We start from the raw sequence: 55,707 nt of genomic DNA, 5'->3' as shown, positions 1-55,707 counted from the left end.
GATCCGCGTCGCACGGCGTATTGCCGAACCTGATAAAGTCGTATCGCTCTCACTTTCCGAAAGTGGAACTGGCGCTTTCGGCTATGAACAATGCAGAACTGCACTCTGCCTTGGTGCAGCGAGAGATCGACTTGGCCGTTGCGCGCCCGTCCCTGAAGGACGATGAGTTGCGCGCGGAAGTATTGGTGCACGAGGAGCTGATACTTGCGTTGCCGGATAATTCGGATGTGGCGTCACGTGACCCGATCGCGTTGAAAGACCTCAGCGACCAGACCTTTGTTCTGTATCCGCGCAGGCCGCGCCCATCTTACGCTGACTCCGTATTGGATATTTGCCGAAAGGAAGGGTTTGAGCCTGCCGCGTTGGAATTGGCGCAGGATTTTCAGACGGCAATCAGTCTTGTGTCCGTGGGTGTGGGGATTTCCGTGGTGCCGGAAAGCGTGTCTCAGACCTCGCGCCCTGGCGTGGTGTTTCGCCGGTACGAAGGGTTCAATCCGGGAACGGGGCTTACCATTCACGCACGACGCGACAACCAGTCGGCGCAGGTCTCACAGTTCATGGACGTGACGCGGAAATTTGTACGCAAGCGCTGAGAAAGGCGCTTGCGACGGTTGAGTATGCCTAAGGCAAAGAAACAGGCGCGGGGCTGTCAGGGCTTGCGCGTCGCGTCGTCGAGTGCGTCGCGGTCTATTTCTATGCCCAAGCCGGGTCCAGCGGGTAGGTGGATGTGGAAGTCCTGAAAATGCAGGCCGCTTTTGGCCAGATCATTCTTCAGGATGCGCGGCCCGAAGTGTTCGCAGCCCCATTCCAGCTGTGGCAGAGTGGCGAAGACCGCCAGATGCGCGGCGGCCCCGATGCCGGATTCGAGCAGGCAACCGCCGTATAGCTCCATTCCGAAGGCGCTTGCCACGGCCGCAGCGCGTTTCATTTCCATCAGTCCGCCGGATTTCACCAGCTTGAGGGAGTAGACCGAGCCCGTAGCGGCGGTTGCGTTTTGCACGAGCTCTTGCGTGGAAAACGCGGCCTCGTCAGTCATGATCGGGATTGGCGAGCGCTGAGCGACGCGCGCGGTGGCGTCGAGCAAGCCTGGTTTTAGCGGCTGTTCGATCAGAGCGATGCCCATGTCCGCCAGTTCGGGCGCGTAGCGGATAAAGGTGGCCTCGGTCCATCCCTGGTTGATATCCACGACCATCTCCGTGCCCTCGGGCATGGATGTCATGATCTTGCGCAGACGGATCATGTCCTGCTTGGGATCATAGAAGCCCAGCTTGATCTTGAACCGGCGATGCTCACGGGCGGCCAGTTTGGTGCGGGCTTCTTCGATTTCCTGATCGGCATCGCCCGAGGCCAATGCCCACAGGACCTCTATCTTGTCGCGGACCGGACCACCGAGGAATGTTGTCGCCGGCAGGCCCATGGACTTTCCGGCGGCGTCATAAAGCGCGCTTTCGATTGCGGCGCGGGCGGAGGTGTTGCGGCTGACGGCCTTTTTCATCCGCAGAGCGTTCGCCTCGAATGCCTGTGCAGGTTGTCCGATCAGCGTGGGGGCGAGGTAGGTGTCGATGTTGGCCTTGATCGCCTCGACGCTTTCCTCTGACCAGCGGGGGCCGCCGAGGGTGCTTGCCTCGCCCCAGCCTGTCGTACCGTCGGCCAATGTAGCCTCGACGATCACGAAGGACTGGTGAGTGATTTCCGTGTTGGAGAGCTTGTGTCGCCGGGTCGTGATACAGTCGACGATGCGCGTTTCGAGGGATGTGATCGCCGTCTTTTGCGCGGCGATGCCGTCGATGTCTAACACCTCTGCGGTGCGGGGTGCGCTCATGTCCGGCTCCTGTCGGTTGGTCTGATGGCCCGTTGTATGGGCAGGTGTCCGCGCGCCGCCGGTGTGACTGCGCGCGGGTCTGTAGGTTTACTCGGCCGCCATGGCAAGAGATTGTTCGGCAAGGACAAAATCGAACTTCACATAAAGATCTGTGCCGTGATCTGCGCCGGTTTTCTGGAACTCACCGATGAGGTTTTCCTTCACCGCGAAGACGGAATCGTTGTCGAGGTAGTCCGAGGACGAGTCGTAGAGTTGCGAAATCAGCGTGCGGTAGCCGTCCTTTGCGATCATCACGTGGATGTGGCCCGGGCGCATGGTGTGGTGACCCATGTAGGAAATCATCTCGCCCGCGGTCCAGTCGGAGGGGATCGGATAGGGCACCGGGCGGATGGCGCGACAGGCGTAATATCCATTTTCATCGGTCTCGAAGCGACCGCGCAGGTTGTAATCGGGCTGTTCGGGATCGTGGTTTTCATACAGGCCATTGGGCGCATCTTCCCAGATGTCGATAACGGCCTGCTTTACCGGGTTGCCCTGAGCGTCCTTTACGTAACCCTCCATAAAGACGGTTTCTTCGGTGTCGAAGCTCTTTTGCACGATTGACGCGCCATGCGGCAGGACGGGTGCGTTTTCGCGGAAAAACGGACCAAGCACCGTGCCGGTGGTTTCACCGTTGGGTGTGGGGTTCGACAGCATGTCGCACAGCACCTCGACGCCCAGGATGTCCCCCAGCAGGATAAACTCCTGGCGTTTGTCCGAGCAGACCGCCCCGGCGCGGGCGAGGAAATCACAAGCTTGCATGAACTCTGCGTGGGTGAGGTTCACGTCCTTGCAGAAGCCGTGCAGATGCTTGACCAATGCGGTCATGATGTCCTTCTGGCGGTCGGGAATGTCTTGGCTGGCACCGATCGCCTCGACGACGACATCGGTCACGTTCTCTACGGTCACGTTACGCATTGGGTTCCTCCTCCTAAGCGTCAAACACAGGCCAGCCTTCAAACACCGGTCGTGCTTTGATAGGCAGACTGTGCACGTCAGACGGGTATCTGGGAAGAGACGCCGGAGGTATGGTGCGATATCGAAAAGGTCTCAGATGTGACGCCTTGGCGGGTATGAAGAGGTATTGTTTCATACCTTGCAGAGCCTGTCGCAGACGTCATGTTCTGCACGGACGAAACGGAGGCGCCTCATGCACGACACGCTCAAAGAGATTCAGGCAGGCTTGGACCGCAGTCCGCATCTGCATCGGATTGGGGCGCTGTTCTCGGAAACAGTGTTGCTGAAGGTGGATGGGCAGGAGTTCTACCTGGTCTTCGAAAAGGGGCGGATTGACCGCATCGTCGAAGGCCCGTCCAAGAAGACGCCTTACCGCTTTGGTTTTGTGACCGACGCCGAAGCACTGCGGGCCTTTTGGCAGCCACTGCCTGCGCCGGGCTTTCACGACATCTTTGCCATGGTAAAGATCGGCCGCGCTGACATCGTGGGTGACATGCTGCTGCTGGTGAAAAACTTGCGGTTTTTCAAAGAGGTTCTCGCCTTGGGACGTGAAGGAGTTGCCGCATGATCGAGCAAATTTGCGGGCGCTATGTCACGGTAGAGATCGCCGGTCGTCAGCAGCGCATCTATTTCGAAGAAGCGGGGCAGGGCCGTCCGGTGCTGTGTCTGCACACCGCCGGATCGGACACGCGGCAGTGGCGGCATATCCTGAACGATGCCGAGATCACGGCCACCAACCGTGTCATTGCCTTTGACATGCCATGGCACGGCAAGAGCCTGCCGCCCGAAGGGTTCCAGACCGAGGAATATCTGCTGTCCACGGAAGTCTACATGGAAACCGTGCTGGCCGTGGCGCGCGCGCTGGACCTGGACCAGCCGGTCCTGGCGGGCGTGTCCATGGGCGGGCGCATTGCACTGCAACTGGCGGTGCATCATCCGGACGCCTTCAGCGGGTTCCTTGCGATCGAAGCCAGCGACTTTCAGCCCGCCTGGTACGACATCGACTGGTTCCACCGGCCTGATGCTCATGGCGGCGAGATGGGCGCGGCGCTGGTCAGCACCAATATCTCTCCACATGCGCCTTTGGCCGAGCGTTGGAACACGTTGTGGATGTTCCAGCAAAGCGGGCCGGGCGTGTTCAGGGGGGATCTGTCCTTCTATACGCAGGACGATAGCCTTGTGGGCCAATTGCACCGGATCGACACGGCCAAGACGCCAGTGCACTTCATCGTCGGCGCATATGACTTCACCTGCACCCCCGAGGACGCGAAACGTACCGCCGATCAGATCGACGGGGCGACCCTGTCAATCATGGAAGAAGTCGGCCATTTTCCGATGAGCGAACATCCGGACGGGTTCCGTCCGTTCTTTGTCGACGGATTGGCGCGGATGCCGCAACCACAGGCGCAAATCGCAGGGTAAGTCAGACCCCATAAGGGGGCAGGCTGGTACATTTCGCCTGCCTCGTTAAATGCGGTCCTCGGCAATCGCATTGAGTGTTGCCGCCAATAGCAAAGTCATCACCGTCAGCAGCCCGCTGGCGGCGCTGATCGGCTATGCAGTCCGACTTTTGGACTAAAACCCGGCAACGTCCTTATGCGCTTTGCTCACCGTGCCGTCAGTGTCGGTCATGGTGACATCGACGGACCGTGTGCGGCCCGGCACGGACAGGCCGAGCGAGGGGTTTTCTGACAGGGATATAGAACCGGTCACATCCACATATCCCGCGCCGTCAACGTCGATCTGCACATCTTCGACATAGCGCATGGGGATATACAGAAGGCTGATCTGGTCCATCTGCATTCCGGAGTGAGAGGGGTGTTGGATGTCCAGATCCAGCCGCTTGTTCCGCGAGGCCAGCATAGCCAGTCGGTCTGTCGGGCCTCCGGGCAGCAGGTCCCCCACGTTCAGGTCCATGTTGCCCAATGTGGCCAGCGCCTCTGCCGGGTCGGTGCCCGGAGGCGCGGCGCAGGCCCCGGTGCCAGAGGTTTTTACGAAACCTTCAACCATCCAAAGCCTGCCGTCGGTGGTTTCTGCCACCACATGCAGCGGCGTGGGTCCGTTCACCCGCATGGTCACGTCAAAGAAGAACGATCCCTGCGGCTGATCCATGGTGAACACGGCTGAGACCGGCATGGGATTTTCGTCCAGAACAAGTGTGACCTCGCCAAGAGTCAGCCCTTCGGGCGCGCGGATCATGGCGGCGATCTGGGTGCGGGCGTCGTCTGGCGTGCGGTACGGCGCGTCGAGCGCGATCATATCGGAACCGTCCAGCAAAGCCCTCTCGCCCCAGACTTGAGGCGCGAGATCATCCCATGTGTCGGCCCAGGCGGGCAGGGCGGTTATCGCGACCAGAGCAATCGGCAACAGTTTCATTCCGTATCCTCCCTGATGAACACGCCAAAGGCACGCGGCCCGTCGGCGGTGTCGATCTGATCCACCATCTCCAGCGTTTGCGCGTCGATCACGCTGACCGAATTTTCGAACCAGTTTGCCACGACGAGGCGCGCGCCATCGGATGTGGTGTCGATTCCTTCCGGGTACTCTCCCACAGCAATCTTGCGCAGGTGTTGAAGCGTGTCGAGCGCGATGACGCTGACGGAATCTTCGTATTGGTTGGTGACAAAGGCGCGTCCCTTGGCAAACGCCACGCCATAGGGCCGGGTGCCCACAGGCACTGTGGCCAATATCATGCCGGTGTCGGGCTCCAAAACAGTGACGTCGTTGGAGCCGACATTGCCGACAAACAGCCGGCCCTCCGGGCCAAAGCGCAAGCCAAAGGGGCGGGAGCCGACTTTGACCGTCCGGTGCAATTTCAGGCTGTCGGCGTCGAACACCGACACCTGATCGGCATCCTTGTCCGCCGAAGCGAGCCAGCGGCCATCGGGGGACAGGGCAAGCCCGGCAGGGGCGGTGCCGGTGATGAGTTCGGTGACATGGGCGAGGTCGGTGGTCAAAACCCAGATGCGGGCGTTGTACCAATCGGTGACGAACAGCCGGGCGCGCGGCGCGTCCAGAACGATGCCAATCGGGCCGCCGTCCAGCACGATGTCCGCCTGCACCACGCCGTCGGGACCATATCGGCGCACCGTTGCGTCATCGGGTGACACGGTAAACACCGAACCGTCGGATGCTACGGCCACGCCTGCGGGTTTTCCCGGCACGTCCCAGGTGGCGCGCGTCTCTCCCGTGTCGAGGTCCAGCACGCTGAGCGCGTTGCCGTTCTGACAGGTGACATAGGCAAGATCCCCCGCCGCCACGGAGGTGGCCGCGAGGGTCAGGATCAGGGCAAGATCAGCTCGCCGCACCGAACCGCTCAACCAAAGCGTCGAGACCAAGTTGGTAAACAGCAGTCACGGCAGCCAGCGCGGCCTCGTCGTTGAGGTCCTCGGGGGGCTCGTTGTTGGGATAGCCGCGATAGAACGCACCGCGCCATTCAAAGATCGACCCGCCGCCGTCGCGCGGTTTCACCGTCACGTGGGACGAATAGTTGGTGACCGGCAGCACCGCTACGTCGTCCTCGCGAATGCGGTAGGAGTAGCTCATCTTCTCGTCGGAGAACTTGTAGAGCACCTCTTTGAGCGTCGGGCCGTCGGCGCCCTGATCGGACAGGTACAAATCACGCGTGGCGTCGATCTCGTTGCCGTTCTCTCCGGTCGAGGAAACCACAGCCGGGTGCCAGGACATGTCCTGGAAATCGCCAACGGCGGCCCAGACCTCTGCCGGATCGGCGGCCAGTTCGGTGGTCATCGTCACTTTTTGGCGCGACGGGCCGTGGGCCAGCGCCACGGCGGGCATGGCTGTGACCGCCGCTGCGGTCATCAGGAAATGGCGTCTTTTCATTGTTCCTCCCCATCGAAAAAAGCCGTTTTTAGGATGTAGCGCATCCCACGCATCCATGAGGCATCGGTGTTGCCGCGGATGTCCACCACGCGGCCCTTCACCGTCTCGCCGCTCGACGCGTCCCGCAGTTGCAGGTTCACCGTCAAGATCAGGTTTGAGATCTTCTGCACCTCGCCCACCAGCGCGTAATCCGCCCCAAGGTCGGTGGCCATGCGGGCGTCGCAGCCATAGCATTTCGCCGGATTGACCACGCGATCCAGCCTGTCCTGCACCGGCGCAAGATCAAGCAGTTCCCAGCCCTCTGCGGTGAACCTTTCGCGGACCAGCTCTTCGAGCATATCGCGGCGAACGAGTTCGGCAGGGTCCTGTCCAGCAGCTTCTGTCTGGATCGAATTGTCCAATAGATGGATCCCGAAAAACGCAACTTTTTCCCCGGCGGTGCAGGGCACTGCAAGGGTCAGCAGCGGGACAAGCAAAAGAGTGGTCAGCAGGCGGGCCATAGGCTCCTTCTCAGAAAATCTCTTAGAAATTAAGAGTCGTATACAATGGTGTCCCGGCTAGGCTGAGTGAACAACCCGACCAAAAGTATCGGTTGTAACGGTGTCTGTTTTTGTCAGGTTTCGATGAGGGAGCCTGACATGCCAACAGCAGGCCGGGGAGGATGATTTGATACGAATGTGCGCACCGCTTTTGGCGGCCGGTCTATATTGTATGAGTGCGCTTCAGGCCGCCGCTGTCGAGGTCGAGGCCGCCGTTCTGCGGATCGACTACCAGCGGCTTTTGCCGATTTCTCGGTATGACCTGAAAGCCGAGGACCTTGGCTTTGCCGGTGCGGCGCTGGCCGATGAGGACAACAACACGACCGGGTCGTTCCTCGGGCATACGTTCGAGACGCAAACGGTGGCCACCGCGCCGGACGGCGCTGATGCCGCAATGGATGCGCTGCTGGCCGATGGGGTCAAGCTGATCGTCGTGATGGCCGAGGCAGAGGATCTGTTGCGCCTGACCAAAAAGGCTGCGGCGCAGGATGCCATTGTGTTCAACGCCACAGCGCCCGACACGTCGCTGCGGGATCAGGGCTGCAACGCCAATCTGCTGCACATTGCGCCGTCCAATCAAATGAAAACCGACGCCGTGGCGCAATTCGCCAAGTGGAAGCAATGGGACCGCTGGTTCCTGATTTACGGGTCTAACCCGGCGGACCTTGCGCTGGCCGAAAGCTATCGGCGGTCGGCGCGCAAGTTTGGCGCTGACATTGCCGAGGACCGCATGTTCGAGGATCCTGGCGGCGCACGCCGCACGGACTCAGGCCACGTTATGGTGCAGCGACAGTTGCCGTTGGACACCCAGGGCGCATCGCGGCACGACGTGGTGATCGCCGCCGATGCGACGGATTACTTCGCGCGTTACCTCAGCTATAACCTGTGGGACCCGCGTCCGGTTATGGGCTCCGGCGGGTTGCGGCCCGTCAGCTTTCACGGCGCGCATGAGGCTTGGGGGGCGACGCAGTTTCAAACCCGGTTCGAGGCGCTGACCCGGCGCTATGTGCAGCCGGAGGATTACAACGTCTGGCTTGCCCTGCGCGTTGTGGGGGAGGCGGTCACGCGCGCCTCGACCAACGATCCGCAAGCGCTCCGTGACTATGTGCTGTCGGACGCCTTTGAACTGGCGGCCTTCAAGGGGCAGGCGGTCACGTTTCGCCCGTGGAACGGACAGCTCCGCCAGCCGATCATCCTGTACGACGGCATGATTACTGTCTCCGTCAGCCCACAGGACGGGTTTCTGCATCAGGTCACCAGCCTCGACACGCTGGGTCTGGATGAACCGGAATCCGCCTGCACCGCATTTCAGTGAGGACATCATGAAACAATTCCTGCTTGCCACCGCTCTTGCGACCCTTGCCGTGCCTGCCTTGGCCGGGAAAGCCTTTGTCACCAACGAGCGGGGCAACACTGTCACCGTCGTGGACACCGAAACATGGGAGGTTCTGGAAGAGTTTTCTGCCGGCAACCGCCCGCGCGGTATCACCGTGTCGCCTGATGGCAAACATTTGTATGTCTGCGCCTCCGACGACAACCTTGTGCGGGTGTTCGACACCGAAACCTACGAGGAGCTGCCGAGCCTGCCCTCCGGTCCCGACCCGGAGCTGTTCATCATCGAGCCCTCGGGCAAGCGGCTGTATATCGCCAACGAGGACGACAACCTGGTGACGGTGACGGACACCGAAAGCCGCACCATTCTGGCGGAGGTGCCCGTGGGCGTCGAACCAGAAGGCATGGGCATGTCGCCGGATGCCAAATGGGTGGTGAACACGTCGGAAACGACGAACATGGCGCACTTCATCTCCACCGAGGATTACAAGATCAAGCACAACGTGCTGGTCGATCAGCGCCCGCGCTACGCGCAATACACTGACGACGGCACTCGGTTGTTCGTCAGCTCGGAAATCGGCGGGACGGTGTCGGTCATGGACATTGCCGAGGATGGCGCACCTACGCTGATCAAGAAGATCGGCTTTGAAGTTCCGGGCGTTCTGCCGGAATGGTTGCAGCCCGTTGGGGTGAAGGTCACGCCGGATGGCTCTCGAATTTTCGTCGCACTTGGACCGGCCAACCGGGTTGCGGTCGTTGATGGAGAGACGCTGGAAGTCGACAAATACATCATGACCGGGCAGCGGGTCTGGCAGCTCGATTTCACGCCGGACAACAAATACCTGCTGACGACCAACGGCAATTCCAACGACATTACCGTCATCGACGTGGACCAGGAAAAGGCGATCAAATCCGTGCAGGTGGGCCAACAGCCCTGGGGCGTGGTGACGATCGAATGAAACAAGTTTTGGGAGGATATATGTTCAAGAGATGTGCCGCCGCCGCGGTGGCTTTGATGCTGGGGGGGCCTGTGATGGCCGCGCCCCTGTGTGATGAGATGGGCTTTGCCGGGCTGTTGGCGTCTTGCAACCGTGGAGAGGACATCATGCTCACGCTGTCCTCGGGCAAACCGCTGGGCGAGGACACGGTGCTGCAGTCGGGCGCGTATTACACGCTGGTGATCGAGGCGGACGGCTCCGCCGAACTGGCCGTGGAAGGGCCGTCGTTTTTCCGCGCGATCTGGATGAATGAAATCGTCATCAACAAGATTGAAATCCGCCCCATGGCCATCGATTCCATCGAGTTCGACAAGGCGGGCGTGGCAGAGCTGTCCTTTGTCGCGATCAAGCCGGGGCGTCACACGTTGCGGATTCCCGGCTCCACCGGCGAGACACAGCAGATCACACTGTCCATTCGATAACTTTTACGGGAGGAACACATATGAAACGTTTTGCAACCGCAGCCCTGATCCTGGGCCTTGCTTCGCCGGTTTTCGCAGAGAGCCACGCAGAGATGGAGATTCCGCAGGAAACGGTCGACGCAATCATGTCGATGCTGACGGATATGGAATGCCAGATGGCGCCGGACGATATCGAAATGGAAGACGGCGGCTACGAGCTGGACGACGTGATCTGCAAGGGCGGCGATCAGTTCGACATTGAACTCGACGCCGACCTGAACGAGGTTGGCCGTCGCGCCGAATAAGACCAAAGCATCGGGTGCAGTGCGCTGCACCACCGCTAAGTTGAAGCTGGGGGAGGGCGACCTCTCCCAGCTTTTTTCAGAGGATGTCCAAGGGGAGGAAGACATGTTCGACTTTATCAAAGGCGCGGCCGCCGCGCTGGTGCTGGCCACGCCTGCGATGGCGCAGGACATGCCGACCATCCGCGCTGCCGTACTAAAGATCGGGACCGTGAACTGGGAGCTCAAGACCATCGTCGATCAGGGGTTCGACGAAAAACACGGCTTCACCTTGGACATTGCGCCCTACGCCGACAATGGCGCGACCCGTGTGGCGGTCGAGGGCGGCGAAGCCGACATGGCCGTGGCGGACTGGATCTGGGTCGCGCGGCAGCGTGCTGCGGGCAAGGATTACGTCTTTATCCCCTATTCCAAAGCAGTCGGCGGGTTGGTGACACCGGCTGATTCGAGCGTGACGTCGCTACAGGATCTGGCCGGGTCCAAGGTCGGGATTGCCGGTGGACCGCTCGACAAAAGCTGGCTGATCCTGCGCGCTTATGCACAGCAGGAATACGGCATGGACCTGAAGGCCGAGACCGAGCAGGTTTTTGGCGCGCCGCCGCTGATCTTCAAGGCGGGGCTTTCCGGAGAAACGCAAGGCGCGATCAACTTCTGGCATTTTTTGGCCAAGATGAAGGCCGCCGGCATGAAGGAGGTGATCTCTGTCGCGACAGCGGGTGAAGCGCTGGGTCTGAACCCCGACACGCCTTTGCTGGGGTACTATCTCAAACAGAGCTTTCTGGACGAGAACCCCGATCTGGCGCAGGCCTTCTATGACGCATCGCGCGATGCAAAGGATCTGCTGGCCAGCGACGATGCTGCGTGGGACGCAATCCGTCCGATCATGAACGCCAAGACCGATGCGCAATTCGACACGCTCAAGGCCGATTGGATCGCGGGCATTCCCGCCGCCGGTCCGGTCGACATGGACGGCGTGAACAAGATGCTGGCGCTGATGAACGACCTTGGCGGAGAGGACTTGGTGGGACAAGCGACCGAGGTGCCCGAGGGCCTCTTTGCGGACCTCGACTGATCCTGATGCAAGGCACGCCGGAGGCCAGACAGAGCATTTCGACAGGCGCGACCACGGGCCTGTCTATCGCTGCGTTGCTGTTGCTCTGGATCGTCGCCGCAGCCCTGACAGATGACGCACAGGTTTTGCCGCAGCCTTGGGCTTTGATACAGCCGTTTCTCCGCGAACTCATATCCGGCGAGTTGTTGTATCATCTTGGCGCGACACTGCTGCGGGTGATCTGGGCGTTTTCGCTGGCGATGCTGGCGGGCTGCGCGCTGGGGCTGGTAATGGGCCGGTATCCAAGGGTGAACCAATGGCTCGACCCGTGGCTGGTGATCTTCCTCAACCTGCCGGCGCTGGTGCTGATCGTGCTGTGCTACCTATGGATCGGGCTGAACGAAACGGCAGCGATCCTTGCCGTGGTGTTCAACAAGATCCCCAATGTCGCCACGGTGATCCGCGAAGGCGCGCGCGCGCTCGACCCTCAGATCGACGCGATGGCAAAGGTCTATCGCATGTCTGGATGGGCCCGGTTGCGGCACGTCACGGTGCCACAGCTTGCGCCGTTCATCACCGCCGCCGCGCGGTCAGGGATAGCGGTGATCTGGAAAATCGTGTTGGTGGTGGAGTTCCTCGGTCGATCCTCCGGCGTCGGATTCCAGATCCATCTGTATTTCCAACTGTTCGACGTGGCGATGGTGCTGGTCTACGCCTTCAGCTTTATCGTGGTGATGCTGATGGTGGAATGGCTGGTTCTGCAACCGTGGGAAAGGCATGTGCGCCGATGGAGGGCGGAATGATCCGGGTCGACATCCGTGCGAAACATTTCGGGCCGACGCAAGTTCTGGGCACCGTTCGGTTTGACATCGCGCCGGGGGAAACCGTCGCGCTGGTGGGGCCGTCCGGGATCGGCAAGTCCACCGTGCTGCGTATCGTCGCCGGGATCGACAATCGGTACGAAGGCAACGTGGCGCGCCCTGACGCCATGGCCATCGTGTTTCAGGAACCGACGCTGCTGCCTTGGCGCTCGGCGCGGGACAATCTGTTGCTGACCCAGCCGGGTCTCAGCCGTGACGGGGCCGAGCGCGCCTTGACCCGCGTGGGGTTGGAGGGGCGCGGCGATGCCTTCCCCGGTCATCTGTCACTTGGACAGCAAAGACGTCTGTCACTGGCGCGGGCCTTTGCCGGATCGCCGGAACTGTTGATCATGGACGAACCATTTGTATCCCTGGACCCGGATATGGCGGATCAGATGATCGGCCTGTCTGAGGCATTGATCGCCGAGCATCGTCCTGCCACGTTGTTCGTGACCCACGCCAGGTCCGAGGCTGACAGGCTGGCCGACCGAGTGCTGGAGCTTTCGGGAACCCCGGCGCGTCTCACCAACTGACGTTTCCTTACCCCCACGGACCGGCGTCGCGCTTGCGCGTGGGCTGCGGGCGCGGCTTCAGGGCGCGTTGCGGACGGGTGGCTGTCGGCCCAGCCAGTTGGCGCAAGGCCGCAATACGGTTTTCCGTGGCCGGGTGCGTGGCGAACAGGTTGTCGCGCGCGCCGCCATGCAGCGGGTTGATAATGAACATATGCGCCGTGGCGGGGTTGCGCTCTGCGGTGGTGTTGTCGATCTGTGCGGCGCCTTCGGCGATGCGTTCCAGCGCCGTCGCCAGCCACATCGGATTGCCACAGATCTCTGCGCCAGCCTTGTCTGCCGCATATTCGCGGGTACGTGAAATCGCCATCTGCACCAGCATTGCGGCCATGGGCGCAAGGAACATCATCGCCAGCGTGCCTATGATCCCGGCCCCGCCTTCGCGGCGCCCGCCAAAGAACATCCCGAAATTCGCCAGCATGGTGATCGCACCGGCAAAGGTCGCCGTCATGGTCATGATAAGCGTGTCGTGGTTGCGAATGTGGGCCAGCTCGTGCGCCACGACACCGGCCAATTCCTCGCGGCTGAGCGATTGCATCAGTCCGGTGGTCACCGCGACAGCGGCGTTTTGCGGATTGCGCCCAGTGGCAAAGGCATTGGGCTGCGGCTGGTTGATGATGTAGGTGGCCGGCGTCGGGAGCCCCGCGTTGCGCGACAGCTCCTCGACCATTGCGGTCAGGCCGTACCGGTCGCCGCGCGTGACCAACTGCGCATTATGCATTTTCAGCACCATGCGGTCGGAATTCCACCACGTCATGACGTTCATGCCTGCGGCGATGACCAGCGCAATCAACGCGCCGCCGGTGCCGCCAAGAAAATAGCCCAGGCCCATGAACAGGGCCGTCATCGCGGCCATCAACAAAGCTGTCTTTGCGTAACCCATATTGCAGGTCCTCCTGTTTCACATATGGGCGCGTCGCGCGTCGTGCCAAGAGGGCGCAGGCCACATGGGCAATGAAGTGCTTTGCATGTGCGTTGGCTTGACGCAATGGTTAGCACGCAATGCCTTGACGCGCTGAGTGTAGAACGAAAGAACGAGTGTCAGACACCGCGCGTCCCCCAAGGAGACAGCCATGAAATTCCGCTTTCCCATCGTCATCATCGACGAGGATTTCCGTTCCGAGAACACCTCCGGCCTTGGCATCCGTGCGCTTGCGCAGGCCATCGAAGCCGAAGGCTTTGAGGTGCTCGGGGCGACCTCCTACGGCGATCTGTCGCAATTTGCCCAACAGCAAAGCCGCGCCTCGGCCTTTGTTCTGTCGATCGACGACGAGGAATTCTCGCAAGGTCCCGACCTGGACCCAGCCGTGGTGAACCTGCGCAACTTCATCGAAGAACTGCGCTGGAAGAACGCCGATGTGCCGATCTTTCTGCACGGCGAGACAAAGACATCGCGCCACCTGCCCAACGACATCCTGCGGGAGCTGCACGGCTTTATCCATATGTTCGAGGATACGCCGGAATTTGTCGCCAAACACATCATCCGCGAGGCGAAAAGCTATCTGGAATACATCCAGCCGCCGTTCTTCAAGGCGCTGTTGGATTATGCCGAGGACGGATCGTATTCGTGGCACTGTCCGGGCCACTCTGGCGGCGTCGCCTTTTTGAAATCGCCCATCGGGCAGATGTATCACCAGTTCTACGGTGAAAACATGCTGCGCGCCGACGTGTGCAACGCGGTGGAGGAACTGGGCCAGCTGCTCGACCACAACGGCGCGATTGGCGAATCCGAAAAGAACGCCGCGCGTATTTTCAACGCCGACCACTGTTTCTTTGTGACCAACGGCACCAGCACCTCGAACAAGATGGTCTGGCACCACACCGTCGCCCCCGGTGATGTGGTCGTTGTGGACCGCAACTGTCATAAATCAATCCTGCATTCGATCATCATGTGCGGGGCGATCCCGGTTTTCCTCAAACCCACACGCAACCATTGGGGCATCATCGGCCCGATCCAGCGGTCCGAATTCGAGCCGGAGTCGATCAAGGCGAAAATCGCCGCCAACCCGCTGCTCAAGGATTACGACCACGACAAGGTACAGCCGCGCATCATGACGGTGACGCAATCCACCTACGACGGCGTGCTCTACAACACCGAAGCCATCAAGGGGGCGCTCGATGGCTGGATAGAGAACCTGCATTTCGATGAGGCGTGGCTGCCGCACGCGGCCTTCCACCCCTTCTACGGCACCTATCACGCCATGGGTCGCAAGCGCGGGCGGACCAAGAAGTCCGTGACCTATGTGACGCAATCGGTGCACAAGCTGCTCGCCGGGATCTCTCAGGCAAGCCACGTTCTGGTGCAGGATTCCGAGGAAACCAAACTCGACCGGCATCTGTTCAACGAAGCTTACCTGATGCACACTTCCACCTCGCCGCAGTATTCCATCATCGCGTCGTGCGATGTGGCGGCGGCGATGATGGAGCCTCCGGGCGGCACGGCGCTGGTCGAGGAAAGCATCGTCGAAAGCCTCGAATTCCGCCGCGCCATGAAGAAGGTCGGCAAGGAGTACGATCAGGACTGGTGGTTCAAGGTCTGGGGCCCGGAAGATTTCGACGAGACAGAGGACGGCATGGGCGCGGCCAAGGACTGGCAGCTCAAGCGGACCGACAGCGACGGCATGGAACCCGGCGGCAAGGACAGCTGGCACGGGTTTGGCGACATGGCCCGTGATTTCAACATGCTGGACCCGATCAAGGCGACGATCATCACGCCGGGGCTGGACATCGAGGGGCATTTTGACGACAGCGGCATTCCTGCTTCCATCGTGTCGAAATATCTCGCTGAACATGGCGTCGTGGTAGAAAAGACCGGGCTCTATTCCTTCTTCATCATGTTCACCATCGGCATCACCAAGGGGCGGTGGAACACGCTTCTGGCGGCGTTGCAGCAGTTTAAGGATGATTACGACCGCAACAACCCGCTGTGGCGCGTCATGCCGGAGTTCTGCGCGGCACAAGCGCGGTATGAAACCATGGGGCTGAAGGACCTCTGCCAGCACGTGCATGAGATGTATGCCAAATACGACGTCGCTCGGCTGTCCACCGAGATCTACCTGAGCGACCACCACCCTGCGATGACACCCTCGGATGCCTACGCTCAGATCGCACGGCGCAAGACGGAGCGGGTGGCCATTGACGATCTCGAAGGGCGCATCACCACCTCGTTGGTCACGCCCTACCCACCGGGCATTCCGCTCTTGGTTCCGGGAGAGGTGTTCAACGCCAAGATCGTGGAATACCTGCGCTTCAACCGTGATTTCGCGCGGGAATGTCCGGGGTTCGAGACCGACATTCATGGTCTGGTGGTCGAAAAACGCCCGAATGGTGAGACGCTTTATTTCGCCGACTGCGTGGCGTCCTCGGAGACATAAGGCACCAGTCGCGCTTCGATCTGGCCGCGCAATGCATTGCACAGGCGCAGGCGCGGCGCGGCGGTCAACTGTTTCAGCGTGACGCTGGCGACGCGGACCTCGCCGCGCGCCAGCAACTCCGCCCGCGTGACACCGGGCAACGCGCCGTCCGTCAGGGGCGGTGTGACCCATCCGTCGTCATGCTCTACCAGAACGTTGCAGATGGTGCCCTCGGCGAGATGGCCATTTTCGTTAAGGAATATCAGCTCATCCACCCCGTCTGGCAGATCCGCGCGCGCGGCATCATAGATCGCGCGCCGGGTGGATTTCACCCGCAGCCACGGATCATCCGACGCCAGCCGGTGCGGTGCAATCGCCACATGCCACAGCATTGCCGGGGGGGGCGCGGGCGCACAGGTCATTTCCACCACGCCCGAAGCATCCAGCGTCAGCCGCAACCGTCGCGGCGCATCGCCAGAGACCTCGTTTAAGGCACGATCAAACGTTGACGGATCAAAGTCAAAGCCCAGCCGCCGCGCCGACAGGCAAAGCCGATCACGGTGTCGCGCCGCCAAGGCCACGCCAAGCCCCGGCTGCCAGAGCATAGTCTCGATCAGGCGCGTTCCGTCTGGAACGTGGCGAAACGGCTTTTCCACAGGGCTTCCTCGTATTCACTTTCTGCGCGGCTGTCCCACACAAGACCGCCGCCCACATTCAACACGGCCTCGTCAGCCTCCACAATCAGCGTGCGGATCGCCACGTTGAACCGCGCCCGCCCGTCCGGCGCGGCCCAGCCGATGGCGCCGCAATAGGCGTCGCGGGGCCGCTGCTCCAGTGCGCGAATGACCTCCATCGCGCGGATCTTGGGCGCGCCGGTGATCGACCCGCAGGGGAACAGCGCGGTAAAGATCTGCGTCAGAGTGGTGCCCGGCGCCAGCCGTGCCTCGATCTGGCTGACCAGCTGGTGCAGGGTCTCGTAGGTTTCGACCTTGAACAATTCGGGCACCCGTACCGATCCGGGCATAGCCAGCCGGGACAGATCGTTGCGCAGCAAATCGACGATCATCAGGTTTTCGGCGAGGGTCTTCTCATCCCGCGTCAGCGCATCGCGCAGCGCCGCATCCTGAGCCGCCGTGGTGCCCCGCGGCGCGGTGCCTTTCATCGGGCGGGTGGCGATGCAGCCCTCGGCATCGACGGAAAAGAACACCTCGGGCGAGCGTGACAGCACAACCGGCCCTGTCGCGGGCAGGATCAGGGCACCTTGGCTGACGGGCTGCCGGGCGGCCAGCGCGGCGTATAGCCCTTGCGGATCACCTTCAAAAGACGCTCGCAACGGCATGGTCAGATTGGCTTGGTAGATGTCGCCAGCGCCGATCCGGGCGTGCACCTCTTCAAAGGCCTGCCCATAGCGCGCCGCGTCCCAGTCGGGCTCAAACGCGCCAAGCTTGAACGCCCCGCCGGACAAAGCGTCGGCCTCGCGCGGACCTTCGTAAACGCCAAAGGACACCAGTGGCTGCCGCCGCCCCTCTGGCATCAGCGCCAAAAGCCGGGGTTCCAGCGCATAGCCCAGCTCATAGCTTGCATACCCTGCCAGCCAGAACCCATCGGCCTGCGCCTGATCCAAAGCCGCAAAAGCCGCCGGGACATCGTCAGCCGTCCAAGCCTCGATGAGGTGGCGCGGCATGTCAAAGCAGGCTGCGCGCCCCTCCGGGCCAGTGTCAAAGCGGATGTACATGGCCAGTGTCCGTTGCCTGTCTCAAAGCCTGTTCTTGCCAAAATTCGATCCGGCGCAGAGGGCAGAATGCGCCCCATCCCGTCCCAAGGCGACAGCCGGCTAACTGGTGCAGCCCTTGCCGTGGATCGGGGGGAACTTCAATCGCCGAGGCTCAGAAATCCAGCCCGAAATCCACAGTCTGCGCCGAATGGGTCAGCGCCCCGGCAGAGATATAATCTACCCCGGTCGCCGCGATAGAGGCCACGCGGTCGAGATGGACATTGCCGCTGGCCTCGGTGGTGATGCGGCCGTCGACCATCGCCACAGCCTCGCGCAGCATATCGTTGTCCATATTGTCCAGCAAAACAACCGACGCGCCACCGACCGACAACACCTCGGCCAGCTGATCCAGCGTATCGACCTCGATTTCCACCGCCATCATGTGGCTGGCCTGCGCCTTTACCGCTTCCAGCACGGCCCGCACGCCGCCCGCGGCGGCGATGTGGTTGTCCTTGATCAGGATCGCGTCCGACAGCGAATAGCGGTGGTTGAACCCTCCTCCGTGCAGCACGGCGAGCTTTTCGACAATGCGCAGGCCCGGCGTGGTCTTTCGGGTGCAGGTGATGCGGGCCTGGGTGCCACGGGTCTGCGCGACAAAACTGGCGGTCTTGGTCGCGATGCCCGCAAGCCTGCCCGCAAAGTTCAGCGCCACACGCTCGCCGGTCAGGATCGACTGGGCGGCGCCCGTGATGGTCATCAGCGTATCACCGGGGGCGCAGCGCGTGCCGTCGGGCGCATTGATCTGGACATCCAGCGCGGGGTCCACCAAGTGAAACGCCAGCCGGGCCACCTGCATCCCGGAGACAACCGCCTCTGCCCGTGCGTTCAGCCTTGCGGTGTACGTCACGCCAGCCGGGACGACGGTGCGCGTGGTGATGTCGCCATAGCTGCCGAGGTCTTCGAGCAGGGCATTTTTCACCATGGGTTCAAGGATCAGATCAGGGAGGGTCGTGGTCATTCTGAGGTCTCGCAAATACGGGCGCGCAAAGTCAGTGCGGCCTCCAAAGTCAGGAAAGAACGTTCGCCCGGACCCGCGTGCGGGGTCGGGAAGTCCGAGCGCTCATGCGCGCCGCGGCTTTCTTCACGCAGGAGGGCCGCGGCAGCGATCAGCGTGGCGGTGGCACACATGTTCATGAAAGAGGGGTTGTCGCCATGCGCTTGCTCCAACGCGGCGATGGTGCGCAGCGCGCGGGACAGACCGCTGGCATCGCGCACGACTCCGACACCGGTGGTCATGGTCTCGCGAAGCTGGCGCACGGCCTCTGCGTCGGGCTGGACGCTGGACCCGGAAAGCTCCAGCACGACTGGCGGGGCGTCTGCCTCCGGGACCTCTGCTGCGATGCCTTGGGCGCAGATGCGGGCAAACACCAGCGCCTCCAACAATCCGTTTGATGCCAGCCGGTTCGCGCCGTGCAACCCGGTGGAGGACGCCTCGCCACAGACCCAAAGGCCCTTCAACGACGCGCGCCCCTCGGTGTTCGTGGCGATGCCGCCCATATGGTAATGCGCGGCGGCCGCCACGGGGATCGGCTGGGTCGCCGGGTCGATGCCGTTTCGGGTGCAGGCTATGGCAACCGCTGGGTATTGCGTCAGGATCCGCGCCCCGAGAGCGTCGCGCGTGTCCAGTACGGGGCGATTGCCCGCCTGCGTCTGCGCATAGATCGCGCGGGCCACCACGTCGCGCGGCGCCAGCTCGGCATCGGGGTGAACATGAGTCATGAACCGCTGACCCTGACGGTTCAACAGAACCGCGCCCTCTCCGCGCAAGGCTTCGGTGGCAAGCGGCGCGGGATCTTCGCCCACGTCGATGGCGGTGGGGTGGAACTGGACGAATTCCGCATCGGCGATCACAGCCCCCGCCCGCGCGGCCAATCCGATCACTTGCCCGCGAATGCGCGGCGGATTCGTCGTCACGGCATACAGGCCCCCAGACCCGCCGCCCGCAAGCAGCACCGCGGCGCCGCGCAGCATGACCGGATCGGACCCGGTGTCGGAGGCGGACTGGACCACCAGACCTTCGACCCGCCCATCGGGAGAGGTCTCCAGCCCGATAGCCATGACCCCTTCGAGCACCTGGATTGAGGGCGTTCGCCGCGCCACGTCGATCAGCGTGGCCATGATCTGCGCACCGGCCTGATCGCCCTTCACCCGCACCACACGGGCAAAGCTGTGCGCCGCCTCACGTGACAGCACATAGCCGCCGTCGGGACCGCGATCAAAGGGCGTGCCCTTTGCAGTCAGGTCGAGGATGAAGTCGCGCGCATCCCGCGTGACCAGATCTGCGACCTCGGCGTCCACCGTGCCTGCCCCGGCCTTTACCGTGTCACGGGCGTGGGCGGCGGCAGTGTCTCTGTCATCCATCGCCGCCGCGACACCGCCCTGCGCCCATGCGGAACTCGCGCCTTCGCCCAACGGCTCTGGAGAGATCAGAACCACCGGACGCGGTGCCAATTCCAGCGCGGCATACAGCGCGCCCAGTCCCGCGCCGACGATCACCACGCGGGAGGTGGTAACCTCCTGCATCACAGACCCAGCTTTTTGGACAGGTCGATCATGCGCTGCACCGACAGGCGTGCCTTCGCCGCGATCGCTGCGTCGACCTCAACCTGGTTTTCCATCGAATGCAGCACCCAAAGGATGTTCTCCAGCGTGATCTTTCGCATGTAGGGGCACATGTTGCACGGCCCGACAAACTCGACCTCCGGCAACTGGTCAGAGATGTTCGACGCCATGGAGCATTCGGTGATCAGCAGCGCCTTTTCCGGCTTTTCATCGGTGACGTATTTCAGGATCCCGCTGGTGGAGCCGCTGAAATCCGCCTCTGCCACCACGTCCGGCGGGCATTCGGGGTGCGCGATCAGCCGAACGCCGGGATTGTAGGCGCGGTAATCGCGCAGATCTTGTGGCGTGAACTGTTCGTGCACGATGCAGGAGCCGGGCCAGTAGACGATGTTCTTGTGGCTTTCATTCGCCACGTTCTGCGCGAGGTACTGATCCGGCGTCATGATCACCGTATCCTGCTCCATCGCATTCACGATCTTGAGCGCGTTTGACGAGGTGCAGCAGATATCCGACGCGGCCTTCACCTCGGCGGTGGTGTTCACATAGCTGACGACCGGCGCGCCGGGATATTTTGCGCGCATCTCCTCGATGCCCTCGGCAGTGATGGATTCAGCCAGCGAACACCCGGCCTGCATATCAGGCATCAACACGATCTTGTCGGGGCTGAGGATTTTCGACGTCTCCGCCATGAAGTGCACGCCCGCCTGCACGATCACGTCGGCCTCCACCTCGGCGGCCTTGATCGCCAGTTGCAGGCTGTCGCCGACGAAATCGGACACGCCGTGGTAAATGTCCGGCGTCATGTAATTGTGCCCAAGGATCACGGCGTTGCGCTTGGCCTTCAGCTCGTTGATCGCCTTCACGTAGGGGGCATGCATCGCCCAGTCGGCGGGGGAGACGACGCGCGCCATACGGGCGTAGGTGTCTTTCATCTCTTCGGCCAGCGCGAGATTTGGGGAGAGATCGTAGTGCTCGGCCAATGTCTGGGTGATGGTAGAGGCATGGATATTCATGTCGGTATTCCTTTAACTCAGCCGCGGCCGCGGTAGGGAGGGACACCCTGATCGGGAATCCAGACGCTCTCGGGCAGTGGCCCGGTCTGCCAGAAGACATCGATGGGAATGCCACCGCGCGGATACCAGTAGCCGCCGATCCGCAGCCAGCGCGGGTCGAGGAAGTCGACCAACCGCCGTCCGATCGACACGGTGCAATCCTCATGAAACGCGCCATGATTGCGAAAAGATCCCAGAAACAGCTTCAGCGACTTCGACTCTACCAGCCATTCGCCGGGCACATAGTCAATCACGATATGGGCAAAGTCGGGCTGTCCGGTCATCGGGCAGAGCGAGGTGAACTCCGGCGCGGTAAAGCGGACGTTATAGTCCACGTCCGCCTGTGGGTTTTGCACGCGCTCCAGCTCTGCCGCTTCGGGCGAGGCGGGCAGGGCGGTCGCACCGCCGAGCTGCGTAAGATCCTTGTAAATATCGGACATGAAAGTTCCTTTCAGACGCCGCGCAAGTTGCCCCACAGGAGCACGTGAAGCTGCGGCAGGATACGGGGGGCGAACCAACGGTCGGCGGTGGCCTTGTCCACCAGCCAGCGCAGACGAGCGGTCGTGGCCTCCAGGCTGACGGCCACGTCCGGATCGACCTCCGGGTTGCCCGGTTGCAGATACAGCGGCAGGTCAGGGTGACGGGCGGCAGCCTCCTGCGCCCAAGCGTAGTCGGCGTTGTCGAAAATCACGATCTTCATCACGGTCTTGGCCGGTGCGCCCGCCCTGACGCAGTCGGCAAAACGCTCCCAATCCACCGTCTCTCCGCTTGACGGCGGCTTGGGGCTGAGCACCAGGGTGTCGAGGCGCGCGAACCAGTCTTGCGGCACCGATCCTTGCGTCTCGCAGGCAAAGCGATAGCCCTCGGCGCGGCCCATCTCGATCACCGGGCCAAAGTCCTGGATGGCCGGATTGCCGCCAGAGATTGACACCGTCAGCGGCTGGCCACCGGACAGGTGACGCACCTCGTCCATGATCTGCGCGGCCTCCATCGCGGCCCATTCGTTACGATGGGCGCTGTCGACGGCGTGCATGGAATCGCACCAGACGCAGCGATAGTCACACCCGCCTGCGCGGACAAAGACCGTCGGCTCGCCGATCAACGCACCTTCGCCCTGAATGGTGGGGCCAAAGATCTCGGCGATGCGCAAGGGGCGGTCCCGTGTCATGGCCGATACTCCGCCCATGTTTTTGGCGTCTCCGAGATTTTCACCGCCGTGACCTCGGGCCAGCGGGCGCGGCACCAGTCAAAGAAGTGTTTCGCCATGTTCTCGGCGGTGGAAGGCACGTCCATCACGTCGTTCAGATGACGGTGGTCGAACTGCCCGTCGATGTATTCCTTCAGCGGCATCAGCGCGTGATAATCACGGACGAAACCGTCGCTGTTGAGAGTTTTTGACGCAAGCTCCACCACGACGACATAGTTGTGGCCATGCAGACGGGCGCATTGGTGATCGTCGGGAAGATGCTCCAGCCGGTGCGAGGCGGAGAAGTGAAACTCCTTGGAAATGCGAAACATCAGGCCGCTCCGTGCTGTGCGACGGCGGCGCGCCAGAAATCCGGGTCGGCGTAGATGGTCGGGTCTTCGACGCCCGCAAGGTCGAATGCCTCACGGCGTTCGACGCAGGTGCCACAGCGTCCACAGTGTTGCGCGCCGCCCTTGTAGCAGGACCATGTGCGGTCGAACGGCGTGCCGTGGGCTGCACCGTCGGTGACGATATCGGCCTTGGACCGACGCACGAAAGGTGTCCAAAGCGAGACATCGGCATAGCCATCCAGCGCCGCTTTTTGCATGGTATCAAAGGCTTCGGTGAACGCGGGGCGGCAGTCGGGGTAAATAAAGTGATCGCCGCCATGCACGGCCGTCGCCACCGCCTGATCGCCCTTTGCGGCCGCGATGCCATAGGCGACGCTCAGCATGATGGCGTTGCGGTTTGGAACGACCGTGATCTTCATCGTGTCCTCGGCGTAGTGTCCGTCGGGCACGTCGATGTCATCGGTCAAGGCAGATCCTGTGAGCGCCGCGCCAACAGGGCGCAGGTCAATGATGTGATGCGGCACATCCAGACGCGCGGCGGCCTCTGCGGCGAAGTCCAGTTCTTTCAGATGCCGCTGGCCGTAATTGAACGACACCAGCCGGGTCAGAGCGCGGGTCTTTGCGGTAATATGTGCCAGCGAGACAGAGTCCAATCCGCCGGAGCAGATAACGAGCGTTTTCATGTGTATCCCTTGTTTTGTTGACCGGGTGGGCTGCGACCGGTTGCGCGCGGGCTTACAGGATGCGGACCGGCGGCGCAATCGGAGGTTGGTCGCACGCTGGCGCAGCTCCATGTCCGCAGCGCGCAATCCTTGTACGACGCCGCGCGTTTCGCCACGCGGATGCCCCGCGACCGGCACCGAGGGCAGGGCTTGGGGCGCTTGGAGGTGCCTCATGGGTGCGTATAACCTTGAGCGCCACGCTGCGTCTTGGGGCACCCCCTGTCAGGCGGGCCGGCTTGCGCGCGGCTCTCTCCGGGTTCTAATATGCGACATGGATATTTCGTCTAACACAGCAGAGGCCAGTTGCCGCGTCGGGCCGATCCGCGCCAGTTTTGCCCCGGACATGGACCGCTACGATGTCTCGGGCGTGGAAAAGCGGCGCCACGAATTTCTGACCGGGCGCAGTCTGGCCGAAAATGCGCTGTGTCATATGGGCTGCTCTGACCCGTTTGTGGGGCGTCACCCCGACAGATCTCCGATCTGGCCAGCCGGTTTCTGCGGATCGATCAGCCACAGCGACCGGCTTTGCACGGTGATGGTGGGCAAGACGTCCGCCCTGCGGTCAATCGGCGTGGATATCGAGCCGCAAGGTGCGGTGCCGGATGGCCTGCGCGACACGATCTATGGCCCAGGCGATGATCCGGACGGCGCCGACCCCACGCTCATCTTCGCGGCGAAAGAAGCGTTCTACAAGATGTGGTACCCGTTGACGGGCGTCTTTCTCGATTTCCCGGATGTCGGAATTTCCGTGCTTGGGACCCAAGTGAAAGCGCGGCTGCTGACACGCACCGCGCCAGTGCCGCAGTTGCAGCAAATCCACGGCTGCGTGTCACACTGCCAAGGACACATCATGGTGGTGTTCGCGCTGGAACAGGCGCCCGGCGCGCAAATCCGTCTGTACGATCAGGTCAGCGCGTTGTGCCAAACCGCAAACGCGCCACCCCGAGACGGGAAAGACAAGCCCCCAGCGGCACCGGGGGCCCATTGGATCACCCGTTGACCACGGCGAGGTCGGGACCGGGCAGGGCAATGTCAAAGACGCCGCGCACGGCATTGGCTGCCTCGGCCCCTTTGGTGACAAAATGCTCGCGGTAGAACGTGGTGAGCAGCTCGGTTTCCTGATAGTTGTGCGGCGTCAGCGAGACAGAAAAGACCGGCACATCGGTAGTCATCTGCGCGTCCATCAGACCTTTGACCACGGCATCGGCGACGAAATCGTGACGGTAGATCCCGCCATCGACGACAAAGGCGGCGGCGACCACGGCGTCATACTTGCCGGTCTGGGCGAGACGCTTGGCCAGCAGGGGCATTTCGAACGCGCCGGGCACGTCGTAGGCGTCCACTTTCGCGCCGGGCAGATTGGTCTTCGCCTCGGCGAGGAACCCGTCGTGCGCGCGGTGAACGATATCGGCGTGCCAGCTGGCACGGATGAATGCGATGCGTTTGGTGCTGTAGTCGGTCATGTCGGAACCCTCCGTTAGATACAAAAGGTCCCAAGGCTTCCGGCCGCACGACAGGGGTAAACCCGCCGTCCGTCGCGTCTCTTCCATCCGGACTTTAACCGTCGGCCCCGGAGTTCCACCGGATCTGCTTGACCCCCGATCCTGTGTGGATCGAAGCGCTCGCGGGCTATCACCGCCGGTGGGGAATTTCACCCCGCCCTGAGAACAGCCTGAACATACATATCCAAAATCGAAAATCCAGCCCCGAAATGATTAGGTTGCAACGACTTCTTCAGCACGGATGCACGCCACCTGCGCGCCGTTTATGTCGCGAAGCGCCGGACGGGCGTCGCCACAGGCCGCGACGGCGTGCGGACAACGCCCCTGAAAGAAGCAGCCCTTCGGCAGATTCAGCGGAGAGGGCAGATCGCCGGTGAGAATTTGGGGAATCACCTTCACGTCCGGGTCGGGTACAGGCACCGCCGACAGCAGCGCCTGCGTGTACGGATGCCGGGCGTTGCGGACAACATCGCGGGCGCGTCCCAGCTCCATCATGCCGCCAAGGTACATCACCAGCACGTCGTCGGAGATATGGCGCACGATGCCAATGTCATGCGCGACAAAGATCAGCGTCAGGTTCATTTCGCGTTGCAGGTCGCGCAAGAGGTTCATCACCTGCGCCTGGATGGAGACATCAAGCGCTGAGACAGGTTCGTCACACAGCAGCAGGCGCGGCTCCGCGGCCAGCGCACGGGCGATGCCGATCCGCTGGCATTGCCCGCCGGAGAACTCGTGCGGATAGCGGTTGGCGTTGCGCTGCGGGATGCCGACGCGATCCAGCAGCTCGGTCACGCGGGCCTTGCGATCGGCGGCAGAGCGTTTCGGAAAGAACTGGCGGATCGGCTCTTCGATGGTTTGCTGCACGGTCATGCGCGGGTTGAGCGAGGCCACCGGGTCCTGAAAGATCATCTGCACATTGCGCCGCAGATCGAGCACATTGCGGCGGTCGAGGTAATTCACCTGCTTGCCGTCCAGATGCACGGTGCCGCCGGTCGGCGTGGCCAGACCGGCGATAGCGCGAATGAGGGTGGATTTGCCACAGCCGGATTCCCCGACGATGCCAAGCGTCTTGCCCGCCGCCAGATCAAAGGTGACACCGTTGACGGCGCGCACCTTGTCCGGGGTCTGCCACGGCCAGGGCGCGGAGTTGGTGATGGTGAAATCGACGTGCAGGTCGCGCACAGAGAGCAAGGTCATGTCAGCTCCTCCACCGGGCGGATGCAGGCGCGTTGACGCGTCTCGCCGGTCAGCTCAGGGACGGTGGCAAAACAGGCGTCCACCGCATCGACGCAACGCGGCGCAAAGGGACAGCCCGTCAGCGCGCGCATCGTATTGGGCGGCTGGCCGGGAATGGCGTGCAGCTCGCCGTCGTCGTCATGGATGTTTGGCACGGCGCGCAGCAGGCCGCGCGTGTAAGGGTGTTGCGGTTCAGCGAACAGCGCGCGGGTTCCTGCGCGCTCCATCACCTTGCCGGAATACAGCACCAGCGTGTCTTCACAGGCCCCGGCCACCACGCCAAGATCATGGGTGATCAACAGGATGGACGTGTCAAAATCGCGCCGGATGTCTTCGAGCAGCCGCATGATCTGCGCCTGCACCGTCACGTCAAGCGCGGTCGTCGGCTCATCCGCAAGGATCAACTTGGGGTTACACAGCAGCGCCATGGCGATCACGATCCGTTGGCGCATCCCGCCGGAAAACTCGTGCGGATAGCTGCGCAGCCGGTTCTTGGCATCGGGGATCTGGACGGCATCCATGACCTCGATGACACGCTGGCGGGCGGCGTCGCCTTTCAGTCCTTCGTGCAGCTCGAGGCTTTCGTTCAGCTGCCGTTCAATGGTCATGTAAGGGTTGAGAGAGCTCATCGGGTCCTGAAAGATCATGGCGATCTCCTTGGCCCGGATCTTGTTCAGCTCGCGCGTCGTCATGGCCAGCAGGTCGCGCCCGTTGTACAGGATCTTGCCCGAGGTGCGGGCGTTCTTTGCCAGCAGCCCAAGGATCGACAGGGCGATCTGTGACTTGCCGGAGCCGGACTCGCCCACCAGCGCCTGCGTCTCGCCCCGGCCAATCTGAAACGACACGTCGTTGACAGCATGGACCAGACCATCGGGTGTCTCGAACTGGATCGAGAGGTTTTCAACGGAGAGTAGGGTCATTTAGCGTTCCTTCGGGTCCAGCGCGTCGCGCAGCCCGTCCCCGATGTAGTAAAGCGAAATCTGGTTCACCGCGAAAAACAGCGCCGGGAACAATAGCTGCCAGAGCGTGCCGTAGGTCATGGTCGAGGCGCCTTCGGAAATCAGCGCGCCCCACGAGGTCTGCGGTTCCTGGATGCCCACGCCGAGGAAGCTCACGAGGCTTTCCATCATGATCGCGTCGGGGATGGTGATGGAGGTATAGATCACGATCACCCACAGCATGTTGGGCAGGATGTGGCGGGCGATGATCTTGAAATCCGACAGTCCCATCATGCGGGCGGCATCGACAAATTCACGGTTCTTCAGGGTCATGACCTGACCCCGCGTGATCAGCAGCCCGGCGGTCCAGTTGATGAGGATCATCACGAGGATCATCTGCGTGACCGACCGGCCAAAGAACGCCTGCCAGACCACGAAGAAGATGATGTAGGGGATCGACAGGGTGATATTGTAGGCCGCCATGATGATCTGGTCGGTGCGTCCGCCGTAATACCCGGCGATGGCGCCGAAACACGATCCGATCAGAACCGCCGCCACCCCGGCGAGGAACCCCACCATCAGCGAAACGCGCGTGCCCTGCACAACGCGGGCGTAAAGGTCGCGGCCCAGCTCGTCGACGCCGAACCAGTGGCCGTTGTCCAGACGCGGGCCGCCTTCGGTTTCGACGTTGCCCAGCAGGCTCCAGTCGATTTCCTCGATGTTGTACTGCGCGAACAGCCCGCCAAAGATCGCGAACAGAAAGATCGCCAGCAGGAAGACGCAGCCGATCATGGCCATGCGGTTCTTGAAAAACCGCCGCCGCGCGTCTGCCCAGAACGAGCGGTTTGTGATCATTTCTTCGGCGGCGGCAAGCTCGGCCTGTTCAAACTGGCGGCGCGCGCCAAAGGCGGTGCGCGGATGGTTTTCGGGGCTGTCTGTGGTCTGTGTGTTGGTCATTTCAGGCCACTCCGGACTTTGGGGTCAATGGCGGCGTAGGCCAGATCCACCGCGAGGTTGAGCACGAAGGTCAGCACGGAATACAGGATCGCAAGGCCAAGGATGACCGAGTAATCGCGGGTGTAGGCCGCGTCGATAAAGCTTTGCCCGATGCCGCCGGTGCTGAAAAACACGTCGATGAAGACTGATCCGGTGATCATGTAGACGAACACAGGCGACATGTAGGAAATCACCGGCAGCAGCGTGGGCTTCAGCGCGTGGCGGATCATGATGGTGCGTTCCGGCAGGCCTTTCGCCCGCGCGGTGCGGATGTAGGGCGAGCCCAGCACCTCGAGCAGCGAGGACCGCGTGATGCGGGCGACGTTGGCCAGGTACGAGGTGCCAAGAGCCACGGCGGGCATGACGACGTATTCCCATTGACCGCCGTTCCAGCCTCCGCCGGGCAGAAGCCCAAGCGCCAGCGTGAAGGTCAGCACCATCAGCGGCGCCAGCACAAAGTTCGGGAAGATCTGGCTGAAGATGGCAAAGCCGGTCATCACGTAGTCCCAGAAACTGTTCTGGCGCAGCGCGGCGATGACACCCAGCGGAATCCCCAGCACAAGGACGAACACCGCAGACCAGAAGCCGTACGTCAGCGTCACCGGGAAACCCGCGGCGATGATATCGTTCACATCGCGGTCCCGCTGCGCAAAGCTGGGGCCAAAATCAAAGTTGAAGAAGATGTTCTTCAGATACGTGAAAAGCTGCACATACAGCGGCTGATCAAGGCCGTAGCGTTCCAGCACATTGGCCATGATCGCCGGGGGCAGGGGCCGTTCAGATGTGAACGGACCGCCCGGCGCCAGCCGCATCAAAAAGAAACAGATGACGATCAGACACAGGATCGTCGGCAGCACCGCAATGGTGCGGCGGAACGTGTATTGCAGCATGACGGGAACCTATCGGTCAGGGAGGAGCCGCCCCCGCGCATCAGGGGGCGGCAACCGGTATCACTCGGCGACTTTGTAGAAGTCCTTCGAGTACATTTTTTGCATCACGTTCTCCATCGGCCAGCCCTTCAGGTCGTCCTTCAGCAACATGTTGACAGAGTAGTGGTAGACCGGGATCACCGGCATGTCCTCGGCGAGGATCTGTTCGATCTCGGTATAAAGCGGCGTGGTGTCATGCGAGGATTTCGCCTCGGTCAGCAGCTCATCAACGCGGTCGTTGGAGTACTTCGCATCGTTGTAGCCGGAGCTCGACGCGAGCAGATCAAGGAAGGTGGAGGCTTCGTTGTAGTCGCCACACCATGCGCCGCGCGCCATGTCATAGTTCTGGTTGCCGCGGTTTTCGAGGAAGACTTTCCATTCCTGATTGTCCAGCGTCACCTGCGCGCCCAGCTTCTGCTTCCACATCTGGGTGGCGACGATGGCGATCTGCTTGTGGCTTTCCGACGTGTTGTACAGGTAGGAGAATTCCAGCGGCTCTCCGCCCTTGCCGTAGCCCGCCTCGTTCATCAGATCCATCGCCATCTGGTCACGCTCCGCCTGCGTCATATCGGCGTAATCGATGTCGGGCATCTCAAAGCCATTGGTGGCGGCGGGGGTGAAGTTGTAGGCGGGGAACTGGCCGCCCTTCAGGACCGCATCCACGATCACATCACGGTCGATGGCCAGCGCAAGCGCCTTGCGCACGCGCTCATCCTTGAAGGCCTCGGGCCCCTGATCGGACAGGTTGAAGCTGAAGTAGTAGTTGCACAGACGCGGCACGGCATAGGCTTCGTCGGGCAGCTCTTCTTTCAGATTTGGGTACTGACCGGCGGGGATGTCGGTCTTGTCCAATTCGCCGGCCTTGTAGCGGGTCAGGGCCTGGTTCTCATCCCCGATGACCAGCGCAACGACCTTTTCGATCACGGTGTTGTCATTGTCCCAGTAGGTGTCGCTGCGCTCACGTACGAGGCGTTCCTTCTGGACGTGTTCGGTCAGGACATAGGCGCCATTGCTGACCATGTTGCCGGGACGGGTCCAGTTTTGGCCGTGCTCCTCGATCGCCCACTTCGGCGCGGGAAACACGGTGGTGTGGGCCACCATGTCGGCAAAATACGGCAGCGGCTTGGACAGGGTGACCTCAAGCGTGGTGTCGTCCAGCGCCTTGACCGCGAGCGTGTCGGGATCAGCCTCGCCTGCGATGATGTCAGCCGCGCCGTCGATGGACATGAGTTCCATGTACCACGCATAGGGGGAGGCGGTTTCCGGGGCCACTGCCCGCTTCCAGGCATAGACGAAGTCGCCGGCGGTGACGGGCTTGCCGTCGGACCATTTGGCATCGTCGCGCAGGGTGAAGGTGTAGGTGAGGTTGTCGTCGGAGACCTCATGGCTCAGCGCGACGCCCGGCACGATGTCGCCCTTGGCATCCAGGTTGTAGAGCCCCTCGAACAGGTCGCGCGCCACGGTGGAGCTGTCGACGCCTTCCAGCAGCTGGGGGTCGAGGCTGTCGTATTCGTCCAGCACCCGGTAGGTGTAGGTCTGGTCGTCGGCCAGCGTCGTGCCCTCGGGCACATCGGCGGCAAAGACCGCGGTGGTCAACATGGTGGAGCCGATCAGCGCGGCCAGTGTGAGACGTGTTGTCTTCATTCTTTAACTCCCTGTTTTCGTAGCGTGTAGCGGCGTCACATTCGCATGTGACGTGGCGCCAGAAGCCGGTCCATTGCCTGACGCACGTAGGGCGTTCCAGACGTGGTCCAGTTTTGGTTTGTGATTGTCTCGGCGGCGGTAGATGCGGATTTCCATGTCGGCCTCGAACCGCGCATCCCCGGCGGGCACCAGCGCGCCGGCCTCCAACTCTGCCGCGCAAAACCGGCGCGGCAACCAGCCAAGGCCAAACCCTTCGGATATCAACGCCTTGACCGAAGAGGACAGCGCATTCTGGCTGACAAGCAGCGTGTTGGCGGTGCCTTCGTGACGTTGCAGGATGTCATCGACGATGGGCCGCAGCACAGAGGCAGAGCCGTAGGAAATCAACGGTGCGCGGGCCTTCTCGCCGGGCAGGCGGAACTGTGGCTGCCCCGTCTCATCCGGTTTCGAAACCGGGCTGAAGCGGTCCTTTGCCAGCGTGATGTGTTCAAACCCGCCCTGATCGAGCGGCCGCAGAAATTGCAGCGCCGGGTGCCAGTAGACCATCACAAGATCGACGCTGCCGGACACCAGCGAGGCTGCGAATTTTTCCGCGGGCCAGTCCACCGCGCCAAGGTCCACGGACAGCGCCCCGGTGTCTGCGTGCGGCTGAATGTGTCGGCTATGATAGGTGGTGTACAGCGACTGGGACGCGGCAAGGCGGATCAGGTTCTCGTCCTCCACCTCTGCCGCCTGACAGCGTTCGATGGTTTCTTCCAACCGGCCAAGCATCGCCACGGCCTGATCGTGAAAAATCTCACCGGCGGGGGTCAGCGACAGGGGCAGCGTTTCGCGGTTGATAAGCGTCGCGCCAATGGCCGCCTCCAACGCGCGAATCCGGCGTGAGAAGGCAGGCTGGCTGACATGGCGCTCTTCGGCTGCGCGAGAGAAACTCTGCGTGGCGGTGAGTGCGATAAAATCCCTGAGCCAGTTGAACTCCACCTTAGACGGCCTCCTTTACACCCGACTCGATCCCCGGTTCTGTTCGACCCTCTTCGACCGCGTGGCAGGCTACAAGGCTTCCGTCGGGTTGCGTCACGCTTGCGGGCTTTTCGACGCGGCATCTTTCGTTGGCCATGGGGCAGCGCGTCTGGAACGGGCACCCGGAAGGAAGGTTGATCGGCGTTGGAATCTCACCCCTGAGGCGAATGTGATTCGGCTTGTCATCCTTGAGCTGCGGCACGGCGGAAAGCAGCGCCTTGGTGTAGGGATGCTTTGGCGCTGCGAACAGGGTGCGGGTGTCAGCCACTTCGCAGATGGAGCCGAGGTACAGCACCACGACCTTTGTACCGAAATGCTCCACCACGGACAGATCGTGGGTGATGAACAGATAGGTGATGTCGTGCTGTTCCTGCATCTCCAGCATGAGGTTCAGAACCTGCGCCTGAATCGACACGTCCAGCGCCGAGATCGGCTCGTCCGCCACGATGAACTCCGGGTCCACAGTCAAGGCACGGGCAATGGCAATGCGCTGACGCTGGCCGCCGGACAACTCATGCGAATAGCGCGCCGCCCAGTTTGGATCGACGCCCACGGATTTCATAACGGCGGCGACCTTGTCGCGCACTTCTCCTGCATTGGCGTCCGGGTTGTGATACTTCGTCGGCTCTTCCAGCGTTTGACCGATGGTCATGCGGGGGTTGAGCGAGGCGTAAGGGTTCTGAAACACCATCTGGATTTTCTTGCGGATGGGCAGCAGATCGCGCCCCTTCAGTGTGTCGATCCGCTGGCCGTCATAGGTGATGGAGCCGCCAGACGGTTGCAGCAGGTTTGCCACCATGCGCGCGACGGTGGATTTGCCACAGCCGGATTCACCCACGACGCAGACGGCCTCGCCCCGACCGATGTCAAAGGAGATGTCGTTGACCGCATGCACGGAGGTCGTGTCGCGCACGATTTTGCCGCCGCGAAATTTCAGGCTTTCGAGAAAGCCGCTGTCCACGTCGAACCGCTTTTCCAGATTGCGGATTTGCAGCAAGGCGCCGGTGTCTTTGGGGGTCATTGGGCCGCCTCCGATGTAAGGTCCGATTGCAGGCGTTGCACCTCGTGGCAGGCGACTTCCACGTCGGCGTACTGCACCACTTTGGGCATGGTCGTGCGACACAGGTCGTTGGCCAGCGGGCAGCGCGGGTGGAATGGACAACCTGACGGCATGGCGTTGAGCGATGGCATGGAGCCGGGGATCTGTTTCAGGCGCGATCCCGGCGGGGTCTGTTGCGGCAGCGCGTTGATCAGCCCTTGGGTATAGGGGTGCTGCGGGTCATTGATGATCGACCGGGTCTTGCCCGCCTCGATGATGCGGCCCGCGTACATGACCAGCGTGCGTTCCGTCACCTGTGATACGACGCCGAGGTCATGGGTGATCAGCATCAGCCCCACCATGTTCGACCGGCACATCTCCAGCAGCAGTTCCATGATGTCGGCCTGGATCGTCACGTCAAGCGCGGTGGTCGGCTCGTCCGCGATGATAAGCTGCGGGTCGAGCAGCAGCGCCATGGCGATCACGATCCGCTGGCGCATCCCGCCGGACAATTCGTGCGGATACTGGTCCAGCCGCGCCTCGGGGGAGGGGATGTAGACCTCCTTGAGCTTGACCGTGGCGATCTGGCGGGCCTCTTCGTGGGACAGCTTGCGGTGGGCGCGGAGCGTCTCGACCATCTGCTGACCGATGGTCAGCACCGGGTTCAGCGTGACCATCGGGTCCTGAAAGATCATCGCCATCCGGTTGCCGCGCAACGATCGTTGCTCTCGGGCGGACATCTTCAGAACGTCCTTGCCTTCGAACAGGACTTGCCCGCCGTCGATGTAGCCGGGGCGGGACAGCAGGTTCATCATGGCAAAGCCGGTGATCGACTTGCCCGCGCCGGATTCGCCCACCACGCCCACGCGTTCGCCGCGGGCGATGTCGAAGGAAATGCCGTTCAGCGCGGTGACGGACTGGCCGCGGTTCGAGAATTTGACCGTAAGGTCACGGACGGAAAGCAGGCTCATGTCATCACCCCTTGTAGAGTTTCGGGTTGAGCACATCACGCACCCAGTCGCCCAGCAGGTTGATGACCAGCACCAGCACCACCAGCACCACGCCGGGGATCACGGTGATCCACCACGAACCAGACAGGATGTAGTCGAAGCCTGCGGAAATCAGCGATCCAAGCGAGGGCTGCGACGGTGGCATCCCAAGGCCGAGGAACGACAGCGAGGCTTCGGAGATAATCGCGTTGGCCACCTGCACCGTGGAGATGACAAAGATCGGCGACAACGAGTTCGGCAGGATGTGGCGCACCATGATGCGACCGGGCCCAAAGCCAAGAACGCGCACGGAGTCGACGTATTCCTTTTTCTTTTCCGCCAGAACGGTGGCGCGCACGGTGCGGGCGTATTGCGGCCACTCCGCCACGCCGATCACCGCGATCAGAAAGAAGACGGCGTATTGCGCAAACACCTCTGACCCGAACAGCGCCTGCGTCAGTGCGAGGAAGATGATGGCCACCATAAGCGTCGAAAACGACAACTGAATGTCTGCGAGGCGCATCAGGATGCTGTCCGTGCGCCCGCCCACGTAGCCAGAGATCAGGCCGATGGAAATGCCGAGGAACGCTTGCACCACCACGGCGCACAGGCCGATCATCAGCGACAGGCGTGTGCCGTAGAGGATCGTGGACCACAAGTCGCGGCCCTGGTCATCGGTGCCCAGCCAGAACCCCGGCAGCGATCCGTCCACCCACGCGGGCGGGTATTCGCTGTTCATGATGTCGATGGAGGCCGGATCATACGGATCAAACGGGGCCAGCACCGGGGCCAGCAGCGCCAGCGCCGTGATGATCACAAAGACCGCCAGTGACACGATGGCCACCGGGTTGCGGCGAAAGCTGTAGCCAATGTTGCCCTGCCAGATCTCCTTGAGGCGGGACGGGCGGCGCGCGATCAGTACGGGATTTTCGGCGGATTGGTCGGTCATGCGCCCAGCCTCGCGAGTTTGACGGTGGGATTGACCAACCCGTAGATCAGGTCGACGATTGTGTTTGTCACCACGAAGATAAAGCCGACGACGATCAGGTAAGCCACGATCAGGGGCGTATCGACGCGGTTCACGGCCTCAAGGAACATGGACCCCATGCCCGGCCAGCTGAACACGGTTTCGGTCAGGATGGTGTAGGCGACCATGGTGCCGATCTGCACGCCGCCTACGGTGATAACGGGCAGCAGCGTGTTTTTCAAAGCGTGGACAAAGTAGATGCGCCACGGCGCGATGCCCTTGGCCTTGGCAAAGCGGACGTATTCCGATTGCAGCACTTCCATCATCTCGGCCCGGATCAGACGGATGAACATCGGCAGCATGATGGACGACAGCGCGATCGACGGCATGATGATATGCGCCCAGCCGTCCACGGTCAGGAAATTCGTGTCCCAGTAGCCGATCACATGCACCGTTTCGCCGCGCCCGAACGACGGGGCCCAGCCCAATTCGACCGAAAACAGGTAGATCATCAGGATGGCTGTCAGGAACACAGGGATGGAAATGCCGATGATGGAAATCGCCATGATGGCGCGGCTGATCCATGAATTCGGCTTGATCGCAGTATAGACGCCAAGCGGCACGGACAGTCCGACAATGATCAGCGTCGCGCCGAACACCAGCTCCAGCGTGGCGGGCAGCTTTTTCAGGATCACGTCGACGGCTGGTTCCTTGAAGAAATACGAGGTGCCGAGGTCGCCCTGCAGCGCGTTGCCGAGGAACCGCCCGTATTGCACCAGAAAGGGATCGTTCAGCCCCAGATCGTCGCGCAGCTCCTGGCGAACTTCCTCTGACACGGACTGGCCCACCAGTTCGCGGAGGGGATCACCCAGATTGCCCTGAATGGCAAAGCCGATCAGGGAGATCACCAGCATCACGGCGATGGCCTGAAAGACTCGTTTGACGAGGTAGGCGAACATGAATGGCGGTCCTCTTGGAGTTCTTGGCCGGACGGTCCCGGCAGATGTGCACACGGGCCATGGTGTGGGGATTAAAACCATGGCCCGCGGCGTTCATCGAGGGGGGAGTGACCCCTCGAAACCCGATTACTCGGAGACGACCAGATCGCCGAAGTACGGGAAGTTCAGCGCGTTCACGATTTCATCCGCGTTCATGCCGTCCTTCGCGCCCCAGGCAAGGTCCTGCCAATGCAGCGGGATAAAGGCCGCTTCGTCGAACAGCAGCTGCTCCAGCTCTTGCAGGAGGGCGGCGCGCGCTTCCGGGTCGGTTTCGTTGTTGGCCTTGACCATCAGCGCGTCGGCTTCTTCGTTGCAGAAGTTGCCGGAGTTGTACTGGCCGTTGCCGGTCTCTTCGTCCGGGCAGGCGGTCAGGAACTGGTGGAAGTTGGCCGAATCCTCGGTGTCCGAGTGCCAGCCGATCATCATGATGTCCGCCGCGCGTTCATCGAATTCCGGCCAGTATTGCGCTTTCGGCAGGGTCTGAAGGTCGACCGTGATGCCGATCTGGCTCAGCATCGAGGACACCGCCTGCGCGATCTTGTCGTCGTTCACATAGCGGTTGTTCGGCGCCATCATGGTGATGGAAAAGCCATCCTCGTAGCCGGCTTCGGCCATCAGTTCCTTGGCCTTCGCCACATCATAGCGCGGTTCCATGCCTTCGACGTGGCCTGCGTAGCCCACCGGGGAAGCCTGCGCCGCCACGGTGCCGAAGCCGCGCATGATACGGTCCACGATGCCCGCGTTGTTCACGGCATAGTCAACGGCCATGCGAACTTTGGGGTCCTTGAAGGCTTCGACACGCTCCTGGTTCATCTGAAGGGTGATGATGCGCGTGCCGGGCATGGTGATCAGGTTCACGCCGTCGGCATCTTCGAGACGCTTGAGGTCGGTCGGCGGCACCGGCGCGATGAAGTCCACGTCGCCGGACAGCAGGGCCGCCACGCGCGTCGGGTCTTCCTTGATCGGGGTCAGGACGATCTCGTCAACGTTGCCCTCGGATTCAGTGTCCCAGTAGCCGTCAAAACGGTCGAAAGTGACCTTCACGCCCTGCTCACGCTCGGACACGGTAAACGGGCCGGTGCCGGAGATGTTGCGCGAGGCAAAGCTGTCGCCGTGCTTGACCACTTCGGCCTTGTCGGCACCGTCTTCGGTCTCGCCGGTGTAGAACTCGGAATCCATCGCGAAGAGATAGGTCGCGGTGTGCAGCACGAGCGGGTAGGGTTCGGCTGTCTTCAGATCAACGGTGTAATCGTCCACCACCTCAATACCGGTGAAGGGGGCGAAAATGCCTTTGAAATCGGGGGATTGCTTGATGCGGTCAAAGGTCCATTCGATGTCCTTGGCTGTCATCTCGTTGCCGGAGTGGAACTTGACGCCTTCGCGCAGCTTGAAGCGCATGGTGGTGTCGTCGATCTGTTCCCAGCTGTCCGCCAGACGGCCTTCGAATTGCAGGTCCTGCGTCCAGCGCACCAGCGGGTCAAAAACCATGTGGTTGAGCTGAAGCGTACCACCGGAAAGCTGCTCATACGGGTCGAGCGACACCGGGTCCGCGTCATAGGCAACGTTGACACTTATTTCAGCGTGGGCGGTTCCCGCAAAGGCGGTCGCCAGCGCCGTGGCTGCAACGCAAGATTTTAGAAATGACATGAAGGGCTCCCTGATTTTTTTGATGGTCGGAGCGTAAGGAGCAGCGCTGACGATATGCAAATGCCGATGCTGCATGAGGTGATGCGTGAAGGGCATGAGCGAAATGCATGCCCGAAATAAGGCGTTTTATCAGTCTGTTACCAGATGTCCGCACCGCAACGCATGAAACATGAAACGCTTGGTGACGCATCGTCACAGCCAATTTGATCAAAAAACCGGCGATGCAGTCCTGATCCGTGGCAAGGATTCAGCCAGCAAATACCGTCTCGGCGCGCAGGACCACCTCTGCAGCCGCACGCGCATCTTCGCCTGCGTCATGGTGGCGGAAGGACAAGCCGAGGTGCTGTTTCAGGGACGCCAGCCCATGCCCGCCATTGCCTTTCAGCTCCGGCCAAGCCTTGCGCGCAACCTGTACGCTGTCGCGCCATTGCCAGTCCGGGGCGTCGCGCTGGTGGGTTTTGCAGGCGGCGGCGATGGCGGCGCGGTCAAATCCGGAATGCTGGTAAATCACGTGGTCGCTCAGCGGATCTTCAAGCAGGTCGATCACGTCGCAGATCAGTGGCGCGCCGACAACATGGCTGCCGGTGATGCCATGGATCCGGGTGCAGGACCAATCGTCGGTCTGCGGATCGACAAAACACGTCCACGTTTCGATCTGGCCGGAATGTCGCACCGCTGCGAGGCCCATCTGGCAGATACTCCCGCGTTGATTGTTCGCTGTCTCGACGTCGAGCGCAAAAAATCGAAAGGGTCCGCGCGGCAGCGGTGGCAGGACGGAACGCATTGACGGCATGGTGGAATCCTCGGAATGGACGGCACGCGTATAGAGCAGATCCAGCGGCGCTCCAAGGTCACGGCTGGCAGAGACCCCTTCAATATCAATCATATGGTAAGGGTTGTGTAATTAAGTCACATGTAAACAATGTCTTTGATTTTTGCGGGAACCAAATGTGCTGTATCCCGTTTGAAACCCACGATTTGCCACAACAGGAGCCAGCAGGTGACGATTGAAACGCCGAAAGTGAACGCAGGTACGGTCCTTGTACTGGATGACGAGGCGCTGATTGCGATGGATCTCGCCGCCACTGTCGAGGATTGCGGCCTCAACGTGCTCGGCCCGGCGTTCAGCATGAAGCAGGCGTTTGAATTGATCGAAGGCTCGACACCGGAACTTGCCCTTCTCGACATCAACATCGGCAAGGAACAAGTCTGGCCTTTGGCGCGCGAATTGCGCGACCGTGGCGTTGGCCTTGTGTTTATCAGCGGCGATCTAAGCCCGGCGAACCTGCAGGCAGAATTTCACGACGCGCCCCGTCTGCACAAACCGGCCCTGCCGCAGCAAGTCTGCGAAGCGCTCGACAGCTACGAAGTCAAGACACCGACCGCCGCCGAGTAACCTCAGGTTGCGGCGTAGGGAATCGTCAGCGTCCGTTCAAAGCCGTTTTGCGTCGCAGCGCCCGACACCGACCCTTGCAACTGATGCGCGGTCGCCTCCACAAGAGAGGTGCCAAAACCGGGTCTTTCGGTCATCTGATCCGTGCGCCCAGTTTCGATCCACCGAATATGCGCAGTTGCGGCCTGGACGCTGACCGTGATGCTCAGCTTGCCATCGGGCAAGGACAAAGCGCCATATTTCGTGGAATTTGTGCCCCACTCATGCAGGATCAGCGCCAGCGACGTGATCTGATCGACTTGAATCTCCAGATCAGGTCCAGACAGCTCGATCGTCTGAGACGAAAGCGATGGTCGCAGGACAGTTTGCACGAGCTCGTGCAGCATGGCGTGCTGCACATCGGCCCCATTGTTGGTCAGGCCGTGGCTTTCGGCCAGCGCGCGGATGCGGGAGCGCAAGCTGATCGCAAAGGCTGACACGTCTTCCGCCTCGCGCGATGAAATCGAAATCAGAGCAGAGATGATGGCGAAGAGGTTCTTCACCCGATGGTTCATCTCGCGGATCATCAGTTCCCGCTGGTCCAGCAGGTCTCGTTCGGCGGTGACATCATAGGTCACGCCGACGAACTTGTTGCTGTTGTCACGCTCGAACCGGCGACCCATGCCGTGCAGCCAACGAACGCGTCCATCGGCCAGTTCAATAGAGAACGTCTCGTTGAAATCACGCGTGCCATTCATGGATTGGCGCAGCGCCTGGTTCACGCGATCACGGTCTTCCGAGCGCAGCCGGGCAAGGAGCGGCTCCATCCGGTCGTCGAAATCTGCACCCAGATCGAGCAGCTTGCGCTCGGTTTCGTCGATGCGGATGACGTCGGTTTCAGGCTCGTATTCCCAAATACCGATGCGCGCCACTTCGAGCGCCAGCCGCAAGCGTTGACGCTCCTCTTCGAGGCTTTGCTCCAGACGCAGCGCTTCGGTAACGTCTGCCAACACCAGCGTCGCACCGTCATATTCACCATCCTGGCGCCGGTAGGGCAGGGTACGCGCGACGAAATCCCGCTGCATTGCCTTGGAGGAAATGCGGAATTCGCTGGTTTCCGCCTTAGCCACGGCCTTGTTCAACGGCGAGATCAGATTGGTGTCATCCAGTTCGCCGGACACGTCCGAGAAAAGGCGCCCCACGTGCTGGCTTTTGAGATTGAACAGTTCGGCGGCTGCTTCGGTAAAGCTGCGGATGCGGACCTCGGCGTCGACCACCACAACGACAAGCTCGGTGGAATTGAAGAAGTTCGACAGGTCGGAGTTGGCCATCATCAACTGGTCGACCTTGTTCTTCAGTTCGTCGTTGACCGTCGTCAACTCTTCGTTTGTCGACTGAAGTTCCTCGTTCATCGACATCATTTCTTCGTTCGAGCTTTTGAGTTCCTCGTTGGTGGTCTCAAGCTCTTCGACGGTGGTGTTCAGCCGATGACGGGTCGCTTGCAGCTCCTGCTCAAGGTAGCGCAGGTGGCTCTCATCAGGGGCAACTTCCTCGAATCCATCGGGCACGCCGGGAACCATGTCACCGGTTTCACGGATCACCACCAGCAGCGCGCCTTCTTCGCGCAGCGGTTCGCACATCACATCGCAAGGAAGGGTGCCAAAGCCGGTCTGCACCTCCACGCCCCGCGAAATCAGGCGTCGCTGATGGGTGTTGGCGTCGCGGACAAGTCCGCCGATGACTTCGCGCAGGCCAAGCTTGGCCAGGCTGGGCACATGCACCTGACGGTCCGTCCGATCCGGAAAATCCAGGAATTTCGACAGGTTACCGTAGCGCTGAATGAGGTTCCCACTGGGGTCGAGCAACATGCTGACAGGTGCGTAGGCCTCTGCAAGGCGGCGCAGCGCCTGTTGTTCAAAACTATCCTCGGGCAGGCTCTGAGGCACCTGACCATGACGTTCGCGGCTGGTCGTTTGACGGGTCCCGCGCCGTTTCGGAAGGCGCAGATTATAGCGACCTATCGCAGGTTTGCGCTTGAACAGACGGTGCGTCTGGTCCTCGGTCTGGAACAGATCCTCAAAACGGCCAATCGCTTCCGAGGAGCCAAGGAACAGGTATCCCTCTTCGCTCAGCGCAAAATGCAGCAGCGGCACGACCTCGCGCTGCAGATCCTCATCGAAATAGATCAAAAGGTTGCGGCACGACACAAGGTCCATCTTGGGGAAGGGCGGGTCCTTGATAAGGCTGTGCAGGCTGAACCGGACCATGTCCCGAATGGACTGGGTCACCGAAAAGCTGGAATTGTTGTTCACGGTGTAGCGGTTGCGCAGGTGTTCGGGGATGTCCGGCAGCGCGGCCAGCGGATACGTCCCGCCGCGCGCTATATCGAGCATCTTGGCGTCGATGTCCGTGGCAAACACTTGCGCGCGCACCGACTTGCCACTTTTCATTATGTTGTGATGCAGCAGCATCGCGATGGAGTAGGCCTCCTCGCCACTGGAACATCCCGCGACCCAGACGCGAATGCTGCCTTCAGGCTCACAGTTGTCGATCAGCGGTTGGATGACCTTGGTTTCCAGCCGTTCAAATTCGCCGGGATCGCGGAAAAATCGGGTGACGTTGATCAGCAGGTCGGAAAACAGGGCTGAGCGTTCCTCGCTGTCGCGGCGCACTCTGTCGAGGTAATCCTTGGGCGATTCCAGTCCCAACACCTGCATCCGGCGGGCAATGCGCCGCGACAGGGTGGACCGTTTGTACATCGAGAAATCATGCCCCAACGTGTCCGAAATCGTATCGCAGATATCGGTGATATGGTCGAAAATCTCGTTCGAATTTTCGTCGTCGGGCAGGTCTTTTCCGTATTTGAAGAAGCGTCCAAGCACGCTCAGGATATCGCTGGGATGCGTCACGAAGTCTGCCAGCCCCGTACCAATCGCGGACGTCGGCATCCCGTCGTAGCTGGCGCTTTCGGGGGTCTGCACCACGCACAGCCCGCCGTGCTCCTTGATGGCCCGCAGGCCGCGCGTGCCGTCCGCACCGGTGCCAGACAGGATGACACAGGCCGACTGTGGTCCGATGTCAATGGCGAGCGCTTCAAAGAAATCGTCGATGGGACGGCGCAATCCGCGCGGATCAGTGAATTCGGTCAGTTGCAGGGTGCCGTCATGGACAGACAGACCATGTCCGGGCGGGATGACGTAGATGTGGTTCTCTTCGAGGTCCTCGCCGCCACAGGCCTGCGTCACCGTCATGTTGGTGTAGCGCTCAATCAACTGCGCCATGAGCGATTCATGGTTCGGATCGAGGTGCTGGATCACCACGAAGGCCATCCCCGGCATACCATCGCCGGACTTTCCAGAGAACAACTCCCGCAATGCTTCCAAGCCACCGGCGGAGGCGCCAACGCCAATCACAGGGAAAGTGTTTTTCATCTTCTCAGTAATCCAGTCGGACCCGTGCGATCAAAGCAGTTGTATTGGCCATAATAGGGTAACTGGCCATGATATCGTATTGCGACGGGTTCAGAACATCGTGAAGCGTCCGCACGTCGCGGGTCAGCAATTCGGCATACTTCGTGGCCGAGGCCGCGGTGGCGCGGCTGATATCGAACTGCGACGCCAGCACAAACGACGTCTCGCCGTCTTTCACCAGCTTGGACATGTAGACAAGATTAACGAATTCAGTGCCATCCTTGCGCACGTTCGGCACGATGAACTGCTCGTCCTTGGGCCCTTCGGAATACAGGAAGGTGTGCATTCTTTTGCGCACCGGGCCTGCGCCCTCCTTTGGCTGAAGAAATCGGCAATTGCGCCCGATGATTTCGTCGCGATCGTAACCGGTGATGGACAGGAACCTGTCGTTCGCAGCAACCAGCGGGCAATCCTCTTCCCCCATGTCTCCGACACATATGGCAATGGAACTTCTCGCCAACAAGTCGGCAATGGGGTCAGGAAGAGACATCAGGCATGGATCCGAAAGCTGGCAGAAGGCTTGATTGCGGGCAGACGCCATTTTGCCGTGTTCTGCCGCGGGTGCAAGTCGCACCTTGCGTAAACTGGCTTAAATTTGCCCGCCACCAGGGTGGCAGGACAACTCTTGTCAGACCTGATTGTCAGGCACTTCGACAACCAGTCCATCCATCTCTTCTGTAAGGACGATCTGGCAGGACAGGCGGCTGGTCTCACGCGGGTCGACGCCGAATTCGATCATCATCTGTTCGTTGTCATCAGGTGCCCCGACGCGCGCGAACCAGTCCGCGTCGAGATGCACCATGCACGTCGCGCAGGAGCAGCCGCCACCGCAAGCCGCCACGACGCCGGCGATGCCGTTGCGTGTGGCCGCCTCCATCAGGGAAATGCCGGCCGGGGCCTGCACCACCGTCCGGGTGTCGGCTTCGAGAAAGGTCACTGTGGGCATACGTCAGCCTGCTTGTTTCATGGAATGATCTTGGGTGGGCACAGAGTGGTCGTGTATCCTGGCGACCATATCCGGAACGGTGCCCACCATCGGAGGTTTCAGGCCCCGACGGGGCCGGTTGCAAAAGGCGGTGAAGTTCTCTTCGGTTTCCAGCCGCAGGTAGAAGTTGGTCGCTTTCACGGCATCGAAACGCATCCCCACGGGGCGGGCGTATTCATGGCCGGGAAAGACCCGCGCGGCATCGGGAACAGAGCGCTTCAGCCGGGCGCAACTGCGAAACAGATCGCCAGCATCACCGTTTGGCGTGGCCACCAGCCCGCAGCCTTCGATGAACAGCGTGTCACCGGGGAACAGGCAGTCGCCGACGATATAGGACACGGAGCAGGCCGTATGCCCCGGCGTCAAAAGCGCTGTGATGGCCAGTGCGCCGACGCGCAGCCGCTGATCAGTTGTCAAAACCCGCTCGCGGTGTGCGGGCAGGTCGAGCGTGTCGAGGCAGGGGCGCGTGCCCCAGACCGGCAGGTCCGCTTGCGCGCTGAGCGTTTCGACCGCCTCCGTGTGATCGCGATGGCCGTGGGTCACAAGGATCGCGCGCAGGGTCAGGTCACGCGCCTTGGCCGCATCGACGATGGTCTCGGACGCCCAGCCGGGATCTATCACCACCGCGTCGCCGCTGGCGCGGTCATAGGCGATGTAGATCAGGTTGGGAAAACAAGCCCGTCCAGCGGTCAGCTGAACGACGCCGGTTTCGGCGTCGTTCATGTCGTGGGTGCGTGAGTTAGGCAACGAGATCACCTGCAAAGAGATCCGCATAGGTTTCGCGCAGGGCGGCTTTTTGCACCTTGCCCATGGCATTGCGCGGCAGCGCGTCCACGGTCAGGTATTTCTCCGGCACCTTGTGCGCGGGCAGGGTGTCGCGCAGGGCACTCTGGACAGCAGAGGTGTTCACCGCGTCGCCAACGATCACCGCGACCGGGACATTGCCCTTTTCGGGATGCTTCACGCTGATGACGGCGCTTTCGGCCACGCCGGGCTGAGCGTCGACCAGCTCTTCGACCTCCTTGGGCATCACGACGCCCGCCTCGGCAAAGATCGCGTCCTTAACCCGGCCCAGCACGTACAGATAGCCATCCGCGTCATAGCGCCCGAAATCACCGGAGATAAAGAACCCGTCGTCGCGCATGTCCTCGGCGGTCTTCTCCGGCTTGTTGTAGTAGCCGTCGAACAGGTTCGGCCCGCGAATTTCGATCATGCCGGTGTCGCCCTGGGGCAGGGTGTCACCCGTTTTCATGTCGGTGATGCGGATTTCCGTGCCGTCGAGCGGGAAGCCCACGCTGTTGGGGCGGCGTTCGGCGTCGTAGGGGTTGGACGCGATCATCGAACATTCGGTCATGCCATAGCGTTCGAGGATCATCTTGCCGGTCGCCTGTTTCCACGCATCATGCGTCTGCGGCAGCATCGGCGCGGAGCCGGAAATGCACACCCGCATGTTGCGCGTTGCCTCTGTCAGGTTGGGCGCGTCGAGCAGGCTCATGTAGAACGGCGGCACGCCCATCATCACGGTGGCCTCCGGCATCAGCGACAGCACGCGGTCGCGGTCGAACTTTGGCAGGAACACGCAGGAGGCGCCAACCGACAGGATCACGTTCATCGCGGTGAACAGCCCGTGCAGGTGGAAGATCGGCAAGGCGTGGATCAGCACGTCGCTTTCCGAGAAATCCCATGTGCGGACCAGAACCTCGGCGTTGGAGGCCAGCGAAGCATGGCTGTGCACCACGCCCTTTGGCCGCCCGGTGGTGCCGGAGGTGTAAAGGATCGCTGCCGGATCACTTGCCACGCGCGGGCAGGCGTCAAAGCCGGTGGGCTGGCTGTCGCGGCGGTCGATGAATGTACCGCTGTCGTTTTCGTTGATGGTCAGCACGGGAATGCCGGCGGCTTCGCCCTCACAGGCGGCGCGACGGCTTTCGTCGCTGACCATCAGCGCGGGTTTGGCATCGCCCACGAAATAGGCAATATCGTCCATGGGAATGGCCGGGTTGATCGGCGTGTAGACCGCGCCCGCCAGCAGGCAGCCGAAGTACAGCTCCAGCGAGGCGACGGATTTCGGCGCATAGACCAGAACGGTGTCGCCCGCGGTCACGCCCAGCTCTGTCAGCAGGGCCGCGCTGCGTTCGGCGTTGCCAAAGAACTGCCCATAGGTGGTGGTGGTGCCGGTGTCGTCGCGGGTGATGAGGGTCTTTTCCGCGCGGGAGCCGCCGGCAGTGGCCAGTTTCGAGGCCAGGACATTCGCATCATACATGTTCGAGAGCTCCTTTTGCGTCAGCGGCCGCGCGGGCCAGATCATATTGGTGCTGCACCCGGTCATAACCAAGGCCAAAGCACGCGCTGTAATAGTCGTGCCCTTCATGAGACGTGATGTTGCACGACCGCGAGAACGCCTTCAGGTGCAGGTTCACGGACCCGCAGGCAACGCCGCCGATCACGAACTCATGCTTCAGCTTCTGGTCGCGCTGGAACGCCTGCTTGTAATCGTTGCTGTTGAAAAACGGGTCGGTGGCGACCTCCAGATCGGCTTTCAGGCCAAGGTCCGACAGCGCATCCACAACCTGCAATTTCACGGCGTCGATCCACGCGGTCACGGTGTCGAGCGTGTCCGACATCAGGATGTATTCACGCATGGTATAGGCGATCTGACGCCGGCCTTCGGCATAGAATTCTTCGCAGCGAAAGCACAGGTTCTTGTGGGTGATCAGAAAGCTCTCGCCGTGCTGGCTGTCCTTGAGGTCATAGAAGACCGGATAGCAGCAAGTAGGGGACAACAAATACTGTTCATCGGAGTTGATGGAATTGTCGACGCTGAATGCGTGCTGTGGAAAGCTCTTGATATAGTTGCCCGCCAGAACGAAGTCGCGCGGCAATAGCGGCGCCAGTCGCTTTTCCTCTGCGCCGGAAAAGCAGGTCAGTCCGGCCAGCATGTCATCGAGCGTCCGCTCGAATTCCGCGGTGATTGCCATACGGTGCTCAGAGGCCATCACGCGCCCTCGTACTGCAGGAAGTTGCGCTGGATATCGTCGGGGGTGCCGAGCTTCATCAGGTCCAGATCGCCAATTGGCAGAGGTTTGCCCGTCTGAGTCTCGATGTAGGCGATCAGGGCCGCGATGTTCATGCTGTCCAGAATCCCGCTCATGATCAGCTCGGTCTGGGGACCGATGATTTCATGCTTTTGGGTGGTGATTTCGTTCAGCAATTTCAATAGGTCATCCATCTCGTGCTCTCCATGGACTATCAGCCAAGCCATGCCGGAGGACGCAATCATTGGACGACCGCGCGTGTCGGCAAAGCACTTAAAATCGACAAGTCCCCCAACCCGGTCGTGCCGATACGAAAAACTTGCTACCAACCGTTCGTAAGTTTAACAACCCCTTTGTGAGCCGGAATCAACCACGCTCGCAAGTGTGTAATTTGGTCGAATGGTGCGAAAGCGCAGGAGTGTGCCCATGGATACGTTCAAGGAATTTGATTCGCCGCTGCACGCCGGTGAGCGCGAAATGGCGAGCCGTTACCCCAACCCCGTCTATCAATGGGGGGACGACAACATCGGGCAGATGATCCGCACGCGCATATCCCTTTCCATTGGCCAATACCTTGCCAGATTGCCGTTTTTCTTTATCGCCACCAGCAGCCCGGAAGGCTTTTGCGACGCCAGTTTCCGGGGTCGCGAATATGGTGCCGCGGGCCCGCAACCGCTCGTCTGGGTGCCCGATCCGCAAACAGTGATATTCCCGGATTTTCAGGGCAACGGCCTCTACCAAAGTCTAGGCAATATCCTGGGGAATCCGCAAATCGGAATGCTGTTCATGGATTTCGAGCGTCAGTCGCGGATGCGCATCAATGGCCGGGCCGAGGTGCGGGACGCCGATGACGCGGTGCGCGAAAAATGGCCCTCGGCGCAGGCTTTCGTTAAGGTGACCATTCAACAAGCTTACGGAAATTGTCAGGCGCGCATTCCGCGTCTGGTTGTGGACCAAAGCAGCGTTGACCCGCTTTCCCATTCGTGACCGAGAGGACATCATGAAACAGACCGCAAATGTGACCGTGACCGATTACGCCACCGGGATGAAGATCTTTCGCAGCCCCGATTTCGGGGTCGACCATCCCTTTCGCGCGACGCGTCAGATTTTCGGGCCGTCTGTTCTGGATACGGAGGCCGCAACACATGTGGAGCGCAAGCGCAGCTGGATGGCGCAATTCCTGCCTGCGCGCATCGCCAGCGCCGAGGTGCAGGGCATAATTGCCCGCGCGGTCGACGAAGGGTTCGCACATGCCGCCGAACAAAATGACCTGCTGGCGGCGGCGGTCTACATTCCGAACCGGGTTTTGTTGCTTTTGCTGGGGTTGGAGGACATCGACCCGATCGAGCACCACCACAAACTGCGCGCGATCACGGATTTCCTGGAAACCAACGCGCGCAGTCCGGAGGTCATGGCCGCCCGGACCTACCTGCAAGAGGGGCCGTTCGCCGCGACCCATGCGCTTTTTGACGGGTTGGACGATGAACGTCAGCGCAATGAGTTGCTGTTGTTCTCCTATGCCGCGGGTGAAACGACCTTCGTGGCCATGAAATGCATGCTGCTGCTTTGGGCGCAGGATCCGGCGCAGTTTGCCGCGCGGCTTTCCGAGGAGGGCGTGAAATCCTTCCTTGCGACCAATATGCGCAACGATCCCCCTCTGGGCATCGCCACACGGTACTGCAAGCAGGACACGGAAATCGACGGGCTGACGTTTGCCAAGGGTGATCTGGTGCACGTCGATATCGTCACGGCGAACAAGACATGCCCCATGTCCGCAACCGGCGTGCCGATGGACTTCACCTTTGGCGCGGGAAAGCACAGCTGCCCTGGCCATCTGCTTGCCAAGGCGGAGCTGGAGGCGGTGATCGAACGGCTCAGCGCGTTGGACGGCGCGCGTTACCGGATCGAGGGGGATCTCAACGCGCCGCGTCCGCTGAACTTCCGCGATCCCGGAGATGTTAGGATCACCAGCGCGCTTGAACTGGCCTGACCACCCGAATTTGTCATCGAACGGCTCGCCATGACAGCGGGCCGTTTCGCGTTTCGGCTCAGCGGAAGCACGCTTCGGCCTCGGCCTGACCCGCCAATGCGCCCCGCAGGCTGATCAGCTCGTCTTCGGCATCTATCAACCGCTCCGCGAGGCATTTTTCCACCATGCTGGCCTGTTGCCAATCGCCGACCATCCTGGTCAGCAGGGCGCGGACCTTTTCGCACGGCGTATCGACGGCCAGGCTGTTGGCCCTGTCCAGCAACGCAGTCCGCGCACGTTGGATGGGCTGGGTGTCACCGTGCAGTGCGAGCCAAAGCGTCGCCCCTTCGACGGCTGTCAGCGTGTCCACGGAAAGCGTGTGGGCCTGCGGATCAGGCACCCCTTGGCGGATCAGGTCGTGAAACAGCCCGCTGATCGCCCCAAAGAACTCTGCCACGGCGTCGTGCAGCACGGGGGCCGAATCATCCAGACCATAGGCGAGGTGCATGCCGACGCAGCGCCGGTTGGATGTCAGCACGTTTATCAACCTGTTCAGCGTGCGTTCATAGTCCGCACGCCAGTTTCCGGTTGCCTTGATATCGCCGAAAATTTCGCTGAACGTCAGGGTCAGAACTTCGGGCACCAGCGCATCTTTGCCGGGGAAGTGGCTGTAAAGACTGCCTTTCTTCAGGCCGACCACGTTGGCGACATCCTGCATCGATGTACCGGTGTATCCCTTGTCCCGCATCAGGTCGCGCGCCGCGATCACAATCTTGTTCTTGCTCGTCTTCATCTGTGCTTCCCTGAATTTACTAACGAACGGTCGCTAGTATTTAACGAATTAATTTCCAGACGGCAAGCATCCTTGCGTTGCCGCATCGAGAGGCCCGCGAAATGGGTGCGACGTCCCCCTCAGGCGCCGTCTGCGATGCGCTTTAAGCGGGTGAACAAGCCGGTTTTCGCTCAAAACGTGTCGGAATATGGTCGATACCTGCCGGTGATGCGTTTGTTCGCAGATGCAGAATTGAATTTCCCGCAAACAGGTCGGATAGATAGTAAAAATGCTTGGGGACAGATACTTGCCGCCGATTCGACACTCGCTGCCTTTGCAGCAAACCCGCCGCACCTTCATGGCTGCCCTTCTGTGCAGCGCCGCCAGCTTGCCGATGGCGCGGTCTGCCCGCGCTCAGCAGGACGCCCCGGACGACTCGTCTCAGGCGGGTGTGCCCTTTTCCTTCGACGCTCTGACCGACCAGATGCGCGACGCCGCCGCGCATTCGCCAAAGTCACCAGAGCCGGTCGACGATTTCCTCTCGGGGCTGAACTATGATTCTTACAACCGGATCCGGTTTGACGATCGCGGCAACAGATGGAACGGCCTGCCCAATTTTCGCATGAACGCCTTTCACATGGGCTGGCTCTTCAATGAACCTGTGCATGTGTACGAGGTCAGCGAAGGCCGTGCGCTGCCCATGGGCTTCAGCGCCAGCGATTTCGTGTACGACGATAAAATCGAGGTGCCGGAGGATTTCAAGATGCCGGGCGTCGCGGGCATCCGTCTGATGGCGCCGCTCAACAGCGCGGACCGCTTCGACGAACTCGGCGCTTTTCTGGGCGCGAGCTATTTCCGCTTGCTGGGCGAGGGCAACCGCTATGGCCTGTCCGCGCGGGGCTTGGCCGTCAACACCGGCTTGCCTCAGGGCGAGGAGTTCCCCCGCTTCTCCGACCTTTGGCTCGAACGGCCCACGGCGGACGATGATCGGCTGACGGTCTATGCCGCGCTGCAAAGCCAGTCGTTGACCGGGGCGTACCGTTTTGTCATCACGCCGGGTGCGACGACCTCGATGCATGTCACGGCGCGCCTGTTCCTGCGGGAGGACGTGGCGCAGCTTGGCATTGCGCCACTGACGTCGATGTATCTGTTTGGCGCGTCTGATCCGGGCGATTTCGGTGATTTCCGCGCCGGGGTTCACGACAGCGAAGCACTGGTGATCAACACGGCCGGCGGTGACACGTTGATGCGACCGCTCAACAATCCCGCGCGACTGGCCAATTCCTACCTCGGGATGGATAGCCCGAAGTCGTTTGGCCTTGTGCAGCGCACGCGGGATTTCAACGCCTATCTCGACGCCGAAGCGCATTATGAACTGCGCCCCTCTGTCATGGTCGAACCCGTCGGTGACTGGGGCAAGGGGACCGTGCGGCTGATGGAAATTCCCACCGATCTCGAGGTAAACGACAACATCGTCGCCTTCTGGGTTCCCGATGGGGACATGACCGCAGGCACCGAGCTGGAGCTGTCCTATCGCCTGCGCTGGGGGCTTGAGCCGCGCGGCGACCGGTCTTCTGATCGTGCACATGTTTTGCGCACACGTGTCGGCAAAGGCGGCGTTGCAGGCGTGGAAGAGGGCCGCGACACGACAAAATTCGTCATTGATTTCGAAGGTGGACCTTTGACGGAACCTTTGGGCCCTGAAGAGGTTGTAGCCGACGTGAGCATTACACGTGGTGAGATAACAGAAGCCATCGCATCGCGTATCGATCAAAGCGACAGCTGGCGTCTCGTAATCGAGGCGCGTGCCGAAGAGGGCGGCGTGGCCGAACTCAAGGCGCGGCTGGTGAGCGGCGACACCGTGCTGACGGAGACTTGGCTTTTTCAATGGGTGACGGAATGACGGAACTGAACGAGACTTTGGGTTTGACGCAACACGAAGCGGAGGCTTTGGACACATGGCAGCCCCCACAGGCGCCGCTGTCCATGCCGCCGCAGGCTCTCACCCGTGAGCCGTCCGAAAATCCCCTTCTCACCTGGGCGCGCGGCTTCTGGCTGCGGGCCTCTGACTGACGCGCATCCCCATCATGCCGCTGCCGCCCTCCACCGCCACCCGCCTGACCCGATCCATCGCGTTGGTCTTTGCCATGACCGCCGCATTGAGTGCGGGCGGTCTTTTGCTGACCGTCGGCGCAGAAGACGGGTTCGACACGCTGGACGTCGTGCGCACAGTGCTGATCATGGTGACCACCGCGTGGCTCGCATGGGGTGCCTCGCTGGCGTTGGCGGGGCTCTGGCCGTCGCGCGCGATGTCGGTTCCACCGTCGACTGGCCCCGCGCCCCGCACTGTCATGCTGGTCCCGATTTGCAACGAGGACCCGGTCAGCACCTTTGCCCGCATTGCCGCCATCGACCGGTCCTTGGCCGCCAGCGGTGCCTCGGTAGACATCGCCATCCTCTCTGACACCCGCGACCCGCACGCCTCTGCCAAAGAGCGCGCGGCCTTCGTGCGTCTGCGCAAGGCCGTGACGGGGCAAGGCGAGCTGTTCTATCGCATCCGCGAAAATGGGGCGGGCCGAAAGGCCGGCAATGTCGGGGATTTCATGCGCAACTCTGGTCGGGCCTATGATCTGGCGGTGATCCTTGACGCGGACAGCCTCATGTCGGGAGAGGCGATCCGGATGATGATCGACCGCATGGTCGCGGACCCGCAGCTTGGGCTGCTGCAAACCCTGCCGCGTCTGGTCGAAGGCCATTCGCTGTTTGCCCGCGCGATGCAGTTCTCGGCGGCCTTTCACGGCCTCGTCTTCACCCGTGGCCTGATGCGGATGCAGGGCAACACCGGACCGTTCTGGGGGCACAATGCCATCGTTCGGGTCGAGGCCTTTGCCCAATCCTGTGGCCTGCCCGACCTGCCGGGCAAAGCACCTTTTGGCGGCCATATCCTGTCGCATGACTATGTGGAGGCCGCTTTGCTGGCCCGTGCCGGTTGGCGCGTTCAGGTGGACTCCGCGATCCCCGGCTCCTTCGAGGAAGGGCCGGAAAACGTGCTGTCCTACGCACGCCGCGACCGCCGCTGGTGTCAGGGCAACCTGCAACACGCGCGGCTTCTTGCGGCACCGGGCCTTGCGGGGTGGAGCCGTTTTGTCTTTCTCCAGGGGATCATGGCCTATGTGGCCGCGCCGCTGTGGGGGCTGTTCCTGCTTGCGACGCTTGCGTCGACCGTGCTGGCTCCGCTGCCGGACTACTTCCCCGAAGCCTATCAGCTTTTCCCCACCTTCCCCTATGACAGCACGCTGGAAATCACGACGCTGATTCTTGGCACCGCCAGCCTGCTGGTGCTGCCCAAGTTTCTCATCTGGATCGAGGCCATCGCCACCGGGCGCGCTCAGGCCTTTGGCGGGGCATGGCGGTCCTTTCTGTCGATGCTGGTGGAAATTGCGCTGACCTCCGTGCTGGCGCCGATCATGCTGGCCTTTCAGACCCGCGCCGTGGTGCAGGTGCTCTCCGGTCAGGACGGCGGCTGGCCGGCCAATGCCCGTGGCGAAGGCCGGCTGAGCGTGGCCCAGTCCCTGCGCGCCAGTGGCTGGATCGTGGGCGTTGGTCTCGGCGCTTGGGGGCTGGTCTATCTGCTCGCCCCGAACCTTATGCCTTGGCTGCTGCCCATCGGCATTCCCATGACGCTTGCGCCGGTCATCATCGCATGGTCCTCGCGTCCCCTGACCCACAAGCTGTTCCGCACACCAGAGGAGCGTGACGCACCGCAGGTGTTGCAGGACTTTCGCCACATCATGGCGCAGTGGCAGCCCACCGCCGCGCCGCTTCCCGCTGACCGGATCGACCCGGTGGCCCCCGCACGAGCGTAATCCATGGCTCTTATTGCCCCCAACATAGCCCAGCCCGGCGGGCGTGATCCCCGGCTCGACGCCTTTCGCGGGCTGGCCTTGGCAATGATCTTTATCGACCACGTGCCCGGCAATCCCTACGAGCAGTTCACCCTGCGCAATATCGGGTTTTCCGACGCGGCAGAGGCGTTCTTCTTCATGTCCGGCGTGGCGGCGGGGCTGGCCTATTCAGGTCGTTTCGGGGCTGAGCGACGCGCCGCCAACGGCTTGTGGAGCGCGGTGCGCCCCATGTGGATGCGGGCGTGGACGCTGTACAAAACCCATATCGCACTGACCTTTTCCGTCATTGCGATCTTTGCCTTTGCGGCGCTGGCCTTTGCCATGCCGGAAATGGCGAACAAGCATAACCTTGGCGCGGTCTTCACCGATCCATGGCGCACGATCCCGGCGCTGTTCACCATGACGCACCAGATTGGCTACGTGAACATTTTGCCCGCCTACTGCGTCCTGCTGTTCGTCGCCCCCTTCGCCCTCATGGCCGGGCTCAAACATCCGGGGTGGTTGCTGACGGGCGCCGTGGCGCTGTGGATGGCGGCGGGCACGTGGAGGCTGAACATCCCCAACTGGCCCGGCGGGGGCGGATGGTTCTTCAACCCGTTTTCGTGGCAGTTGATCTTTGTCCTTGGCCTTGTGGCGGGGATAAAATCGAAGGCGGGTCAACGCCTTGTCCCGGTCAGCGGCTGGCTGTTCACGGCGGCGTTGGGATTCCTTCTATTCGTCTACGCGTGGCGGCACGTGCCGGAGCTGGGCAAGTTCATGAACACCCAGATGTGGCGACTGGGAGAGGCCGGAGCCCCCTATCATTTCGTCGCGCACTCCAAGACATTCCTGGCCCTGCCGCGTCTCCTGCATGTTCTGGCGATGGTCTATGTTCTGTCGTGCCTGCCGTGGGTCGTCGCCTTGTGCGCCAGCGCCGCTGCCGCGCCGCTGCGCCTGATGGGCCAACAGGGGCTGGAGGTCTTTGCCACCGGCACCGTGATCGCGATGGCGTTTCAGGCGCTTATGGATATGAACGGCGATCCTGCAATTCTGGGAGTGGTCCTGCCGCCGCTCGGGTTGGTTCTGTTGTGGCTCATCGCCCTGCGCGCGCAGCGGCGAAAGGCCGGCGCAGTCATCCCCGCAAAACCAAGCGCTGTTCAAGCCTGAACCACCCCGCGCAGGGGCCGGCGATGACAGGTCCGTCGATTGTCAAACTGTCCGCCGGACGGTGCGTCAAACCGTGGGTCGTCCAATTCTGTTTGGCGGCTGACTGCCCGAGGCGCACAATGCTGCCGAAGTAAAAGCATGCAAATCACATCTAAATTGTCAGCTGACAACTTTTCGCTCTCCCGCCGCTTTTTGGACTGTCCAGCGCCGCTGGATTGGCGGTGCGGAGGCCACCGCAGAGGGACGACCGGGCGGCGCGTGTCTGTGCCAAATGGGTCCATCCGCCCCCCCCCCCAAAGCCGCTGAAACCCTTTCGCAAATTCACGTCGAAGTACGTGGCACATATGACTTGCTGTGGTCCGTGATGCTTCTTGGACCTCAGATGGGCGCCAGGCCGTCGAACCGTGCTTTGGTCTCCGCCGTTGTTGCGGGCAGCGGTCCGGCTTGGGTTTCAAAGAGTGCGGTGATCTGGCGGTCAGCGGCGGGGGACAAGTGCCGGTAGAGGCGCGAGAAAAGGGCGCGTGCCTCAGGCTCTGGCCAATCCTCGGGCAGGGCGTCACGCGGCAAGCGCGGATCGGCGAGGGCTGCGCTCCGATAGTCATCCACCAGCCTCAAACGGAGGGCCAGCGCGTCGCTCGGCGCCGGTGTCTCAGGCAGGGCGGCGAAGCGGTCGATCACGCTGCGATAGGCCTGTGCGACCTCGGCAAGTGGCCAGTGCCGGGCGGCGAGGGGCTTCATGTCGCCCGCCTGCGGTGTGCCAGACAGGATCACCACGCCCGGAATCGCAGGGGCGGTTGAGGGCGCGAGGGCTGCGCCCGTGCCGATCCGGACCCAAGGCGGATTTGGATCGTGCTCGGCCCCGAGCAGTGCGATCTGCCAATGCTCCGGCGCGGGCGGAGGGTCGAACAGCAGGCGAGAGGCGGCGCGGAACTCTGCCTGTGCGGTGTCGGTCAGGCGGTAATAGCTGCGTCGCCCCTGCCTGACCCCTTCGAGCCGCCCGGCGCTGACGAGGCGGGAGACCGCGGTGCGCACGAGGCTTTCGCTCAACCCATGCGCGGCGCAGGCGGTGATGAGCGACCCCATCCAGAGCGCCCCGCCCCGCGGCGCCACCACATCGCCATACAGCGTCACGATGAAATGCGGCGCGCGCGGCGGGGTGTCGATGCCAAGTGCCGCCAACGGCGAGACGGTCATGGCGTGACTGGAGGCGTCCTCAGCCATGGTCGAAGACGATGACGTTACGACGCGCGGTGCCGGACATGGTGTCGGCCATCGCCTCGTTGATCTGATCCAGCGACCACCGGCCAGAGATCAGCTCGTCCAGCTTCAAACGTCCCTGTTGATACATGTCGACGATCCACGGAATGTCGGTCTTGATCACCACATCGCCCATTTTGGTGCCAAGGATCGACTGCCCCGCGTCGGCCATCATGAACGGC

The 55,707-nt window shown here is 61.7% G+C and carries 58 protein-coding genes and 1 riboswitch (2 of these 59 cut by a window edge); of the genes, 19 read left to right on the top strand and 39 right to left on the bottom strand.

Translation table 11 applies throughout. The annotated features are described in order from the left end of the window. A protein-coding gene (locus J4E08_RS13905; protein WP_349539011.1) for a LysR substrate-binding domain-containing protein crosses the window boundary here: on the top strand, positions 1-593 show its 3' portion. The gene continues 295 nt to the left of window position 1, outside the view; the window shows 593 of its 888 coding nt (coding positions 296-888); the start codon falls outside the window, past its left edge; its stop codon occupies positions 591-593. A gap of 56 nt (positions 594-649) precedes the next feature. Here J4E08_RS13905 and J4E08_RS13900 read toward each other — a convergent pair whose 3' ends face one another. Both J4E08_RS13900 and J4E08_RS13895 read right to left on the bottom strand, forming a co-directional pair. Further along, complete coding sequence (locus J4E08_RS13900; RefSeq protein WP_349539010.1) at positions 650-1,822, bottom strand: muconate/chloromuconate family cycloisomerase; 1,173 nt, start codon at positions 1,820-1,822, stop codon at positions 650-652. A gap of 87 nt (positions 1,823-1,909) precedes the next feature. After that, on the bottom strand, positions 1,910-2,779 hold the full coding sequence (locus J4E08_RS13895) for an intradiol ring-cleavage dioxygenase (protein WP_183968544.1): 870 nt from the start codon (positions 2,777-2,779) through the stop codon (positions 1,910-1,912). 232 nt (positions 2,780-3,011) lie between these two features. Between J4E08_RS13895 and J4E08_RS13890 the strand changes: the two genes are divergently transcribed. Beyond that, on the top strand, positions 3,012-3,386 hold the full coding sequence (locus tag J4E08_RS13890) for a hypothetical protein (protein WP_349539009.1): 375 nt from the start codon (positions 3,012-3,014) through the stop codon (positions 3,384-3,386). Next, on the top strand, positions 3,383-4,240 hold the full coding sequence (locus tag J4E08_RS13885; protein ID WP_349539008.1) for an alpha/beta fold hydrolase: 858 nt from the start codon (positions 3,383-3,385) through the stop codon (positions 4,238-4,240). Before J4E08_RS13890 ends, J4E08_RS13885 begins: the two co-directional genes overlap by 4 nt. A gap of 153 nt (positions 4,241-4,393) precedes the next feature. On the opposite strand, the gene J4E08_RS13880 is transcribed toward J4E08_RS13885, so the two are convergent. The 4 genes from J4E08_RS13880 to J4E08_RS13865 are packed head-to-tail and all read right to left on the bottom strand — an operon-like array spanning position 4,394 to position 7,161. Continuing rightward, positions 4,394-5,194, bottom strand: a complete 801-nt coding sequence (locus J4E08_RS13880) for a quinoprotein dehydrogenase-associated SoxYZ-like carrier (RefSeq protein WP_349539007.1) — start codon at positions 5,192-5,194, stop codon at positions 4,394-4,396. Next, positions 5,191-6,126, bottom strand: coding sequence for a YncE family protein (locus tag J4E08_RS13875; RefSeq protein ID WP_349539006.1), 936 nt, complete (start codon positions 6,124-6,126; stop codon positions 5,191-5,193). Before J4E08_RS13875 ends, J4E08_RS13880 begins: the two co-directional genes overlap by 4 nt. After that, entirely contained in the window at positions 6,113-6,661 is a 549-nt protein-coding gene (locus tag J4E08_RS13870) for an SRPBCC family protein (protein ID WP_349539005.1), read from the bottom strand. The genes J4E08_RS13875 and J4E08_RS13870 overlap by 14 nt, the downstream gene beginning before the upstream one ends. Beyond that, a complete protein-coding gene (locus J4E08_RS13865; RefSeq protein WP_349539004.1) occupies positions 6,658-7,161 on the bottom strand; it encodes a DUF3280 domain-containing protein in 504 nt (167 codons plus the stop codon). The genes J4E08_RS13870 and J4E08_RS13865 overlap by 4 nt, the downstream gene beginning before the upstream one ends. A gap of 211 nt (positions 7,162-7,372) precedes the next feature. Between J4E08_RS13865 and J4E08_RS13860 the strand changes: the two genes are divergently transcribed. From J4E08_RS13860 to J4E08_RS13830, 7 genes are all read left to right on the top strand, one after another. Beyond that, positions 7,373-8,515: a lanthanide ABC transporter ABC transporter substrate-binding protein PedA1 gene (locus J4E08_RS13860; protein ID WP_246429424.1), complete on the top strand. Its 1,143-nt coding sequence runs from the start codon at positions 7,373-7,375 to the stop codon at positions 8,513-8,515. 7 nt (positions 8,516-8,522) lie between these two features. Beyond that, positions 8,523-9,491 carry a YVTN family beta-propeller repeat protein gene (locus J4E08_RS13855; protein ID WP_183968531.1) on the top strand — a complete coding sequence of 323 codons (969 nt, stop codon included), beginning with the start codon at positions 8,523-8,525 and terminating at the stop codon, positions 9,489-9,491. 20 nt (positions 9,492-9,511) lie between these two features. Next, positions 9,512-9,952, top strand: a complete 441-nt coding sequence (locus J4E08_RS13850; protein WP_502949272.1) for a cupredoxin domain-containing protein — start codon at positions 9,512-9,514, stop codon at positions 9,950-9,952. A 20-nt stretch (positions 9,953-9,972) separates the two neighbouring features. Then, positions 9,973-10,236 (top strand): PepSY domain-containing protein, encoded by a 264-nt coding sequence (locus J4E08_RS13845; protein ID WP_349539002.1) that lies wholly within the window; start codon positions 9,973-9,975, stop codon positions 10,234-10,236. Between the two features lie 103 nt (positions 10,237-10,339). Beyond that, positions 10,340-11,305, top strand: coding sequence for an ABC transporter substrate-binding protein (locus J4E08_RS13840; protein ID WP_349539001.1), 966 nt, complete (start codon positions 10,340-10,342; stop codon positions 11,303-11,305). 5 nt (positions 11,306-11,310) lie between these two features. After that, positions 11,311-12,087 (top strand): ABC transporter permease, encoded by a 777-nt coding sequence (locus tag J4E08_RS13835; RefSeq protein WP_349539000.1) that lies wholly within the window; start codon positions 11,311-11,313, stop codon positions 12,085-12,087. Then, positions 12,084-12,677: an ABC transporter ATP-binding protein gene (locus tag J4E08_RS13830; protein WP_349538999.1), complete on the top strand. Its 594-nt coding sequence runs from the start codon at positions 12,084-12,086 to the stop codon at positions 12,675-12,677. Before J4E08_RS13835 ends, J4E08_RS13830 begins: the two co-directional genes overlap by 4 nt. Before the next feature lie 7 nt (positions 12,678-12,684). On the opposite strand, the gene htpX is transcribed toward J4E08_RS13830, so the two are convergent. Continuing rightward, positions 12,685-13,596: a zinc metalloprotease HtpX gene (gene htpX, locus J4E08_RS13825; RefSeq protein ID WP_349538998.1), complete on the bottom strand. Its 912-nt coding sequence runs from the start codon at positions 13,594-13,596 to the stop codon at positions 12,685-12,687. Between the two features lie 190 nt (positions 13,597-13,786). Here htpX and J4E08_RS13820 point away from each other — a divergent pair, with 190 nt between their 5' ends. Further along, a complete protein-coding gene (locus J4E08_RS13820) occupies positions 13,787-16,087 on the top strand; it encodes an arginine/lysine/ornithine decarboxylase (protein WP_183968518.1) in 2,301 nt (766 codons plus the stop codon). Here the strand turns inward: J4E08_RS13820 and J4E08_RS13815 are convergent. The 9 genes from J4E08_RS13815 to queC all read right to left on the bottom strand — a co-directional run bounded on the left by J4E08_RS13815 (position 16,051) and on the right by queC (position 23,673). Then, positions 16,051-16,722 (bottom strand): aminotransferase class IV family protein, encoded by a 672-nt coding sequence (locus J4E08_RS13815; protein WP_349538997.1) that lies wholly within the window; start codon positions 16,720-16,722, stop codon positions 16,051-16,053. The two genes, J4E08_RS13820 and J4E08_RS13815, sit on opposite strands and share 37 nt — an antisense overlap. Next, positions 16,680-17,801 carry an aminodeoxychorismate synthase component I gene (locus tag J4E08_RS13810; protein ID WP_349538996.1) on the bottom strand — a complete coding sequence of 374 codons (1,122 nt, stop codon included), beginning with the start codon at positions 17,799-17,801 and terminating at the stop codon, positions 16,680-16,682. The genes J4E08_RS13815 and J4E08_RS13810 overlap by 43 nt, the downstream gene beginning before the upstream one ends. 151 nt (positions 17,802-17,952) lie before the next feature. After that, positions 17,953-18,798, bottom strand: a complete 846-nt coding sequence (gene nadC / locus J4E08_RS13805; protein ID WP_349538995.1) for a carboxylating nicotinate-nucleotide diphosphorylase — start codon at positions 18,796-18,798, stop codon at positions 17,953-17,955. Beyond that, entirely contained in the window at positions 18,795-20,363 is a 1,569-nt protein-coding gene (locus J4E08_RS13800; protein WP_349538994.1) for an L-aspartate oxidase, read from the bottom strand. Before J4E08_RS13800 ends, nadC begins: the two co-directional genes overlap by 4 nt. After that, a complete protein-coding gene (gene nadA, locus J4E08_RS13795) occupies positions 20,363-21,415 on the bottom strand; it encodes a quinolinate synthase NadA (RefSeq protein WP_349538993.1) in 1,053 nt (350 codons plus the stop codon). Before nadA ends, J4E08_RS13800 begins: the two co-directional genes overlap by 1 nt. A 17-nt stretch (positions 21,416-21,432) precedes the next feature. Continuing rightward, on the bottom strand, positions 21,433-21,894 hold the full coding sequence (gene queF, locus J4E08_RS13790) for a preQ(1) synthase (protein WP_183968507.1): 462 nt from the start codon (positions 21,892-21,894) through the stop codon (positions 21,433-21,435). A gap of 11 nt (positions 21,895-21,905) precedes the next feature. After that, on the bottom strand, positions 21,906-22,622 hold the full coding sequence (queE, locus tag J4E08_RS13785) for a 7-carboxy-7-deazaguanine synthase QueE (RefSeq protein ID WP_349538992.1): 717 nt from the start codon (positions 22,620-22,622) through the stop codon (positions 21,906-21,908). Continuing rightward, a complete protein-coding gene (gene queD, locus J4E08_RS13780; RefSeq protein WP_349538991.1) occupies positions 22,619-22,972 on the bottom strand; it encodes a 6-carboxytetrahydropterin synthase QueD in 354 nt (117 codons plus the stop codon). The genes queE and queD overlap by 4 nt, the downstream gene beginning before the upstream one ends. Beyond that, positions 22,972-23,673, bottom strand: coding sequence for a 7-cyano-7-deazaguanine synthase QueC (queC, locus tag J4E08_RS13775; RefSeq protein ID WP_349538990.1), 702 nt, complete (start codon positions 23,671-23,673; stop codon positions 22,972-22,974). The genes queD and queC overlap by 1 nt, the downstream gene beginning before the upstream one ends. A gap of 310 nt (positions 23,674-23,983) precedes the next feature. Here queC and J4E08_RS13770 point away from each other — a divergent pair, with 310 nt between their 5' ends. Further along, the gene (locus J4E08_RS13770; protein WP_349538989.1) at positions 23,984-24,712 is read left to right on the top strand and encodes a 4'-phosphopantetheinyl transferase family protein; all 729 of its coding nucleotides are present in this window, start codon (positions 23,984-23,986) and stop codon (positions 24,710-24,712) included. Here J4E08_RS13770 and J4E08_RS13765 read toward each other — a convergent pair. The 13 genes from J4E08_RS13765 to J4E08_RS13705 form a co-directional block, all read right to left on the bottom strand. Further along, positions 24,702-25,175, bottom strand: coding sequence for a 6,7-dimethyl-8-ribityllumazine synthase (locus J4E08_RS13765; RefSeq protein WP_349538988.1), 474 nt, complete (start codon positions 25,173-25,175; stop codon positions 24,702-24,704). The genes J4E08_RS13770 and J4E08_RS13765 overlap by 11 nt on opposite strands. A gap of 71 nt (positions 25,176-25,246) precedes the next feature. Then, positions 25,247-25,385, bottom strand: a riboswitch (FMN riboswitch). A 42-nt stretch (positions 25,386-25,427) separates the two neighbouring features. Further along, on the bottom strand, positions 25,428-26,411 hold the full coding sequence (locus J4E08_RS13760; protein ID WP_349538987.1) for an ABC transporter ATP-binding protein: 984 nt from the start codon (positions 26,409-26,411) through the stop codon (positions 25,428-25,430). Further along, positions 26,408-27,370: an ABC transporter ATP-binding protein gene (locus J4E08_RS13755; RefSeq protein WP_349538986.1), complete on the bottom strand. Its 963-nt coding sequence runs from the start codon at positions 27,368-27,370 to the stop codon at positions 26,408-26,410. Before J4E08_RS13755 ends, J4E08_RS13760 begins: the two co-directional genes overlap by 4 nt. Further along, positions 27,371-28,345, bottom strand: a complete 975-nt coding sequence (locus J4E08_RS13750; protein WP_246429422.1) for an ABC transporter permease — start codon at positions 28,343-28,345, stop codon at positions 27,371-27,373. After that, complete coding sequence (locus J4E08_RS13745; protein WP_183968493.1) at positions 28,342-29,274, bottom strand: ABC transporter permease subunit; 933 nt, start codon at positions 29,272-29,274, stop codon at positions 28,342-28,344. Before J4E08_RS13745 ends, J4E08_RS13750 begins: the two co-directional genes overlap by 4 nt. Before the next feature lie 60 nt (positions 29,275-29,334). Beyond that, on the bottom strand, positions 29,335-30,957 hold the full coding sequence (locus tag J4E08_RS13740; RefSeq protein ID WP_349538985.1) for a peptide ABC transporter substrate-binding protein: 1,623 nt from the start codon (positions 30,955-30,957) through the stop codon (positions 29,335-29,337). 3 nt (positions 30,958-30,960) lie between these two features. Then, positions 30,961-31,938, bottom strand: coding sequence for a LysR family transcriptional regulator (locus tag J4E08_RS13735; protein WP_349538984.1), 978 nt, complete (start codon positions 31,936-31,938; stop codon positions 30,961-30,963). Position 31,939: 1 nt separating this feature from the next. Next, on the bottom strand, positions 31,940-32,998 hold the full coding sequence (locus J4E08_RS13730) for an ABC transporter ATP-binding protein (RefSeq protein ID WP_349538983.1): 1,059 nt from the start codon (positions 32,996-32,998) through the stop codon (positions 31,940-31,942). Further along, positions 32,995-33,987, bottom strand: a complete 993-nt coding sequence (locus tag J4E08_RS13725; protein ID WP_183968485.1) for an ABC transporter ATP-binding protein — start codon at positions 33,985-33,987, stop codon at positions 32,995-32,997. The genes J4E08_RS13730 and J4E08_RS13725 overlap by 4 nt, the downstream gene beginning before the upstream one ends. A 4-nt stretch (positions 33,988-33,991) precedes the next feature. Next, positions 33,992-34,954, bottom strand: coding sequence for an ABC transporter permease (locus J4E08_RS13720; protein ID WP_183968483.1), 963 nt, complete (start codon positions 34,952-34,954; stop codon positions 33,992-33,994). Then, positions 34,951-35,931 (bottom strand): ABC transporter permease, encoded by a 981-nt coding sequence (locus J4E08_RS13715; RefSeq protein WP_349538982.1) that lies wholly within the window; start codon positions 35,929-35,931, stop codon positions 34,951-34,953. The genes J4E08_RS13720 and J4E08_RS13715 overlap by 4 nt, the downstream gene beginning before the upstream one ends. Before the next feature lie 126 nt (positions 35,932-36,057). Continuing rightward, the gene (locus J4E08_RS13710; protein WP_349538981.1) at positions 36,058-37,617 is read right to left on the bottom strand and encodes an ABC transporter substrate-binding protein; all 1,560 of its coding nucleotides are present in this window, start codon (positions 37,615-37,617) and stop codon (positions 36,058-36,060) included. Positions 37,618-37,864: 247 nt separating this feature from the next. Further along, positions 37,865-38,503, bottom strand: coding sequence for an exonuclease domain-containing protein (locus J4E08_RS13705; protein ID WP_349538980.1), 639 nt, complete (start codon positions 38,501-38,503; stop codon positions 37,865-37,867). Positions 38,504-38,617: 114 nt separating this feature from the next. Here J4E08_RS13705 and J4E08_RS13700 point away from each other — a divergent pair, with 114 nt between their 5' ends. Beyond that, a complete protein-coding gene (locus tag J4E08_RS13700) occupies positions 38,618-39,013 on the top strand; it encodes a response regulator (RefSeq protein ID WP_349538979.1) in 396 nt (131 codons plus the stop codon). A gap of 2 nt (positions 39,014-39,015) precedes the next feature. On the opposite strand, the gene J4E08_RS13695 is transcribed toward J4E08_RS13700, so the two are convergent. From J4E08_RS13695 to J4E08_RS13665, 7 genes are all read right to left on the bottom strand, one after another. Continuing rightward, positions 39,016-42,420 (bottom strand): CheR family methyltransferase, encoded by a 3,405-nt coding sequence (locus J4E08_RS13695; protein WP_349538978.1) that lies wholly within the window; start codon positions 42,418-42,420, stop codon positions 39,016-39,018. Positions 42,421-42,424: 4 nt separating this feature from the next. Beyond that, positions 42,425-42,883 (bottom strand): PAS domain-containing protein, encoded by a 459-nt coding sequence (locus tag J4E08_RS13690; protein ID WP_183968474.1) that lies wholly within the window; start codon positions 42,881-42,883, stop codon positions 42,425-42,427. Between the two features lie 204 nt (positions 42,884-43,087). Further along, positions 43,088-43,405, bottom strand: coding sequence for a 2Fe-2S iron-sulfur cluster-binding protein (locus tag J4E08_RS13685; protein WP_183968472.1), 318 nt, complete (start codon positions 43,403-43,405; stop codon positions 43,088-43,090). Between the two features lie 3 nt (positions 43,406-43,408). Next, positions 43,409-44,167, bottom strand: a complete 759-nt coding sequence (locus J4E08_RS13680) for an MBL fold metallo-hydrolase (protein WP_349538977.1) — start codon at positions 44,165-44,167, stop codon at positions 43,409-43,411. A 16-nt stretch (positions 44,168-44,183) separates the two neighbouring features. Beyond that, entirely contained in the window at positions 44,184-45,704 is a 1,521-nt protein-coding gene (locus tag J4E08_RS13675; protein ID WP_349538976.1) for an AMP-binding protein, read from the bottom strand. Further along, positions 45,697-46,419, bottom strand: coding sequence for a class-II aminoacyl-tRNA synthetase family protein (locus J4E08_RS13670; RefSeq protein WP_349538975.1), 723 nt, complete (start codon positions 46,417-46,419; stop codon positions 45,697-45,699). Before J4E08_RS13670 ends, J4E08_RS13675 begins: the two co-directional genes overlap by 8 nt. A 17-nt stretch (positions 46,420-46,436) precedes the next feature. Then, the gene (locus tag J4E08_RS13665; protein ID WP_183968464.1) at positions 46,437-46,670 is read right to left on the bottom strand and encodes a phosphopantetheine-binding protein; all 234 of its coding nucleotides are present in this window, start codon (positions 46,668-46,670) and stop codon (positions 46,437-46,439) included. Positions 46,671-46,902: 232 nt separating this feature from the next. Here J4E08_RS13665 and J4E08_RS13660 point away from each other — a divergent pair, with 232 nt between their 5' ends. Further along, positions 46,903-47,463: a pyridoxamine 5'-phosphate oxidase family protein gene (locus J4E08_RS13660; RefSeq protein ID WP_349538973.1), complete on the top strand. Its 561-nt coding sequence runs from the start codon at positions 46,903-46,905 to the stop codon at positions 47,461-47,463. 13 nt (positions 47,464-47,476) lie between these two features. Beyond that, a complete protein-coding gene (locus J4E08_RS13655; protein ID WP_349538972.1) occupies positions 47,477-48,466 on the top strand; it encodes a hypothetical protein in 990 nt (329 codons plus the stop codon). Between the two features lie 58 nt (positions 48,467-48,524). On the opposite strand, the gene J4E08_RS13650 is transcribed toward J4E08_RS13655, so the two are convergent. Continuing rightward, positions 48,525-49,238 (bottom strand): TetR/AcrR family transcriptional regulator, encoded by a 714-nt coding sequence (locus J4E08_RS13650; protein WP_349538971.1) that lies wholly within the window; start codon positions 49,236-49,238, stop codon positions 48,525-48,527. Positions 49,239-49,575: 337 nt separating this feature from the next. Between J4E08_RS13650 and J4E08_RS13645 the strand changes: the two genes are divergently transcribed. Genes J4E08_RS13645 through J4E08_RS13630 form a run of 4 tightly spaced genes read left to right on the top strand, consistent with a single transcriptional unit; the run spans position 49,576 to position 54,268 of the window. Then, on the top strand, positions 49,576-51,120 hold the full coding sequence (locus J4E08_RS13645; protein WP_349538970.1) for an OpgD/OpgG family glucan biosynthesis protein: 1,545 nt from the start codon (positions 49,576-49,578) through the stop codon (positions 51,118-51,120). Continuing rightward, positions 51,117-51,290: a hypothetical protein gene (locus J4E08_RS13640; RefSeq protein ID WP_349538969.1), complete on the top strand. Its 174-nt coding sequence runs from the start codon at positions 51,117-51,119 to the stop codon at positions 51,288-51,290. Before J4E08_RS13645 ends, J4E08_RS13640 begins: the two co-directional genes overlap by 4 nt. 14 nt (positions 51,291-51,304) lie before the next feature. Continuing rightward, positions 51,305-53,083: a glucans biosynthesis glucosyltransferase MdoH gene (mdoH, locus tag J4E08_RS13635; RefSeq protein WP_349538968.1), complete on the top strand. Its 1,779-nt coding sequence runs from the start codon at positions 51,305-51,307 to the stop codon at positions 53,081-53,083. Between the two features lie 3 nt (positions 53,084-53,086). Continuing rightward, positions 53,087-54,268, top strand: coding sequence for an OpgC family protein (locus J4E08_RS13630; protein ID WP_349538967.1), 1,182 nt, complete (start codon positions 53,087-53,089; stop codon positions 54,266-54,268). Between the two features lie 378 nt (positions 54,269-54,646). On the opposite strand, the gene J4E08_RS13625 is transcribed toward J4E08_RS13630, so the two are convergent. Then, on the bottom strand, positions 54,647-55,489 hold the full coding sequence (locus tag J4E08_RS13625; protein ID WP_349538966.1) for a PaaX family transcriptional regulator C-terminal domain-containing protein: 843 nt from the start codon (positions 55,487-55,489) through the stop codon (positions 54,647-54,649). Beyond that, a protein-coding gene (locus tag J4E08_RS13620) for a Zn-dependent alcohol dehydrogenase (protein ID WP_349538965.1) crosses the window boundary here: on the bottom strand, positions 55,482-55,707 show its final stretch. It continues 866 nt past the right edge of the window; the window shows 226 of its 1,092 coding nt (coding positions 867-1,092); its start codon lies beyond the right edge, outside the window; the stop codon is at positions 55,482-55,484. The genes J4E08_RS13625 and J4E08_RS13620 overlap by 8 nt, the downstream gene beginning before the upstream one ends.

It is taken from the genome of Sagittula sp. NFXS13 (assembly GCF_040148795.1).
Lineage (GTDB): Bacteria > Pseudomonadota > Alphaproteobacteria > Rhodobacterales > Rhodobacteraceae > Sagittula > Sagittula marina.
Note: the sequence above shows the minus strand (reverse complement) of the source record. Positions and strands in the feature narration are given on the sequence as shown.

Bases quoted from the DNA above. Each gene is read 5' to 3' on its own strand.
- J4E08_RS13900 (WP_349539010.1), bottom strand. From the start codon at position 1,822: ATGAGCGCACCCCGCACCGCAGAGGTGTTAGACATCGACGGCATCGCC.
- J4E08_RS13895 (WP_183968544.1), bottom strand. From the start codon at position 2,779: ATGCGTAACGTGACCGTAGAGAACGTGACCGATGTCGTCGTCGAGGCG.
- J4E08_RS13890 (WP_349539009.1), top strand. From the start codon at position 3,012: ATGCACGACACGCTCAAAGAGATTCAGGCAGGCTTGGACCGCAGTCCG.
- J4E08_RS13885 (WP_349539008.1), top strand. From the start codon at position 3,383: ATGATCGAGCAAATTTGCGGGCGCTATGTCACGGTAGAGATCGCCGGT.
- J4E08_RS13880 (WP_349539007.1), bottom strand. From the start codon at position 5,194: ATGAAACTGTTGCCGATTGCTCTGGTCGCGATAACCGCCCTGCCCGCC.
- J4E08_RS13870 (WP_349539005.1), bottom strand. From the start codon at position 6,661: ATGAAAAGACGCCATTTCCTGATGACCGCAGCGGCGGTCACAGCCATG.
- J4E08_RS13865 (WP_349539004.1), bottom strand. From the start codon at position 7,161: ATGGCCCGCCTGCTGACCACTCTTTTGCTTGTCCCGCTGCTGACCCTT.
- J4E08_RS13860 (WP_246429424.1), top strand. From the start codon at position 7,373: ATGAGTGCGCTTCAGGCCGCCGCTGTCGAGGTCGAGGCCGCCGTTCTG.
- J4E08_RS13855 (WP_183968531.1), top strand. From the start codon at position 8,523: ATGAAACAATTCCTGCTTGCCACCGCTCTTGCGACCCTTGCCGTGCCT.
- J4E08_RS13850 (WP_502949272.1), top strand. From the start codon at position 9,512: ATGTTCAAGAGATGTGCCGCCGCCGCGGTGGCTTTGATGCTGGGGGGG.
- J4E08_RS13845 (WP_349539002.1), top strand. From the start codon at position 9,973: ATGAAACGTTTTGCAACCGCAGCCCTGATCCTGGGCCTTGCTTCGCCG.
- J4E08_RS13840 (WP_349539001.1), top strand. From the start codon at position 10,340: ATGTTCGACTTTATCAAAGGCGCGGCCGCCGCGCTGGTGCTGGCCACG.
- J4E08_RS13835 (WP_349539000.1), top strand. From the start codon at position 11,311: ATGCAAGGCACGCCGGAGGCCAGACAGAGCATTTCGACAGGCGCGACC.
- J4E08_RS13830 (WP_349538999.1), top strand. From the start codon at position 12,084: ATGATCCGGGTCGACATCCGTGCGAAACATTTCGGGCCGACGCAAGTT.
- htpX (WP_349538998.1), bottom strand. From the start codon at position 13,596: ATGGGTTACGCAAAGACAGCTTTGTTGATGGCCGCGATGACGGCCCTG.
- J4E08_RS13820 (WP_183968518.1), top strand. From the start codon at position 13,787: ATGAAATTCCGCTTTCCCATCGTCATCATCGACGAGGATTTCCGTTCC.
- J4E08_RS13810 (WP_349538996.1), bottom strand. From the start codon at position 17,801: ATGTACATCCGCTTTGACACTGGCCCGGAGGGGCGCGCAGCCTGCTTT.
- nadC (WP_349538995.1), bottom strand. From the start codon at position 18,798: ATGACCACGACCCTCCCTGATCTGATCCTTGAACCCATGGTGAAAAAT.
- J4E08_RS13800 (WP_349538994.1), bottom strand. From the start codon at position 20,363: ATGCAGGAGGTTACCACCTCCCGCGTGGTGATCGTCGGCGCGGGACTG.
- nadA (WP_349538993.1), bottom strand. From the start codon at position 21,415: ATGAATATCCATGCCTCTACCATCACCCAGACATTGGCCGAGCACTAC.
- queF (WP_183968507.1), bottom strand. From the start codon at position 21,894: ATGTCCGATATTTACAAGGATCTTACGCAGCTCGGCGGTGCGACCGCC.
- queE (WP_349538992.1), bottom strand. From the start codon at position 22,622: ATGACACGGGACCGCCCCTTGCGCATCGCCGAGATCTTTGGCCCCACC.
- queD (WP_349538991.1), bottom strand. From the start codon at position 22,972: ATGTTTCGCATTTCCAAGGAGTTTCACTTCTCCGCCTCGCACCGGCTG.
- queC (WP_349538990.1), bottom strand. From the start codon at position 23,673: ATGAAAACGCTCGTTATCTGCTCCGGCGGATTGGACTCTGTCTCGCTG.
- J4E08_RS13770 (WP_349538989.1), top strand. From the start codon at position 23,984: ATGGATATTTCGTCTAACACAGCAGAGGCCAGTTGCCGCGTCGGGCCG.
- J4E08_RS13765 (WP_349538988.1), bottom strand. From the start codon at position 25,175: ATGACCGACTACAGCACCAAACGCATCGCATTCATCCGTGCCAGCTGG.
- J4E08_RS13760 (WP_349538987.1), bottom strand. From the start codon at position 26,411: ATGACCTTGCTCTCTGTGCGCGACCTGCACGTCGATTTCACCATCACC.
- J4E08_RS13755 (WP_349538986.1), bottom strand. From the start codon at position 27,370: ATGACCCTACTCTCCGTTGAAAACCTCTCGATCCAGTTCGAGACACCC.
- J4E08_RS13750 (WP_246429422.1), bottom strand. From the start codon at position 28,345: ATGACCAACACACAGACCACAGACAGCCCCGAAAACCATCCGCGCACC.
- J4E08_RS13745 (WP_183968493.1), bottom strand. From the start codon at position 29,274: ATGCTGCAATACACGTTCCGCCGCACCATTGCGGTGCTGCCGACGATC.
- J4E08_RS13740 (WP_349538985.1), bottom strand. From the start codon at position 30,957: ATGAAGACAACACGTCTCACACTGGCCGCGCTGATCGGCTCCACCATG.
- J4E08_RS13730 (WP_349538983.1), bottom strand. From the start codon at position 32,998: ATGACCCCCAAAGACACCGGCGCCTTGCTGCAAATCCGCAATCTGGAA.
- J4E08_RS13725 (WP_183968485.1), bottom strand. From the start codon at position 33,987: ATGAGCCTGCTTTCCGTCCGTGACCTTACGGTCAAATTCTCGAACCGC.
- J4E08_RS13720 (WP_183968483.1), bottom strand. From the start codon at position 34,954: ATGACCGACCAATCCGCCGAAAATCCCGTACTGATCGCGCGCCGCCCG.
- J4E08_RS13715 (WP_349538982.1), bottom strand. From the start codon at position 35,931: ATGTTCGCCTACCTCGTCAAACGAGTCTTTCAGGCCATCGCCGTGATG.
- J4E08_RS13710 (WP_349538981.1), bottom strand. From the start codon at position 37,617: ATGTCATTTCTAAAATCTTGCGTTGCAGCCACGGCGCTGGCGACCGCC.
- J4E08_RS13705 (WP_349538980.1), bottom strand. From the start codon at position 38,503: ATGATTGATATTGAAGGGGTCTCTGCCAGCCGTGACCTTGGAGCGCCG.
- J4E08_RS13695 (WP_349538978.1), bottom strand. From the start codon at position 42,420: ATGAAAAACACTTTCCCTGTGATTGGCGTTGGCGCCTCCGCCGGTGGC.
- J4E08_RS13690 (WP_183968474.1), bottom strand. From the start codon at position 42,883: ATGGGGGAAGAGGATTGCCCGCTGGTTGCTGCGAACGACAGGTTCCTG.
- J4E08_RS13685 (WP_183968472.1), bottom strand. From the start codon at position 43,405: ATGCCCACAGTGACCTTTCTCGAAGCCGACACCCGGACGGTGGTGCAG.
- J4E08_RS13680 (WP_349538977.1), bottom strand. From the start codon at position 44,167: ATGAACGACGCCGAAACCGGCGTCGTTCAGCTGACCGCTGGACGGGCT.
- J4E08_RS13675 (WP_349538976.1), bottom strand. From the start codon at position 45,704: ATGTATGATGCGAATGTCCTGGCCTCGAAACTGGCCACTGCCGGCGGC.
- J4E08_RS13670 (WP_349538975.1), bottom strand. From the start codon at position 46,419: ATGGCAATCACCGCGGAATTCGAGCGGACGCTCGATGACATGCTGGCC.
- J4E08_RS13665 (WP_183968464.1), bottom strand. From the start codon at position 46,670: ATGGATGACCTATTGAAATTGCTGAACGAAATCACCACCCAAAAGCAT.
- J4E08_RS13660 (WP_349538973.1), top strand. From the start codon at position 46,903: ATGGATACGTTCAAGGAATTTGATTCGCCGCTGCACGCCGGTGAGCGC.
- J4E08_RS13655 (WP_349538972.1), top strand. From the start codon at position 47,477: ATGAAACAGACCGCAAATGTGACCGTGACCGATTACGCCACCGGGATG.
- J4E08_RS13650 (WP_349538971.1), bottom strand. From the start codon at position 49,238: ATGAAGACGAGCAAGAACAAGATTGTGATCGCGGCGCGCGACCTGATG.
- J4E08_RS13645 (WP_349538970.1), top strand. From the start codon at position 49,576: ATGGCTGCCCTTCTGTGCAGCGCCGCCAGCTTGCCGATGGCGCGGTCT.
- J4E08_RS13640 (WP_349538969.1), top strand. From the start codon at position 51,117: ATGACGGAACTGAACGAGACTTTGGGTTTGACGCAACACGAAGCGGAG.
- mdoH (WP_349538968.1), top strand. From the start codon at position 51,305: ATGCCGCTGCCGCCCTCCACCGCCACCCGCCTGACCCGATCCATCGCG.
- J4E08_RS13630 (WP_349538967.1), top strand. From the start codon at position 53,087: ATGGCTCTTATTGCCCCCAACATAGCCCAGCCCGGCGGGCGTGATCCC.
- J4E08_RS13625 (WP_349538966.1), bottom strand. From the start codon at position 55,489: ATGGCTGAGGACGCCTCCAGTCACGCCATGACCGTCTCGCCGTTGGCG.